Origin of the sequence: Apilactobacillus nanyangensis (genome assembly GCF_016861915.1) — a bacterium.
Lineage (GTDB): Bacteria > Bacillota > Bacilli > Lactobacillales > Lactobacillaceae > Apilactobacillus > Apilactobacillus nanyangensis.
Map to the genome: position 1 here is coordinate 1 of NZ_BOLX01000009.1, position 57671 is coordinate 57671.

The window sequence follows — 57671 nt, forward strand, 5'->3', positions numbered from 1 at the left end:
CAGCTAATTTTAATTCTTTAGAAAACATAAAAGAACCCCTTAGGTTAGATTTCTCCAACTCAAGGGGTTCAGTTCACTTATCAGCGTCTTTTTGTTTTATATAAATTTATAGCGCTTTTTAGACGATTTCACTGGACAGAAGAGTAGATATGATTATACTTAATAATATTAGTTTGTGTACTATATAAATTTGTATCAATGATTAAATTGCTATTTTTATGGCCTAAAATCTGAATATTTTGTTACAATAAAATAAGTACGATTAAAAAGTAACTAAAAATTATTAATACATTAAAAAAACAAAGGGGAATAAAACTTATGTGTGGATTTTGTGGATATGTAAATCATAAAGATGTGCCTAACGACACCATTGAAAAGATGGCTAATCGAATTAAGCATCGTGGCCCTGATGATGAAAAGTATTTCCAAGACGATAAAGTATCAATGGGATTCCGTCGTCTATCAATTATTGACTTAGCTCACGGTGGCCAACCACTATACAGTAAAGATAAGAAGAAAGTATTAACCTTTAACGGTGAAATTTACAACTACCAAGAAATTAGAGATGAATTAATTTCTGAAGGTTGGGAATTTGAAACTGACGTTGACTCAGAAGTTCTAATTCGTGGATACGAAGCATGGGGTCCAAAACTATTGGATAAACTTCGTGGTATGTACGCATTTGTTATTTATGACAGTGCTAACAACGAAATCTTCGGTGCACGTGATCATTTCGGAATCAAGCCACTATACTACTACGACGATGGCGACGCATTTATGTACGGTTCTGAATTAAAAGCATTCTTATCAAATCCTGCATTCAAGAAGGAATTAAACCTAAAACTTCTACCAATTCACTTAAGTTTTGAATTTATTCCATCAGCAGAAACAATGTTCAAGAACGTTTACAAAGTAATGCCTGGTACTTACTTCATTCACCACATCGATGAAAAGAAGACTGAAACACACAGATATTACAAGTTCAACTACGATCACATTGATGAATCACAAACAGTTGAAGAAGACGCCAAGAAGATTGAAGCAATCGTTAAGGATTCTGTAAAGGCCCACATGATTGCTGACGTTGAAGTTGGTAGTTTCCTATCAAGTGGTGTTGACTCAAGTTACGTTTTAAATGAAGCTTCAAAATTAAAACCAATTAAGTCATTCTCACTTGGGTTCAATGATTCTAAGTTCAGTGAATTATCATGGTCAACAGATTTTGCTCAACAAATCGGTCAAAAGAACACACCAATCAAGATTACTGGTGATGACTACTTTGATTTCTTACCAACTATGATGTACTACATGGATGAACCACTTTCAAATCCATCAGCTATTCAATTATTCTACTTAGCTCAAGGTACTAGTAAAGAAGTTAAGGTTGCTCTATCTGGTGAAGGTGCCGATGAATTCTTTGGTGGTTACAACACTTACCTAGAAGCAATTCCATTTGAAAGATATCAAAAATACGTTCCTGGATTTATCCGTAGTGCATTAGCTAAGATGGCTACTAAGATGCCTCGTTTCCACGGTCGTCGTTTCTTAATTCGTGGTGCTCAACCATTGAGTGAAAGATACTATCGTGTTAACTACGTATACAACTACGATGACAGAAACAAGTTATTGAAGGACCCATCATTGAACGTTGATTCAGGTGCATACTCAAAATACATTTTTGATGAAGTAGCTGACAAAGACGAAATGACTCAAATGCAATACTTTGACATCAATGCATGGTTACCATTTGATATTCTACAAAAGGCTGACCGTATGAGTATGGCTAACTCTCTTGAAGTTAGAACTCCATTGGTTGATAAGAAGGTTGCTGAATTCGCTGCAACAATGCCAATTAAGACTCGTATTAATAAAGAAGGTACTAAGATTTCACTTCGTAAGGCAGCTGAACGTGCATTACCTGATAAGGTTGCTATGAAGGAAAAACTTGGTTTCCCATCACCAATTGCATCATGGATCAGAGAACCTAAGTTCCATGAAAGAATTGTAAGAGCATTTACTTCTGATGTTGCTGAAAAGTTCTTTAACACTGATGAATTGTTAAGAATTCTAAAGGAACACGATGAAGGTAAATCAAGCATGCAAAAGATTATGACACCTTACCTATTTATTCTATGGTATGAAGTATACTTCCCAGAAGATACAAATGCTGATACTATTAACAAGGTACAACTACAAGCATAATTTTTAAATCTTGATATAAGGAAGTAAAAACAATGGCTCTTGGAATTGATGAAATAAAGACAATATTAACTGAACATGGACTAATACAAGAAATTGTATCAGGTGAGGATGTTTCATTTGATGAAGTAACTTACGATTCCAGAAATGTTAAACCAAATACATTGTTCTTTTGTAAGGGTAACTTTAAACCCGAATACTTAGCGATGGCTAAGAAAATGGGGGCTACAGGTTACGTTGCCGAACAAAAGTATGATGAAGGTAATGGCTTAACTCAAATCATTGTGAATAACGTGCAAAAGGCAATGTCTCTAGTAGGCGCTGCCTTTTACTGCTATCCTCAAAATGATTTGTTTGTTATTGCTTATACCGGGACTAAGGGGAAGACAACATCTTCTTACTTTGCTAAAAGTATTTTAGATAACACCAATGACAATAAAACAGCATTGATTTCTACAATTGATACTGTTGTTGGAAACGAACCATCACAACGTTTTAAGTCACATTTAACCACTCCTGAATCATTAGATATCTTTAACTACATGAGACAAGCAGTGGATAATGGAATGACTAGTTTAGTAATGGAAGTTTCATCACAGGCATACAAAAAGTTAAGAGTCTACGGACTTCATTTTGATGTGGGAATTTTCTTAAACATTTCACCGGATCATATTGGTCCAAACGAACATCCAACATTTGCTGACTATCTACATTGCAAGGAACAACTAATGGTTAATTCCACACATTGCATTATTGATGCAGACACAGATTATATGTTAGATGTCTATGAAGCAGCTAAAGCAACTACTGAACCAGATAAAATTTATCTATTTAGTAGAGATAAAAAAGAATTTAAAGATGTCCAAATTGATTTCAACTTCTCAAGCATCTCAGACACAATCGATAGCAATGAAATTAGAGTAGTTGCTAATAGTGAAAAAGCTAAGAAGATGAATGTCGAAGATGACTACAAGATTGGAGTTGTCGGAGATTATAACGAATCTAATGCAATGTCTGCAATTATCGCAGCTGCCTTGGATAACGCTAGTTCTTCTGATGCCAAAAAGGGATTGAAGGATGTATTTGTTCCAGGAAGAATGGAATCATACAAATCCAAGAACAACGGTACAATTTACGTTGATTATGCCCATAACTACGCTAGTATGCATGCACTATTAGGATTCTTGAAGAGTAATAATCCTGATGGCAAAGTAATCGTGGTAGTAGGAAGTCCTGGTAACAAGGGACTAGATCGTAGAGAAGGTTTTGGAAAAGCTCTAACCGAAAGTGCAGATATCGCATTTTTAACTTCTGATGATCCAGCCTTTGAAGATCCAAAGGACATTATTAACGAAATAGATTCGTACATTAATCATGATAAAGTTGATGTTCATATTGAACTAGACAGAAAAATGGCTATTAAAAAGGCTATTCACGCCGGTGATAATAATGCTATGATAGTAGTTGCTGGTAAAGGAAGAGATCCTTACCAAAAAATCAACGGCGTAGATACTCCATACGAAACAGATCCCGTCGTGGTACAAAATGTTTTGAGAGGGATAGATAATGAGTAATTTAGAATCTAATTTTACAGTTGTTCTATTAGGTAGTGATTTCAATGCTTATGGAATGGCTCGTTCATTATACGAAAAATACAGAAAACCCGTGAAGGCATACGCTGAACAAGCACTTGCACCTACACGTTTTACAAAAATTGTTGACTTAACTTTGATTGATGGCTTTAGTGAAGATCCAAAATGGATTGAATCAATGAAAGAACTTAAGAAGGAATATGCATCACACAAAGAACCAGTTATCTTAATTGGTTGTGGTGATGGTTATGCTGAATTAATTTCAAAACATAAGAATGAATTAGAAGATGTCTTCGTTTGTCCATACGTTGATTATGACTTAATCAAGAAATTAAACAGTAAAGAAAACTTCTATAAGTTATGTGAAGAATACGATTTGCCATATCCAAAGACAAAGATTATTTCTAAGAATGACTTTGAAAGTGATACAAAGATTGAACAACCATTTGGTTATCCAGTCGCATTAAAACCTACCAACAGTGTTGAATGGTTGGATGTTCACTTCGAAGGCAGAAAAAAAGCATTCATTATTGAATCACAAGATGAGTTTGAAGATATAATTGAAAAGATTTATACCAATGGATATACTTCAGATTTGATTCTTCAAGACTTCATTCCTGGTGATGATAGTAATATGCGTACTTTAAATGCATACGTTGACAAGAACCACAAAGTTAAGATGATGTGTTTAGGCCATCCATTATTGGAAGACCCATCACCAGCAGCTATCGGTAATTATGTAGCTATCCTTCCAGAATATAATGAAAAACTATATTCAATGGTTCAAGGATTCTTAGAAAAGATTAACTATGTTGGTTACGCTAACTTTGATATGAAATATGATACTCGAGATAATACTTTCAAACTATTTGAAATTAACTTGAGACAAGGTAGAAGTAGTTTCTTCGTTAGTTTAAATGGCTACAACTTAGCTGATTGGGTCGTTAGAGATTACGCATTCGATGACTTATCAGATAAAGAAACTGTTTACGCTAATGAAAACAAAGACAATCGCTACCTATGGTTAGGTGTTGGCGAAGGGGTCTTCAAGAAATATGCTAAGGACAACGCAGACAAAGAATTTGCACTTCAATTAATTAAGAAAGGCCAATACGGTACTACTTTCTGGTATAACCGTGACAAGAGCTTTAAGCGTTGGTTATTAGACGTTTGGATTAAGCATAACTACGCTAAGAACTTCAAACGTTACTTTAGCGAAAAATAGGGATGATAAAATGAGACATTTCTTTTCAATTATTGGTGGAATGGGAACAGAAGCTACCGAAAGTTATATTCATTTATTGAATCAACGAACACCAGCTAGTAATGATCAGGAATATTTAAATTATATCCTTGTAAATCATGCGACTGTCCCAGACAGAACCAATTACATTTTAGACAATACTAAACCAAACCCATTGATTCCACTGAAGGAAGACATTAAGCAACAATCACAATTAAATCCTGATTTTTTTGTGATTCCTTGTAACACTGCTCATTTCTTCTTTGATGAATTACAGTCAGCAACTAACGTGCCAATTTTGCATATGCCAAAAGAAGCAGTTGCTGAAATTAGTAATGTGTATCCTAATGCCAAGAGAATTGGTTTGATTGCTACCAAGGGAACCATTTTCGATGGTATTTACGATACTGAAGTGCAAAATGCTGGATACCAAATCGTAAAACCAACTGAGCATATTCAAGAAGAAACAATGGATTTGATATACAAGTATGTCAAAGAACAAAATAAAGTTAACAAAGAACTATACCATCACATCTTAGATGAAATGAAAAACGAGATGGATTGTGACGTAATCATTTTGGGTTGTACAGAATTATCTGTGGCCGAAGAACGTGCTTCAGATCATGATTACCCAGTGATTGATGCTCAATCAGTCTTAGTTGACCGTTCAATTGAATTAGCTTTAAAGAACAGAGAAAAAGACATCGAATAATTCGATGTCTTTTTTATATTACATTATAGATGGTGATGCCAATCAAAGCTAAAATAACTACGATTAGGCTAATTACATTGAAGTTAATAAGGTGATTTTGTTGTTTGTTTGTATAGTTTAATTCTGTTAGACCACCAAGTAGGACGGCTAATACATCAGCAAATATTGCGGTGTAGAAACGATGATCCGAAACTCGAATGGTGATAACGATTTGGGTAATTAGTATTAATATATATATTATTCGACTAGCAATTAACCATTGAATGACTCTTTTTACTGATATTCTGGTAATACCAATTATGGTTACTGCTATATAAATAAATAACATTATTAGTGTTAAGCTAGCCCACATGATATCTCCTCCTAAAATGTATTTTATCATAAATAATTATAATTAAACTTGAATTAAATTATTAGAGTGATAGAATAACAACAACGTTAAAGGAGGTATGTTTTATGACAAGAAAAATTGGTATTATTGGAGACGGAAACGTTGGTGCAGCAGTTGCTCATCATATTGTCGTTTCTGGAATCGCTGATGATTTGGTGATGATTGATCATAATGAAGCAAAGGTTAATTCAGATGCCTTAGATTTTAGGGATGCAATGTCTAACCTTAAGTTTCATACAAATATTGAAGTTAATAACTATGCCAGCTTAGCTGATGCTGATGTTATCATTTCAGCTGTTGGTCATATGGAATTAATTAATGCTAATAAGGATAAACATGACCGCTTTGCTGAATTAACGGCAAATGTTGAGGAAGTTAAAGATGTTGCTAAACACATTAAAGAGTCTGGCTTTCATGGGATTATCATTGTAATTACTAATCCAAATGACGTCATTACCTCCTTATATCAACGTGAAACTGGATTTGCAAAGGAACGTGTTATTGGAACAGGTACATTGCTTGATTCAGCAAGAATGAAGAGGGCAGTTGCTGCAAAACTTAATATTGATCCTCGTTCAGTAATTGGTTATAACTTAGGTGAACATGGTAATTCTCAATTTACTGCATGGTCAACTGTTCAAGTATTTGATAAGAGTATTTTCGAATACGCTGAAAAATATAATATCGACCTAGATGAAATCGATAATGATGCTCGTATGGGTGGATTTACTGTTCATAGTGGTAAGGGATACACTAATTTTGCTATCTCAGCATCAGCTGTTAAGTTAGCTGAAATTGTTTTACAAGATGCTAAGACAGAATTAGCAGTTTCTAACTACCGTGAAGAATACGGTACATACTTATCTTATCCAGCAATTGTTGGACGAAATGGAATTGAAAAACAAATTGATTTAGATCTTCCAGAAAAGGAACAAAAGCAACTTCAAGCTTCAGCAGATTATATTAATCAAAAAACTCGTGAAATCAGCGATTAATCAGTAATTAGGAGAGATTAATATTTTCTAAAAAAAGCCTTGATATTAATAACGCGTTTTGATATTATCAATATCGCGTTATTTTTTATTAAGGAGGCAAAAAGATGGCTGAACCAAAAGAATTACAAATTGGCGACCACGTTTCTGCACCTAGATTCGGTTATTTAAAACATGACTTTGCTGGAACAATTGAAAAAGTATATGAAAATTCAGTAATGGTCTTTATCGACGAACACCATGAAGAAGATGGCATCGTCGTTAATGAATATAATAAGCGTGCGGTTGTTAGCAAGAAAGTTGCTAAACCATCAAAGAAAAAAACAGCTTAACAAACTTACCAAAAATTGTAACGTGTGATATAATGTTTTTTGTATCTGCGGGTATAGTTTAGTGGTAAAATATGAGCTTCCCAAGCTCAGGTCGCGGGTCCGATTCCCGTTACCCGCTTTGTCGCGTAAACCGACAGATACTGTTCGATAATAAAAGACTAGTAGACATATTCCATTAACAAGCGACGTCGGATTTGGTGAGAGCCGATGATTAGGGTATGTTGAATTCGCACTTTTTAGAATTATGATTAATTAAATAATAAAGCGGATATTTTATATCAAATAGAGTGGTACCGCGGGTTATTCCGTCTCTTACAATTATTAATATTGTAAGGGACTTTTTATATATTTATGGAGGTTTTGGATAATGGAAAACAAAGAATTAGTTGCTAATGCTCTTTCTAAAGCATTAGACAACGAACTATCTGTAGAAGACATTCTACCAAAAATTGAAAGACCTAAAGATTCAAAAATGGGTGATTTAGCTTTCCCTACATTTATTTTAGCTAAAAAGTTTAGAAAGGCTCCTCAACAAATTGCTGCTGATGTAGTAGAAAAGATTGATCAAAGTTCATTTGACCATGTTGAAGCTGCTGGACCTTACGTTAACTTCTTCTTAGATAAGTCAAACTTCAGTGAAGATGTATTATCAGCTGTATTAGACCAAAAGGAAAACTATGGTCAAAACGAAGATGGTAAGGGTGGTAACGTGACCATCGATATGTCTTCACCTAATATTGCCAAGCCTATTTCAATGGGTCACTTAAGATCTACTGTTATTGGTAATTCTGTTGCCGAAATCCTTCGTAAAAATGGTTACAACCCAATTAAGGATAACCACTTGGGTGACTGGGGAACTCAATTTGGTAAGTTAATTACAGCATACCTAATGTGGGGTAACGAAGAAGACGTTAAAAAAGATCCTATCAATAACTTAGTTAAGTACTACGTTAAGTTCCACAAAATTGATAAGGAACAACCTGAACTAGACGATGTTGCTAGAGATTGGTTCAGAAAGCTTGAAAATGGTGATGAACAAGCAACCAAACTATGGAAATGGTTTAGAGAAGTGTCACTTGAAGCCTTTGGTGAAATTTACGACAAGCTAGGTATTACTTTTGATACTTACAATGGTGAAGCTTTCTACAATGACAAGCTACAAGATGTTGTTGATTCACTACAAGAAAAAGGTCTATTGAGTAAGTCACAAGGTGCTACAATCGTTGATTTACAAAAATACGATTTAAACCCTGCTTTAATCTTGAAGAGTGATGGTGCTTCACTATACATCACCAGAGATATTGCAACTGCAATTTACCGTGACCAAACTTACCATCCAGCTATGAACCTATACGTTGTTGGTTCAGAACAAACTTACTACTTCAAGCAATTGAAGGCTGTATTAATGGAAATGGGTGTTCCTTCAGCTAAGAACCTACACCATATTCCATTTGGTCTAATTACTGTAAATGGTAAGAAGTTATCAACTCGTTCAGGTCGTATTATCCTATTGGACGAAGTATTGAACGAATCAATTGCAATTGCTAAGAAACAAATTGCTGAAAAGAACCCAGATCTTCCTAACAAAGAAGAAGTTGCTAAAGAAGTTGGTGTTGGTGCCATCGTCTTCGGTGACTTGAAGAATGAAAAAATTAACAACATTGACTTTAACTTAGAAGATCAATTACGTTTTGAAGGTGAAACTGGACCATACGTACAATACGCTCGTGCACGTGCCGAAAGTATCTTACGTAAAGCTGGTGACATTGACTTTTCAAACGTTGACAAGAAGCTTAACGATGCAGAATCATGGAACGTTATTAAGTTACTAAATGATTTCCCAGCAAGAGTTAAGATGGCTTGTGATGAATTTGAACCTTCAGTTATCGCTAAGTACTCATTAAGACTTGCTAAATCATTTAACAAGTACTATGCTCACACTAAGATTTTAGATGATGATGACCAAAGAGATGCTCGTTTAGCCTTAGTTAAATCAGTATCAATCGTCCTAAAAGAATCACTAAGATTACTTGGTGTTAAGGCTCCTGACGAAATGTAATTAAAAAAACAGGTTTAACAATTAGTTAAATCTGTTTTTTATTTTACCCATTATAGTTAATTTGGGTTAAAATAGTATTAATATCATCATCAGTGAAGGAGTAATCATACTAGATGAAAAATGATAAAAAACCAAAAAGTGCTTTTAAAAAATTATGGCACCGATACCAACTAACACGTTGGATTATCGTAATGTTTTTATTGATGTTTTTTGTAATGAGTGCCTACTGCACAATCATTGCAAAGACTACTCATGTTCAAGATTTACAGTCATCTTTGGAGCAATCTACCGTAATATATGATGGCAATAATAAAAAGGCTGGTAAAATCTATTCTCAAAAAGGAACTTATGTTGGATTTAAGAATATATCTCCAAACATTCCGAATGCGATTTTATCGACTGAAGATAGAAACTTCTACAAGGAACACGGTTTTTCTGTTAAAGGATTTGGTCGTGCGATGCTATTAATGGTCAAGAATAAAATTATGCGTCGTGACTACATTAGTGGTGGAGGAAGTACTTTAACACAACAATTGGTTAAGAATGCTTATTTAACTCAACAACAAACATTTAGTAGAAAGTTAAAAGAATTATTCTTATCAATCCAAGTTGAAAACGTATATAGTAAAAATCAAATTTTAACTATGTATATGAATAATTCTTATTTCGGTAATGGTGTTTACGGTGTTGAAGATGCATCAAGACGTTATTTCGGGATGAATGCTAAGGATTTACCTGTACAAGATGCGGCTGTTATCGCCGGTATGTTGACCAATCCAAGTGCATACAATCCTGTTGATCATCCTAAATTAGCGTTAGATAGAAGAAATGTTGTTTTGCAACTAATGGCTGATAATAATAAGATTAGTCAATCTGAGGCAAACAAACTAAAGAAGACGCCAATTCAGGTAAAAAACACTTACCAATACAAGGATGGTTATAAGTATCCATACTACTTTGATGCTGTAATTGATGAAGCAATTAATAAATATGGATTGTCTGAATCAGACATCATGAATAGAGGATACAAGATTTACACTACGCTAAATCAGGATCAACAAAACAGCATGCAAGATGACTTCGCAAATGATAGTAATTTCCCAAGCAATGCTTCTGATGGTACTAAGGTCCAAGCAGCTTCAATTGCTTTGGATCCAAGTACCGGTGGGGTAACCGCTGTGGTTGGTGGACGTGGCCAACATGTATTCCGTGGATATAATCGTGCAACACAGATTAAGCGTCAACCAGGATCAACCATTAAACCACTAGCTGTATATACTCCGGCGTTGGAAAACGGCTACAATTATAACGATATGCTTCAAAATAAGAAGACATCATATGGTTCTAATAAGTACACACCGGAAAATTACAACAATGTATATACTGGAACAGTTCCTATGTACACTGCATTAGCACAAAGTATGAATGCGCCGGCTGTATGGTTGCTTCACAAGATTGGTGTAGAAAAAGGATACGAGTCAGTTAAGTCGTTTGGATTACCTGTACAAAAGAAGGATAAAAACCTTGCTTTAGCATTAGGTGGTCTATCAACTGGTGTATCGCCTCAACAAATGGCTGGAGCATACACTGCGTTTGCAAATGAAGGTAATATGACTACACCTCATTACATTAGAAAGATTGTTGATTCATCTGGAAATGTAATTGTGAATAATGAATCAGTTACTTCCAAGAATGTCATGTCAAAGGAAGTTGCAAATAAGATGACTAGTATGATGCTAGGCGTATTCGATAATGGTACCGGGGCATCCGCAAAACCAAGTGGATACTCAATTGCCGGTAAGACTGGTAGTACTGAAGCCGATAACACGGGTGACTCAGATGCCACAAGAGATAAGTGGATTATTGGATACACTCCTAAGGTTGTTGTTGCTACTTGGGAAGGTTTTGATAATACAAATGCTGGACATCACTTAGAGAATTTAAGTGGTACCGGTGTTGGTCCATTATTTAAGACAGAATTACAACAAATATTACCAACTACAGGTAATAATAATTTCAGCGTTAAAGATGCCGCTTATATGGATTCACAAGAAAAGAAGGCTAATAGTTCTTCAGGTTCTAGTTTCTGGGATAGCGTTTCTGATGGCGCAAACAAAGTATCTAAGAGCCTTGGAAAAGGCTGGGACAATTTAAAGAAGAACGCAAATAATTGGTGGAATGATGCCAAAAAATTTGTTGGAGACTAAATTGACCAATTAATATAAAACGTCGTATCATTGTTATTAAGTGATACGACGTTTTTAGTTAAAGGAGTAGTTAAATTGAAATTTATTCATGCCGCTGATTTACATTTAGAGAGCCCGTTTAAGGGTTTGAAGAATGATGAAACTCCAAATGGATTATGGAAACAAATATATGATTCTACTTTCAAATCTTTTGAAAGAATCGTAAATGATGCCATCGAATACGAAGTTGATTTCGTATTATTGGCCGGTGACTTGTTTGATCGAGACAATCAAACCCCTAAGACTTATGATTTCTTTCAATCACAAATGCAGAAACTAAATGAACACAATATCGATGTATACATGATTTACGGAAATCATGATTATTTTGATATGCAAAAAGAATCTGTATCGTTTCCTGATAACGTTCATGTCTTTGGTAATGAAGTTGAAACCAAAACATTTACTCTAGATGGTAAGAAGATTGCCATTACCGGTTTTAGTTATGCTAATAAATGGATTACAGATAAAAAAATTGATGAATATCCAGTAAAAAATGATGTAGACGTGCAAATAGGGATGCTACACGGTGGTTTGGAACAAACAGGGGATCATTATGCTCCATTCTCATTAGAAGACCTTATAAGTAAGAAATATGACTATTGGGCATTAGGTCATATTCATAAACGCCAACAACTAAACGAAAGCCCATTGGTATTTTATTCTGGTAATATTCAGGGAAGACATAAGAACGAACCAGGCGATAAGGGATACCTACTAGTTGATGATGAAAGTGGAAAGATGAAAGCAACATTCCATGCCACATCATTAATTGATTGGTTAACTCTTGATTTAAATATGGATTTTGTTGATGTTGAAAGTGCCAAAAATCACATATTACAAGTTTTGATGGGCAATAAGTTTGAAAACATGCAATTGATTAGTTTGAACCTTATCTTTAATAACCCAGTTTCTGATGGTCAAAGACAGGACTTAGAATATCGAGTTATCAATGCGCTAAGTAAGGATTATGAACAATTAAATGCATGGATTTATGAAATTAATGTAAGATTGAGCAATGACCAAAAGATGTCATCAATTGACCAAGATATTTGGGATGAGGCACAAGCAAAAGTGTTCTCTGAAGATGAAATCAGTTCAGTTTCTAAATCGTTACGTAAGTATGATTTTATTGCACAACATTTGGATGACTCCAAAGAAGATTTAATGGAACAAACAAAAATGAAGCTGCTAGGTGGAAAGGAGGATACGGATGAAGATTAATAAGTTAGAAGTGCTTGGTTACGGTAAATGGCACGACGTATCCTTTGATTTTAATGATGACAACCTACAAATCATATTTGGTAACAATGAAGCAGGTAAAACAACATTATTAAGCTTGATTGAAGGTATTTTGTTTGGTTATGTCGACGGACGTGGAAGTGCGTATGAACAATATATTCCACGAGATACTAAATCATATGGTGGAAAACTGACAATTACCACCGATGACAATCGTCACTTTATTTTGACTAGAATTGCTGGAACCCACGGTGGAGAGCTATCAATTTACGATATCGATAATGATATGCAAACCTCAAATGACATTCTAGAAAAGATTTTAGGACCAATTGATCGAGATACCTTTGAACAACTATTCTATTTTGGTGACTTAGACATTAAACAAATCTCTAAGTTGAGTAAAAATGAGTTAGTTAGTCGGATTCAAAAAGTTGGCTTTGTCGGAAGTGATCAATGGTTAGAGCTAAGAGACAAGTTTGATAAAGAAGCAAAGGACTTATATGCTCCAACCGGACGTAAGCCACCTTTGAATCAAAAGCTTAAAGAATACGACGATTTATTGGACAAGATTGCTGAAAGCAAGAATAGTTTAAATGATTACAACCAATTGATTAGTCAAAAGAATGCTTTAGAAGCATCCATTAATCAATCTAAGCAAAAGGTTAGTGAGTTAGAAAAGAAACTGACTCAATTAAATCATTTCAAACAGGTTTGGCCAGTGTATCAACAACTTTCATCTTTAAAGCGAGATAAGTTTGAATTTAAAGATGGATTCTTTGATGACGATGTTAAACAATTTAATGAATTAACCAATCAACTATTCTTAATCAATCAACAAATTGATAGTATCGAAAAATCAATTAACCAATTGAACGGTTCGATGAATAACGATGATGATTTGAAGAAGTTTAATGAATACAAGACTGAAATTGATAAACTAGTTCAATCATTCTACAAAGTTAATGAACAAATCAATCAGTTAAGTGTTAACCGATCAATGATTAACGAAATTAATCGCCAAGATAGTCAACAAGTTGTTGCTAGCAGGGATGATATTGTTTCAATCGAAGGCATTAAACAACAACTTTCTGAACTTCAAACAAGAAAGCAAAAGCCATCTAATAGTTTTTCTATCATTGGTCTAATTGGTGTAGTTATTGGAATTGCAATGCTTACCGTATTACCAGGAGCATTAAAACTGGTTGGAATTATTGTATTATTGCTCAGTGGAATTTATACCGGATCCGTTAAGTTCAAGAAAAACGAAGATAGTAATTCTAATCAAGAACGTGACACATTAAATAGTCAATTAGTAGATTATGGTAATGAATACTCCTTTAATGCTGAAAATGTTGATGATTGGTTATCAGAACAAAAGTACTTAGCTCGTAAGACTAAAGATAATAATCAAAAGGCTAAGTATGAAGAAGAAATGAATCAACTAAATGAAGGTCTAAAAGAATACTTTTCTGAATGGCAACGAGTGTTTAGTGGCCTTAACATTAATGATTCATTTGATAATCAACTTTCACAAATTCGTACTTATCTAAATAAGATGAATGAAGAAAATGCAATTAATCTACGAAACAATAATCAATTGCAAAACTACTTACAACAAAAATCATCCTTAATAGATAAACAAATTCAGTATAAGAGGGATTACTCTGAATTCTTGAATACTAGAAAAGTCGAGAATGGCGATGAATTTAAAGAAATTGTGGAACAACAAAGAAGTCATTCAATTAAAGCAGCTCAACTACAGAACGTTAAGGATCAAATTACCGATGACGATGTAAAGGCTCTAGATACCTTTAATGATTTATTTGAATTGGACAATCAATTGAATTCAGCAGATGAAGCAATGACTACTGAAAAACAATCATTACTAAATGCATCTCAACAATTAGAAAGCTTAAACATTCAATTGAAACACGTTATTGCTGATGGAACCTACAACGAACTAGTGCAAAAGCAAAGTAACCTAGAAGCAGAAATCAATGAAATGGTTGATCAATGGATGAGCATGAAACTTGCTAACTCCTGGATTGATGAGTCATTAAACATTGCAACTGCTGATAGAATTCCGTTGTTCGAGTCCAAGGCAAAAGAATTCTTTGCAATCTTGACCGATAACAGATATACAGGAATTACTTACTACAAGAGTAAGTTAAAGGTGACTAGGGATGATAAGGTTCAATTTGATGCTGGAGAACTATCTAGAGGAACAATTGAACAACTTTACCTAGCCTTGATTCTGTCACTTTCTGTGGTATTTGGTAGGGACTATCGTTTACCATTAATCATCGATGATGGATTAACTGAATTCGATCAACAACGAACAGGTAATGCAATTAAGCTATTAGATAATATCAGCGAATCAATGCAGGTGATTTATGTTACTTGTGATTCTGATATTTTAAAACTAGTAGATGACAAATCAGTGCTAAATTTAAATGAGTACTAAAAAAGACTCCGGAAAATTCCGGAGTCTTTTTTATTTAACTATTATTTGCTGCTTGATGAGCTAGTTAAGTATGATGATAGGATGTTTTGTAAGTCCTTATCCTTAATTTCAACTCCACCATTCTTAAGAACCTTAGTTACAACGCTCTTTAGAGTAGTGCTGTCGCTTAACTTAGAAGTAGCGATTTGATCCTTTAAATCATTGATGTGGTCATTGTATGAACCCTTCTTAGGGTGGTTAACCATTTGGATGATTTGGTATCCGTATTGAGTCTTAACAGGTGTCTTAGTGTATTCGCCGTTTGATAGCTTGTAAGCAGCTTTTCTAAATGCTGAATCGATGCTTGAGTCAGTGTTATCAAATGGAGTTACACGACCTGACTTGTTCTTGTTTGAAGTGTCTTTTGAGTACTTCTTAGCAAGATCTGAGAACTTCTTACCATCTTTAAGTTCTGAGATAACTTTTTCAGCAGTCTTCTTGTCAGATACTAAAATTTCGTTAACAGTAACCTTTGGTTCGTAGCTCTTGAATTGTTTCTTTAGGTCAGCTGTAGAGTATGAAATGTTAGCTCTAACTGCAGCCTTTAGAAGTAGGTTTGATTTTAGTTGGTTCTTGAAACTAGTAGTAGTTAAACCTTGTTGTTCAAGTAAAGTTTCAAATTCTGAACCGTATTGACTCTTGTATTGGTTGTATTGAGCGTTTACTTCTGATGAAGAAACCTTGTTACCATATTCCTTGTTCAATACCTTGTCTAAAATCATTTGTTGTAGAACTTGTTTACCGTTTGAAGTGTTCTTCATGCTGCTGTAGTATTCGCTTTGGGTAATCTTACCACCGTTAGTAACGGCAACAGTCTTATCACCACAGGCAACTAATGAAACACTTAGTAATGCACCGGCAAGTCCAACTAGAACTTTTTTATTCATAATGTAATACACATCCATTTCTTTATTTTATCTATCATTAACTGATAGTTTTACGTTAACACATAGTAAATTCTATCACAAAAAAACTTAAGAAATTTTTAAATTTATTTGGTGATATTATTAATTCTTTGGTTAATTAAATCTACGTGCGGATTGATTTTGAATTGATATCCATCAATATCTCTTTGCATAGCTTCAATAGTGGGCTTTGACTTGCTAACCTCATCCTGTAATTTGGAAATGTTAGCAGTTAGCTTACTTTTTTGATCTAAAACGTTAGAAACGCCATTGATTTTATCTTTAGTAGATGAATAAATACTGTTGGCCAATTCTTTTGGATCACGTTTAGTAACAACTAGATAAGCGCCCAAACCAGCTGCAGATAATCCCAGTAGCTTTAGCATTGATTTAATCATGCTTATTCCTCCAATGAACTAATAATATTTGCTTTAATTTGTTCAAAAGCCTCTTCATTGTACTTATCTGAGTTGTCTTGAAAGCTCATAGAGAAGCCATCGTTTTCACTATATCTAGGAATAAGGTGGAAATGTGAATGGAACACAGATTGATATGCCAATTCACCGTTGTTATTTACGATGTTCATTCCTAGAATATCTGGAGCTGATTTTTGAATCGCTCTAGCAATCTTAGGAATTCTTGAAAATACTTGTTCAGCAAGTTTTTCATCATATTCGTAGATATTAGCAACATGTTTTTTTGGCACAACTAAAGTGTGACCAGGTGTAGCTTGTGAAATGTCCAAGAAAGCTTTCACATATTCATCTTCGTAAATAGTGTAACTTGGGATTTCACCATCAATTATTTTGCAGAATACACAATCACTCATATTATTCTTCCTTTCTTTGATATTACTGTGATTATATACATATTAACATAAATTAAGCTTAAAGGAACTTGTGATATAATTGACTTTAATAAATTTCATAGGGGTGATATTCCGTGTCATTAAAAGTGGATAATTTAGTGGGTGGATACTCACGAATTCCAGTCCTAAAAGATGTGTCATTTGACGTAAAAGACGGCGAGTTAGTCGGATTAATCGGTTTGAATGGTGCAGGGAAGTCAACCACAATCAACCATGCCATTGGATTGTTAAGACCATTTTCTGGATCAATTAAGATTAATGGAATCGCAATGCAAGATGATATCGAAGAATATAAAAAGCAAATTGCATATATTCCGGAATTCCCGGTTTTATATAAAGAACTAAATTTAAAAGAACATATTGAAACTACCATTAGGGCTTATGACCTAGATGAACAAGCTGCATGGGAAGATGCTAATAAAATGCTAAAGATGTTTAGATTAGAAAATAAGCTTGAATGGTTCCCCGTTAATTTCTCGAAGGGGATGCGTCAAAAAGTGATGATTCTTTGTGCGTTTATCACTAATGCAAAACTATTCGTCATTGATGAACCATTCTTAGGATTGGATCCGGTCGCAGTAAATGACCTGCTTAATTTAATTGAAGAACAAAAGAAAAAGGGTAGCAGCATCTTAATGTCTACCCACGTATTAGATACGGCTGAAAGATTTTGTGATCGTTTTGTTTTGATTCACAATGGGCAAATCAGAACAGAAGGAAATATTCAAAAGCTACAAGCAGAATTTGGTAGCAAAGATAGTTCCTTAAATGATATTTACTTGAAGCTTGCAAAGGAAGAAGCTAATGAATAGTCTTTTTAATCAGCGTTTGCAATCCCATTTTACGCAAATGTCTAAGTATTTAAGATATGTATTTAATGACTTTTTTGTGATTGCATTAATGTTTATCATTGGTGGAATTGGCTATCAATATGCGATGTTTATTAAGAATCTTCAAGCAGGAAAATGGTGGGAACAACTAGTCTTAGTGGTTGTCTTATTAGTTGTTATGCAACTAAATAATTTGGTCACTTTTGTAAAAAGAGCCGACTTTGTTTTCTGGCTACCAAAAGAAAAAGAATTCTTTGCTTTCCTACGCAGCGGATTAAGATACTCGAAGTCTTTGGCAATCATTGTTCAAATTGTGGCATGGTTTGTCATGATTCCATTTATTGAAAAGGCGATGGTTACTACTAACATTGCTTTGATTTTAATGTTTTTAGTAATCATGGTTGTCTTAAAAATGATGATTTTAAACTTTCAAATGATTGACAACTACCATCACAACGGTAATCTTTTGAACAATAAAGTATTCTACCGCGTGATTGTTCCGTTGGTTGTTGTTGCTTTAGCCACTTATATTAATGTTTATGTGGGTGTGGTAATTGGTATAATGATGTTGATTTTATCGCATTTGCTAGTTGCCAAACTCAAACAACAAAGCATTGATTGGCAAGTTGTTATCGAAAAGACGGAAAGTCATGAAAACAGACTTAATCGCTTCTTCAATATGTTTACAGATGTTGAAAACATGCAAGGAGCAGTTAAGAGACGCGGATATCTTGATCCAGTGTTCAAGATGTTCAATGATGATGTTTATTCAGTCCTATATTCAAGAGGAATAGTTAGAGATAAGGAAATTAGTGGTTTATTGGCCCGGGTTTCTGTTCTAGGGGCAATCATTATTGGGGCAATTAAATTAGAATGGATGGCCATTTTAATTGCATTGCTATTTATGTATTTGATTGTGTTTCAACTGATTCCATACTTTACTAACTTTGAGGATAATGTTTTTACATCGTTGTATCCAATTAATTTTGATCAACAAGTGAAGTCGTTTACAGATGTGATTGGCAAGATAATGATTTTAGTGGTTATCGTATTGATGATTGGTTCAATCTTCATGTTTAATTTATTAGGATCGTTAATGTTATTCTTGGCGTTAGTTATTGAATGGATTTTATTGATTAAAATATATGTACCAAAGAAAATAAAAAAAGCCAGTTCAAATTATTGATGTTGCTTGACGTAGCTATTAAAAAGCCAGTAAAATAGGTAACAGAATAAAAATAGAACATTTGGCAGATTTAATTAGTCAAAACCTTGGTTTTGGCTATTTTTTATGAGGAGGATAATTCGTGAGAGTTAGAAATAAGCCATGGGCAGACGGTTATATCAAAGATAACCAAAAATATATTGTGACTGATCCTGAAAACTGGATTGGCAAATGGTCACAACGTTTTGAAAAAGAACAACCAATTCATATTGAAATTGGAACAGGAAAGGGTCAATTCATCGTTGAAATGGCCAAAAAACATCCTGAAGTTAACTTTTTAGGTATCGAAATCCAAAAGACAGTTATCGCAATTGCTTTAAAAAAGGTAGTTGAAGCTGATTTACCAAACCTACAATTAGTTCATACCGATGGTGCTGGTGTTGATACCTTCTTCGGTAAGCATGAAATTGATACAGTTTACCTAAACTTCTCAGATCCATGGCCAAAGAAGCGTCATGCTAAGAGAAGACTTACTTCACCAACATTCTTGGATAGTTACAAGACAATTCTAAAAGAAGACGCTCCTGTCGTTTTCAAGACTGATAACCGTGGCTTATTTGAATACTCAGTAATTACTTTCAATAATTACGGAATGTACTTTGATTTACTATCACTTGATTTACACAATAGTGAATACATGGAAGACAATGTTGAAACTGAATATGAACACAAGTTTAGTAGCAAAGGCCCAATCTACAAGATTGTTGCTTACTTCAACAAAAAAGAAGACTAATTAATAGCCTTCTTGAAGTTCATTAATCCATTTGAATTGATAGTTAGAATTAATTTCAAAGTATCGTTCAATTATTTCATCGTTTTCTAAAACGTTGATAGCACCAACGTAATCTTTATTGTTATTCTTTTTCATAACCCAGCTACCATAAACTTTACTTTTGTTTAAAGTATTTTTAGCGTGAGTTATTTGTAGGTTAATTTTTTTGATGTGTCTTTCTTGCTTGATTTTTTTAGCAACTAAAACACTAGTGCCGATAACTCCAATGGCAAGGGTTGAAACGATTGCGTTTTTAGACTTAATGATATATCACATCCTTTTTGTATAGGATACATTATATTACATTCAAATTTATAATCAAACTGCATCGAAAATAGCAAGAAATAAGTTATAATAAAGAAAAAATAATTGGAGTGAATAAACATGGAACAATTACCAACAATGAACTTAGATGAATTAAAGAAGACTGTTAGCGATGGCAAGTACATGCTATTCTTCTCAGCTGACTGGTGCCCAGATTGCTCATTTATCAAGCCAGCAATGCCAGAAATCGAAGCAGAATACCCAGATTACAAATTTATCGCAGTTGATCGTGATCAAAACATTGATTTAGCTGCTGATTTAGCAATTTTTGGTATTCCAAGCTTTGTTGCATTCGAAAACGGTGAAGAAATTGGCCGTTATGTAAATAAAGACAGAAAAACAAAGAAACAAGTAGAAGAATTTATCGATTCTCTATAATAATTAATATGTGGAAGGTAAGATTTAATGTTAATTGCAAGTTATAACCCAAAACAAACTGGTGACATTTTAGTTGTCATCTTGGATGAAGATGCCAAAGAACAAAAGGTAGAACAAATTGGTGATGTTGTCAGAATTTCTGATTCAGAAAACGACCACGTTACTGGTTTTAACTTTACTAACGCTTCTGAAGTACTACCACGTCTAAAAGACGTAAACGGTGAAGTTACATTAACTCAAGAAGATTTAGATGCCTTAAACAAGTCATTATCTGATAATGGAATTAAGGACACTATTGAATTAGATAATGATCCAAAGTTTGTTGTGGGATATGTAAAATCTGTTAAAGAACATCCTAAGTCTGACCACCTAAAGATTACTGAAACTGAAATTAATGATGGTAAGACACTACAAATCGTTAGTGGTTCTCCAAACATGCAAGAAGACATTAAGGTTGTTGTTGCCAAAGTTGGTGCAATGATGCCTGATGGACTAATTATTTGGCCGGGTGAATTGAAGGGTGAAGAAAGTAACGGAATGATTTGTTCAGGTCGTGAACTATTAATTCCAAATGCACCACAAAGACCAGGTGCTTTGATTTTACCTAACGATTACCAAGAAGTTGGAGAATCTTTTGATTTTGAGAAAGCTGACACATTATTTTCAAAATAATAAAACAATAGGGGATTTGTAATCTCCTTTATACATAAATTTTTAGATTAAGGATGACGCTTGAATGGAACACTATGACGGACCTGCTTTTTACCGTAAATATAACGTTTTAGGTAAGAACAATGAATTAAAACATAATAATAAGTCTAATAAAAGTGAATCCCGAACTAATAGAGATGCAACTGTAAGACAAAATAATAATTCTGAAGATTATCTTCTACTTAACAGAGACAATCCAATTGCTAAAAGAGCAGCAGCTTTTAAGCCAAGTCACAATTCAACCGGCGGCTCGAAAGTTCAATTCTACCAAAATGAAACTTCTAGCAAATTTAGAAAAATTATGAATCAACTTGATCGTCACAATGATGAATTAATTGGTATGACAAGTGATGATACTGGAGCTATTGATTTAGATCGAGAAGAAATTAACACTTCTGAAGACGAATCAATTGCAACTAGTCAAGCTGATGCAGTTGATAAACAATCAATCGAACAATTTAATGACATAGAAGCTGAACCATATTCAACACCTTACATTGATAGAAGTAAGGCCGCTGAAAGCGAAGCGGAAGCTCAGGAAACAGTTGTTGCTGATAGTGAATCAACCTCTGTAAACGACACTGTTGCTGATGCGACTGATACTTCTAGTAATGAAGTTTCACAAATTGCTGAACAAAGTAGTTCATCTAATCAGTCTTCATTTGATAAGTTTATGGGGATGGTAAATCATGATGCTGATAATCAACTAGACTCAGAATCAGAAAACGATAATGAAGATGACACTCAAACTCATGACTATTACGATGATGAATCTGATAGTGATAATTATGCTACTTCAGATAGTGACGATGTTCTCTCTTCACATGCTGAGGTAAATAATTCATCAGTCGATGGAGATGCTACCCAATTTGTTTCATCTGATTACTATGTTTCAGACAATGGAGAGGAAAGTGCCGAAATTGATGAAACATCAACTGAAACAAGTGGTGATGGCAATAATGAACAGGTCGAAAAAACACAAGAAGAAAAGAGAAATATTGGAAATCATGGACTAGGTCATTCTTTAGCATCAATCTTAAATCAAGAGCAAAACGTGCAAAAAGACTTGTCTATCTTTAATGACCGTCCAGTATCACAATCCAGCGTTGCAGAAGAAGATGATGCACCTGAGGAAGAATATCATCATGATGAAAGTGTATCTGCTGACTACGATGACAAGGGGTACCAATTCCCATCTATGAATTTATTGGAACCATCAGATGAATTTGAAGATGATTCGATGGATGATTGGATTGAAAATCAAGCGGAAATCTTGGATGAAACACTCCGTGCTTTTAATGTGGATGCAAACGTTGTTGATTGGACCAATGGACCAACAGTTACACAATTCCAAATTAAGCTTCAACTAGGGGTTAAGGTAAGTAAGATTACTAACCTAACGGATGACTTGAAACTAGCATTAGCTGCTAAGGACATCAGAATTGAAGCACCAATTCCTGGAAAGACGACTGTAGGTATTGAAATTCCAAATCCAAAACCAAGACCGGTTAGATTGTCCGAAGTATTGGATACTCCACAATTTGAAAAGACAGATAAGCCACTTACTGTTGCTTTAGGGGTGGATCTAACAGGTAAACCTCAAATGACAGACTTGAGCAAGATGCCTCATGGTTTGATTGCCGGGGCAACCGGTTCAGGGAAGAGTGTGTTCTTAAATAGTTTATTAATTTCACTACTATACAAGGCAACTCCTGCACAATTAAAGATGATTCTAATTGATCCTAAGGCCGTTGAAATGGCTCCTTATGATAAATTGCCACACTTACTTTCACCAGTTATTTCAGATCCAAAACAAGCTTCTGCAGCTTTGAAATGGTCTGTTAAGGAAATGGATGAAAGATACGAAAAGCTTGCTGCAGCAGGGGCAAGAAACATTGAACAATTCAATCAAATGGCTGAACAAGCCGGTGAATACACCAAGAAGATGCCTTACATTTTGATTGTTATCGATGAGTTGGCCGATTTGATGATGGTCGCTTCTAACGAAGTTCAAGACTACATCGTTAGAATTACACAAAAGGCCAGAGCGGCAGGGATTCATTTGATTGTTGCTACTCAAAGACCTAGTGTTGATATTATTACTGGTACAATCAAGAACAATATTCCAACCCGTGTTGCCTTCATGGTATCCAGTCAAGTTGATTCTAGAACCATTATTGATACTGCTGGTGCTGAACGATTACTTGGAAAAGGTGATATGTTGTACTTAGGGAATGGAGCAAGTCAATCTGCTCGTTTACAAGGTACATTTGTTACTAACGATGAAATTGAACGAGTAACCGATGAAGTTAGAAAGCAGGGTGAACCTAAGTATGCTTTCCAACCTGATTCATTGCTGAAGAGTGTAAATCAAGTTGAACAACAAGATGAATTGATGCCAGATGTTTTGGAATACATTTCCAATGAAGAAACAGTATCTACATCAAAACTACAAAGAGTCTTCTCAATCGGATACAATCGAGCTGCCAGTTTGATTGACGAGTTAGAGAAGCATAATTATGTATCAGGTCAACATGGCTCCAAACCGAGAGACGTATATTTAACCGAAAGTGATTACAAAAAGTTAAATATTTAAAAAATGGGCGCCATATCAGCTCAAATCTGATATTATAAGATTAATGAGAGATAAAAGGAGCATTTAATTATGGATGCAAAGAAAATATATCACTTTGTCGGTGTTAAAGGTACAGGAATGTCGGCAATGGCAAGAATCCTTAAAGATAGAGGATATGAAGTACAAGGTTCAGACATTGATAAATACACATTTACTCAAGTTGGTCTAGAACAAGCAGGAATTAAAGTACTTCCTTTTAACGTAGATAATATTAAAGAAGGTTTAACTGTAATTGCAGGAAATTCATTTACAGATGATCAACCTGAAATTAAAAAAGCAAGAGAAATGGGATTACCAGTATTTAGATACCATGAATTCCTAGGTGAAATGATTAAAGGACACACTAGTATTGGTGTTTGTGGTGCCCATGGTAAGACAAGTACTACCGGTCTATTGGCCCACGTATTATCAGGAATTGCGCCTACTGATTACCTTATTGGTGATGGTACAGGTAAAGGTGTTCCAAATGCTAGATTCTTTGCATATGAAGCTGATGAATACCGTCGTCACTTCTTAGCAACTAGTCCAGACTATGCAATCATGACTAACATTGACTTCGATCATCCTGATTACTATACAGGAATCGAAGATGTTAAGAGTGCATTCCAAACATTTGCTAACCAAACAAAGAAGGGTATATTTGCTTGGGGTGACGATGAAAACCTAAGAGACATTAAAGCTGATGTTCCAATCTATTACTACGGTACTAGAGAAGACGATGACTTTAGAGCTGTTAACGTCGTTAAGAGCACTTCAGGTTCAGAATTTGATGTTGAATACAAGGGTAAGAAACTAGGTCATTTCCAAATTCACTTATATGGTGAACACAACGTGTTAAACGCATTAGCAGTTATCGCTGTTTCATACTTCGAACACGACAACCTAGATGAAGTTCAACGTGAACTAGAAACTTTCAAGGGTGTTAAGAGACGTTTTGCACAAAGAAAAGTTGCTGACATGACTATTATTGATGACTATGCTCATCATCCATCAGAAATTGACGCAACCATTGATGCTGCAAGACAAGAATACCCAAACAAAAAGATTATTGCGGTATTCCAACCACACACATTTAGTCGTACAATCGCTTACCTAGATGATTTCGCTAAGAGCCTAAACAAGGCTGATGACGTATACATCACTAAGATTTACAGCTCACCACGTGAAAAATCAGGTAAGATTTCAAGTGCTGACTTAGCAAACAAGATTACTAAGAATGGTGGCTTAATTGAAGCCGAGAACATGTCACCATTACTTGAATATCATGACGCTGTTGTTGTATTCATGGGTGCTGGAGATATTCAAAAGTACGAAAGAATCTACGAAAACTTGTTGAATGATGTAACAAATAACATGAATTAAACACTTGTAGTTTCTTACGATTCTGGTAGAATACTTCTAACACATCGTAAACAAGGAGGGCTTATAGATATTATGAATAACTATGATCAAGCTGGACGTCGTTTAGTAAACGATGCATTCGGTATGAACAGATTTTTAACTAAAACATATGGATGGATGACTCTTTCAGTATTAATTTCTGGAATTGTTGCTTACATTGTTGGTGGAACTCTACACATTGTTTTTAGCGGTTTCCCAGCATTAATTGGTTTTATTCTATGGTTTGTGCTAGCTTTTGCTACTCAATCAATGGCTATGCGTAATGCCTTTGCTGGATTTATTATGCTATTGATTTTCTCAGCATTAACTGGTGGACTATTCTCATATGTATTTATGGCATTTAGTTCAACTGCTATTGCCGAAGCATTCTTTACAACAACCATTGATTTTGCTGTAATGGCATTCATTGGTCTTACTACAAAGAAGAGCTTAGATAAGATTGGTACACAAGCAATGGCTGCATTGATTGCTTTATTCATCGTAAGTATCATTAACATGTTCTTACACAATCCACTATTTGATCTATTCATTTCATTTATTGCTGTTATTATCTTTACAGCATTTACTGCTTATGACAGTCAAAAGATTAAAGAATCATTCAATGAATATGGTTCTGAAGTATCTGAAAATGGATTAGCAATTAGTGGAGCAATGGTTTTATACCTAGACTTTATTAACCTATTCTTAAACTTATTAAGCATTTTTGGAATTGGTGACAATAACAGATAATAAAAAAGATGGTGTTTATACAACACCATCTTTTTTATTTTTTATATAATATAATATGCGTGCATGTTAAAATTAAATTATCGAAGAAAACGGTAAGGAGAATTATATGTCTGATAAGAGATTATTATTAATCGATGGAAATAGTATTACTTATAAAGCCTTCTTTGCTTTAATTAAATTAGTAGATCGTTTTACTAATAACGAAGGGGTACATACTAACGCAATTTATGGTTTCAATAACATGTTAAATATTATGTTAGATAAAGTGAAGCCTACCCATGTTCTGGTAGCCTTTGATGCCGGAAAAACTACATTTAGAACAGAAATGTACTCTGATTACAAGGCTGGTAGAGACAAGACTCCTGAAGAGTTAGTTGAACAATTCGACTATGTAAAAGAACTTCTAAAAAATCGTGGTATTAAATATTACCAATTAAATAATTACGAAGCAGATGACATTATCGGTACACTTTCAAAGCAAGCAGATAGTTTAGGCTTCGACACAACCATTGTAACTGGTGATAATGATTTAACTCAATTATGTTCAGATAAGACAACTGTATCGATTTCTAACCGTGGAGTGTCAGGTGTTGTTAGATACGATACTGACTATGTAAAAGAAACAATGGGAATTACCCCTGACCAAATTATTGATTGGAAAGCTTTAAAAGGTGATTCATCCGATAATTATTCTGGTGTTACTGGTGTAGGAGATAAGACATCCCTAAAACTAGTTAAACAATTTGGCAGCGTTGAAAATCTTTACGACCATCTTGATGAAGTTTCTGGTAAGAAACTAAAGGAACACCTAATTGAAGATAAGGATGAAGCTTTCCTAGCTAAAAAGTTAGCTAGAATCAACCGTGAAGCCCCAATCGAGATTTCAATTGATGATACAGAATATGAAGGGGATCATCTAGACGATTTAATCGCATTTTATCGTCAAATGAACTTTAGAAAATTCCTTAGTGAAATGAACACCACTCAAAATGCAAATATGAAGGATATTGAATACGTTGAAGTAAAAGACGATACTTTATCTGAAATTGGTAATCAAGACAGCGACAAGGTGACATTTTACCTTGGTATGGATGGAGACAATTATCATGATGCTCCATTCATAGGGTTTGCTCTAAAGATTAACGATAAGATTTATGTATCAAACGATGTTGAATATCTAAAGAGTGATCAGATTAAACAAATCATTGAAAGTAATGATGTTAAAAAAGATGTATTTGATGCTAAAAGAACCTATGTTGGTTTAAACCGTTTAGGTATTACATTAAACGCCGTTGATTTTGATTTATTGCTATCTTCATACCTATTGGACACAAATGACAATAGCAATGATTTAGGCAAGGTTGCTAATCGTCATGATTATTTTGATGTTCAATCAGATGATGATGTATATGGTAAGGGCGCTAAGCGTGAAATTCCTGAAGGCAAAAAGTTATTTAACCATTTCGCTAGAAAATTAAATGCTATCGATGCATTAAGAGATAAGCTATTTGATGGTTTAAAGGAAAACAACCAATGGGACCTATATACAGATGTTGAATTGCCTTTGACATTTGTGTTAGCTAGAATGGAAATTGCTGGTGTTGTAGTTGATAAAGATGTTCTAAACGAAATGCAAAGCAAACTTTCTGAACGTTTAGAAGAAATCAAACAAACTATCTATAACGATGCTGGTGAAGAATTCAATATTGCATCCCCTAAACAACTTGGTGTAATTCTATTTGAAAAATTACAATTACCCGTAATTAAGAAGACTAAGACAGGTTATTCAACAGCCGTGGGCGTGTTGGAACAACTAGCTCCAGACTATCCAATTGTTGAAGCGATTCTTGAATATCGTCAACTATCCAAAATTCTATCAACCTATGTTGAAGGATTATTGTCTGATATTCATGGGGATGGCAAGGTCCATACTAGATACCTTCAAACGCTTACTCAAACGGGAAGATTATCATCTGTAGATCCTAATTTACAAAACATCCCTGTTAGAACTGAAGAAGGTCGTAAAATCAGACAAGCATTCGTGCCTAGTCACGATAACTATCAAATTTTCTCATCCGATTATTCTCAAATCGAATTGAGAGTCCTTGCTTCTATCTCTGGTGACAAGAATATGCAAGACGAATTCATCCATAATGATGATATTCATGCATCAACAGCCAGAAGAATCTTTGGACTAAAGGATAATAGTGAGGTTACTCCTGAACTTCGTCGTCAAGCTAAGGCCGTTAACTTCGGAATTGTTTATGGGATTTCCGATTTTGGTTTAGCAAAGAATACTGGTATCAGTAGAAAAGACGCAAAGGAATTCATCGAAAAGTATTTTGCTGAATATCCTGGAGTAAAACAATACATGGATGACAGCGTTAAAAGTGCGAAGGAAAATGGTTATGTAGAAACCATCCTTCACCGTAGACGTTATCTTCCAGACATTAATTCAAAGAACTTTAACCTAAGATCATTTGCAGAAAGAACAGCAATGAACTCACCAATTCAAGGTAGCGCTGCTGATATCATCAAGATTGCAATGATTAAGATGGAAAACGAATTAAAGAAACGTGGCATGAAAGCCAAAATGTTATTACAAGTGCATGATGAATTGATTTTTGAAGCACCTGATGAAGAAATTGAAGTATTAAGCGAATTAGTACCAAAGGTAATGGATTCTGCAGTTGAACTTAACGTTCCACTAAATGTTAAGAGCCATTACGGTAAAAACTGGTACAGCTTGAAATAAATTAAGTGAGGTTTAATGATATGCCTGAATTACCTGAAGTAGAAACTGTTAGAAGAGGTCTTACTAACTTAGTGGAAAGTGCTAAGGTTAAGACAATTGATGTATTATATCCCAAAATGATTAATGTTAGTGCAAAGGAATTCAAGGATACTCTAGAAGGCCACACTATTAATCGTATTGATCGTCGTGGTAAATACCTATTATTCAGATTTGATAACGAAATGACTTTGGTATCACATCTAAGAATGGAAGGTAAGTATGATGTAGAACCAGATGGAACTGAACCAACTAAACATACTCATATTATTTTCCATATGGATGACGACCGTGAACTAAGATACAAAGATAGTCGTAAGTTCGGCCGAATGTACTTAGTTAAAAATGGTGATGAAAAGACCCTTTCTGGTTTAGGCACAATTGGTCCTGAACCAACAGATGAAACTCTAACATTTGATTACATGAAATCAATCATGAACAAAGCTAGAGGAAAAATTAAGCCATTTTTACTAAACCAAAGTAATATTGCTGGATTAGGTAATATTTACTGTGACGAAGTTTTATGGTTGACCAAGATCCACCCTGAAACTCAAACTAATTTAATTACTGATGAAGAAATTGAAGAATTAAGAAAGAACATTATTGCAGAAATAAAAATGGCAATTAAGGGACATGGAACTACTGTTCACTCTTATTCAAACGCATATGGAGAAGCTGGATCATTCCAAAACCATCTACATGTGTATGGTAGAAAAGGTGAACCTTGTGAACGTTGTGATACCTTATTGGAAAAGATTAAGGTGGCTCAACGAGGCACAACATTCTGTCCTAACTGTCAAAGAAAAGTGGTTGAATAACATGACAAGAGTAATTGGTTTGACTGGCGGAATTGCTACCGGAAAATCAACAGTGTCTGAGTATCTAGCAAGTGTTGGATATGAAATCATTGACGCCGATAAAATTACTCACCAGGTTCAATCAAAAGGCAGCAAGGGTCTAGAGGCTATTGCTGCCTTTTTTGGTAAAGATATTATCAAAGACGATGGTGAGTTAAATCGACAAAAATTAGGATCAATTGTTTTTAATGACAAGTCTAAGTTAATTGAATTAACTAGAATTATTGATCCATACATCCGCAGTGAAGTAATTAGAAGAATTGATGAATCAAAAAATGATGTTGTCATTTTAGATGCTCCGACTCTGTTTGAAAATGGTTATCACTTCATGTGTGACGATATCATCAGCGTTGTCTGCGATGGAAATGAACAAGAAAAACGTTTGATGGAACGTGATTCTCTATCAAAAGAAGAAGCAGATTCAAGAATTAAGAGCCAATGGCCTTTAAAAATTAAGGCAGAATTGTCCACTTATGTGATTGATAGTAATGGAAGCATTATGCAAACACGCAATCAAGTGGTAAAATTGTTTAATAACATAGATTAATTGAGGTGAAACATATGCAATGTCCTCATTGCCATAAAAACTCTTCAAGAGTAGTTGACAGTCGTCCTGCCGAAAATGGACAGGTCATCAGACGTCGACGTGAATGTGAAAATTGTAATTACAGATATACAACATTTGAAAGAATTGAACAAACACCATTATTAGTTATTAAGAACAACGGCAATCGTGAAGAATTTGATCACGAAAAGATTCTTCGTGGAATTATTCGTTCTGCTGAAAAACGTCCAGTGCCAATGGACGCAATGACATCTATCGCAGATAAGGTTGAAAACCGTATCCGTTCTTTAGGTGAAAACGAAGTATCTAGTCAACTAATTGGTGAATACGTGATGAAAGAACTAGTGAATGTCGATGAAATTGCCTATATTCGATTTGCCAGTGTTTATCGTCAATTTAAAGATATGACAGTCTTTTATAATGAATTAAAAGAGGTACTAGATAAGGACCAAAAAAATAAGAAATAGCGGGGAATTAATATGACAGATCAATGGCGAGAGGTAGATCCTCTATCCAAGTTTATATTGTTGGCAGATGATGATTTATCTGACTTACAAAGAACTTCTTTGGATGTTTTATATCAACCAATCATTGGTGTCTTGCCATATGCTTTGATTAACAATTTTTGGCGTATGAGTCATGAAAAGAAGACACATCAAGCACATAGTCATTTTGAAACCTTGTCTTATTTGAGTGTCGATATGAAATCATTTTATGATGCCCGTTTGAGATTAGAAGCGGCTGGATTGATGAAGACATATATCAAGAATAACGAAAGCAACGAAAAACAATACGTTTATCGTTTAGTTAGTCCGCTATCTGTTAATGATTTCTTTATGGATGATTTATTAAGCGTTTCACTATTACAAGTTATTGGTGAAGATAGATACGTTGATTTATATAATGAATTTATCAGACCTGGATTTGATTTATCAGAATATAAAGACGTTTCAAGAAACTTCCTTCAAGTATTTAATATTCGCGATAGCGAAGTTACCAATACACCAAAGGCAGTTCAACAAGTAAAAAATAGTATTAATGATAATAGTAATGACGTTAAATCAGGTCCAGTCATTGAAAAAAGTGATGATTTTGACTTCAATTTACTATTAGATATGCTAAATCAGTCGTATGTTAATACATCTGATGTTAAGAAGAATATCAATTTGATAAATTCAGAGCATCAATTGTACGGTATTGATGAAATTGAAATGGCTAAATTGATTGAAAAGGCAACTAATGTTACCAATAACGTCTTTGACCCAAACAACTTTAAGATTTTAGTATCTAGACAATTTCAATCAAACGCGGCTAACATATCTCGTCAGACAACCAATGATGAAAAATCCACTGAGACAGATAGTAATGATTTGAATGCTCAAGAAAAGCAATTGATTCAATCAGCTAGTGAATATGCACCAATCGAATTTTTAAACTATCTAAAGACTGCCAAAGGTGGTTATGTTCACAGCAATGAGGAACGCATGATTTCTGATTTGGTATCTAGACAAATTCTCAAACCAGAAGTAATCAACATGATTGTTTATCATCTACTAATTGATCAAGAGAAGTCCGGTTTAAATAAGAATCTATTTGAAGCAATTGCTGATAATTGGTCACAAAACAATGTTACCAATGCAAGTAAGGCGATTACTTTCATCAAGAACAGACAAAAAGAATTAAATAAACCTAGAAAGCCACGTTTCAACAACAATCGTAAGATGACGGTTAAAGAAACACTTCCTGATTGGGCAAAAGACGACGAAAAGCCAAAGGAATATGGTAAGGTTAACGAAGATAAGAAAAAAGAACTAGAAGCGAGAATTCAAAAGCTTCGTAATAGTAGAAAAGAGGGTAGAGAATGAAAAACTTAAGTGATGAATTTGCCAAGACTTTAAGCAAGCCAAAATACAATGAACGATATCAACAATCAGTTAATGCTGTTTTGAATAACGAAGATGTTAAGTCATTTTTGAACAAGCACAAAGATGAGTTGGAAGACGATGTTGTGAAGCGCTCAATGTCTAAATTATATGAATTTGTTCAAGAGAATAACAAACTAAAGAACAATCAACCCACAACGATTCCCGGATATACTCCAGTACTAGTTGTTAATAAGGGATTGGTTGATATCTCATATGTTCCTACACAAGAAACTAAGGATAATATGAAGAAGGCCAAAGTACTTAAACGAATTCATGCGGTTGCAATGCCAAAGAATATTAAGAACGTCTCCTTAGATCAATTTGATTTAAGTGAAAATGACTATCGCATGAATGCGATGGGATTGGTTACTGATTTCATTGAGGAATATACCAATACTCCTAAGAAGTGGCATCAGGGGATGTATCTATATGGTGAATTTGGTGTTGGAAAAACATTCTTAATGGCTGCCATGGCCAATGAATTGGCTAAGAATGGTTTTGAAGTAACACTTGTTCATTTCCCAAGTTTTGCTGTTGAAATGAAGAGTGCAATTTCAAGTAACTTGGTTGCTGACAAACTAGATGCAATTAAGAAGACACCGGTCTTAATCTTAGATGATATTGGTGCTGATTCTATGTCATCATGGGTAAGGGATGATATCTTGGGTGTTATTCTTGAATACAGAATGCAAAACTCACTAAGCACATTCTTTACTTCAAACTTCTCAATGCAACAATTTGAAGAAGAACACCTAGCTATTAACAATAAGGGTGATGTAGAACCACTTAAGGCTAAACGAATCATGCAACGTGTTCACTACTTAGCAAAAGAAGTAGGGATGTTTGGCCAAAATCGTCGTCCACAATAATTAATGCTTGACAATTTAGGCGTGACTGTCGATAATAAAGACAGTTGATAAAAGACATGATTTTAAATCTCGACTTACAGGGAGAGGATACATTTGCTGGAAGTATCTTCATGTTCAGGTTTGAAGTTACCACTTTTATTTTAAATCAGAGGAAAATTCTGAATCGGGTTGTTTCGTTATAGACTATTATGAGGCCTATTTGTTTGTGCAAATAGGTAGAATTCGGGTGGAACCACGTTATTAACGTCCCTAGTGTCTATTTATTTAGATGCTAGGGACTTTTTTGTTTCTATTCGAAAATTACACAAGGGAGTGCTCTATTATGGCAAAGATTTCATTTGAATTTCCTGACGGTAGCGTAAAAGAATTCGATCAGGGAGTAACTACTGAAGATATCGCTAAATCAATCTCAATTAGTTTAGCTAAGAAATCAGTAGCTGGTAAGATTGACGGAAAAATGGTTGAAATTGATTTACCACTTGAAAAAGGTGGCAAGATTGAAATCGTTACAAAAGATACAGAAGATGGTCTAAAGGTTCTACGCCAAACAGCTTCACAATTATTAAAAGCTGCCCTTGCTGACCAATTTAATAACATCCAATTTGGTGAAAGTACTTCTGACGAAGATGGTTTCTTCGTTGATACAGACAAACGTGACTCACAAGTTAGTGCCGATGAACTACCACAAGTAGAAGAACGTATTAACAAAATGGTTTCAGACAATGTAAAAATCGAAAGAAAAGTATTATCTCTAAAAGATGCTTTAAAGCAAGTTGATGGAGATCCATACCAAGCTAAGTTAGTTAACGAACTAGCTAAAGATGGTCAAGTTGTCTTCTACCAAATCGGTGACTACCTAGGTTTAGGTGAAGGTGTTGTATTACCAGAAGCTAAGGCTGTTAAGGAATACAAGTTACTTTCAGTTGCCGGTGCATACTGGGAAGGTAAATCATCAAACCCAATGCTACAAAGAATCTTCGCTACAGCATTCTACAAGAAAGCTGATTTAGAAGAAGATCTAAAGAGAAGACAAGAAGCTAAAGAAAGAGACCACAGAGTTATCGGAAACAAGTTAGACTTATTCTTCGTTGACCCTAAGGTTGGTGCTGGTTTAGCTTACTGGATGCCAAATGGTGCTACTATCCGTCGTGTTGTTGAAAGATACATCATCGATAAGGAATTAGCTAACGGTTACCAACATGTTATTACACCAGTTCTAATGAACCTAGATGCATACAAGACATCTGGTCACTGGCAACACTACCGTGAAGACATGTTCCCACCAATGGACATGGGTGATGGTGAAGAACTAGAACTACGTCCTATGAACTGTCCTAGTCACATCCAAATCTTCAAGCACCACATTCGTTCATACCGTGAACTACCAATGAGAATTGCCGAACTTGGTATGATGCACAGATACGAAAAATCAGGTGCTTTATCAGGTCTACAACGTGTTCGTGAAATGACTCTAAATGATGGTCACACATTCTTAAGACTAGACCAAATTCAAGACGAATTTAAGAAGGTTCTTGGTTTAATGGTTGAAGTATACAAAGACTTCGATATTAAGAACTACCACTTCAGATTAAGTTACAGAGATCCTAAGAACACTGAAAAGTACTTTGATGATGAAGAAATGTGGAGCAAGTCACAATCAATGCTTAAGGGTGCCATGGATGATCTTGGCCTAGACTACGTTGAAGCCGAAGGTGAAGCAGCATTCTACGGTCCTAAGCTTGATGTTCAAACTTACACTGCAATGGGTAATGAAGAAACTCTATCAACTATTCAATTAGACTTCATGCTACCTGAAAGATTTGATCTACACTACGTTGGTGAAGATGGTGAAGAACACCGTCCTGTTATGATGCACCGTGGTTTAGTTTCAACTATGGAAAGATTCATTGCTTACCTAATCGAAGTATACAAGGGTGCATTCCCAACTTGGTTAGCTCCAAAGCAAGTTAAAGTTATCCCAGTAAGTATGGAAAAATACGGTGACTACGCTAAGGAAGTTAACAGCAAGTTAGCTGCATTAGGTATCCGTACAAGTGTTGACGACAGAAACGAAAAGATGGGTTACTTAATTCGTGATGCTCAAACTAACAAGATTCCATACACAATCGTTGTTGGTGAAAGCGAAATGAACTCAAACCAAGTTTCTGTACGTAAGTACGGTGAACAAGATAGTGAAAGTCTAAGTCTTGATGACTTCATCAAAGAAATTCAAGAAGACATTAGTAACTATTCAAGAGAAAAATAATAAATGTTATTGACATGTACCACTCATGTGGTATTATATAAGTAACGAAAAAGCAGAAGCATCCCGCTTCTCGCCTGAGTGATCTAAAGAGATGGCTAGGCATGATATCGGATTAACCTTTGATTTAATGTTCAAAGGACGAAAAGCGGGTGCTCAATTGTGGGCATCCGCTTTTTTCTGCTTTTTAATATACTTGGAGGTGAATTACCATAGCAAACGATATGATGGTTAATGATGGAATTCGAGCTCGCGAAGTTCGTTTAATTGGTGCTGATGGTGATCAATTAGGTATTAAGTCAAAGGACGAAGCAATGCAAATTGCTGAAGCTGCTGGATTAGATCTAGTAGTTGTTGCTCCAAAGGCTAAGCCAATGGTTGCTAAAGTTATCGATTACGGAAAATACCGTTTCGAACAACAAAAGAAAGCTCGTCTATCTCGTAAGAAGCAAAAGGTAGTTAGTGTTAAGGAAATTAGATTAAGTCCAACTATTGATACTAATGATTTTAATACTAAGTTGAAGAGAGCTAAGACATTCATCGCAAAAGGTGAAAAAGTTCGAGTTTCAATTCGCTTTAAGGGACGTGCCATCACACATAAGGAAATTGGTCGTGATGTTTTAAACAGAATGGCAGATTCTACATCAGATGTTGCTAGCGTTACTCAACGAGCAAAAATGGATGGAAGAAGTATGTTCCTAATGCTCGCACCTAAGTCAAGCGATAAAAATTAGATAGTATTTTTATAATACTTAAGTTAAATTAAGGGAGGATTTTTTCAATGCCAAAGACTAAATCAAATCGTGCAATTGCAAAGCGTTTCAAGAAAACTGCTAAGGGTGGTTTAAAGAGTGCTAACGCATTCACAAGTCACCGTTTCCACGGTAAGACAAAGAAACAACGTCGTAACCTACGTGGTACAAGCATGGTAAACGATACATTAGCAAGCAAATACACAAAGATGTTTTAATTAATACTTTTAAGTAAGACATAATTTAGGAGGATTTAAATATGCCAAGAGTTAAGGGTGGAACAGTTACTCATGCACGTCGTAAGCGTGTTTTAAAAGAAGCTAAAGGTTACCGTGAAGGTAAGCACAGTCTATTCAAGACTGCTAAAGATCAAGTTATGAAGTCACGTGAATACGCATTCCGTGATCGTCGAGCAAACAAAGGAAACTTCAGAAGATTATGGATTGCTCGTATCAATGCTGCTGCTCGTATGAACGGTCTAAGCTACAGCAAGTTAATGCACGGTTTGAAACTTTCAAACATTGAAATGAACCGTAAGATGCTAGCTGACTTAGCAGTTAACGATGAAAAAGCATTTGCTTCATTAGCAGAAACTGCAAAGAAAGCTATTAAATAGTCTATAAAAACTTTCACCACTTAAGGTAAGTAGGTGGGAGTTTTTTTCTTATTATGGGCACCGCTATTTTTGGTGCTCATACAATACATAATATTATTGAGGAGAATTAAAATGATTTCTAAGTTTAAACCAACATGGATGATTCCAGTCGTATATAATATTTCACCATCAAAATTAAAAGACATGGGGATTAAGGCAGTTTTTAGTGATCTAGATAACACCTTGATTCCTTGGAATAATCCTGATGGCACTCCTCAATTAAGAGAATGGATATCTGAACTCAAGAAAAACAATATTGAATTAATTGTTATTTCAAATAATAAACATAGCCGAGTTCAAAGAGCACTTAGAAGTTTGAAGTTAAACTTCATTTCTCGCTCCTTAAAGCCACTACCTAGAGGTATTAATAAAGCTTTGAGAGATTACCATTTACATCACAAAGAAGTAATTATGTGTGGAGATCAATTATTAACTGACGTTTGGGCTTCCAACAATGCAAATGTTAGAAGCGTCTTAGTTAAGCCATTAATTGAATCCGATGCTTGGAATACTAAGCCTAATCGCTTCTTAGAAAAATTAATATGGAAAAAATTAAGAAACAAATATGATGATTTAGACTGGCAGGAGGATATAAATGACAGAAATTAATCAATTACAAGACGAAGAAATTAGATGTATTGGTTGTGGTGCGTTAATTCAAACCACAAATCCTGATGAACTTGGATATACTCCTAATTCTGCCCTTGAAAAAGGAAAAGAAAGTGGCGAAATCTACTGCCAACGTTGCTTTAGATTACGTCACTATAATGAAATTTCACCAGTTAGCTTAACTGATGATGATTTCTTGAAACTATTAAACCAAATTAGAGATGCCAATGCGCTTATCGTGTACTTGGTTGATGTCTTTGACTTTAACGGAAGCTTGATTCCTGGATTACATCGTTTCGTAGGTGATAATCCAATCATGCTAGTTGGTAATAAGTCTGACTTACTACCAAACTCATTAAAACGTTCTAAACTGAAAGATTGGATTAGACAACGTGCTAACGAAGCCGGAATTCGTCCAATTGATGTTGAACTAGTTTCTGCTAAAACTAATGAATCAGTTGACGATTTATTAAAGAACATCGATAAGTACAGAAACGATCGCGATGTTTATGTTGTAGGTGTTACTAACGTTGGTAAGTCAACATTGATTAACCAAATCATTAGACAAAACACTGGAATCAAAGAATTAATCACTACTTCAAGATTCCCTGGTACTACATTAGACAGAATCTCAATCGATTTGGAAGATGGTCATGAATTAGTAGATACACCAGGTATTATTCATAAAGAACAAATGGCGCATTACCTAAATGGTAAGGACCTAAAGATTGTTCAACCACAAAAGCCAATTAAGCCAAAGGTTTACCAATTGAACCCAGAACAAACACTATTCTTCGGTGGTGTTGCCCGTTTTGATTACGTTCAAGGTGACAAGAAGCATGGTTTTACTGTTTATGTTGAAAACAACTTACTAATTCACCGTACCAAGTTAGCCAATGCTGACAGCTTCTACGACAAGCATTTCGGTGAATTATTAACTCCACCAAGCAGTGAATCAATTGATGATTTTCCAGAATTAGTTCGTTTCGAATTCAAGACCGATCAAAAGAGCGATTTAGTATTTGAAGGACTTGGATGGATTACCGTTCCAGCAGGTGTAGTTGTAGCTGGATGGGCACCTAAGGGTGTAGACGTATTAGTTAGAAGAGCAATGATATAAAAAGCGAGGTACAAAATTGAAATTACGTGGAAAACAAAAAAGATATTTAAGATCACAAGCTAACAGAATGAAACCTTTATTCTCTGTTGGAAAGAATGGTTTAAACGAAACTTGGTTAGAACAAGTATTGGATGCTTTACACAGACGTGAGTTAATCAAGGTTAACATTCAACAAAATTCTGATTTGGAAGTTAGTGATGTTCAAGAATACATTGAAGCAAACAGTGACATCAATGTTGTTCAAACAATTGGAAAGACATTACTATTATTCTTACCTGCAAGTAAGGAAAAGTTCCAAATTTACTCTGTAGAAGTTAGAAATATTTAGAGGAGTTCTTATCAATGCATAGTGAAAAGGTGCAAACTTTACCTAAGTTAAAATCTTTAAACAAGCGCAAAAAAATCGGGATTATTGGTGGAACCTTTAATCCGATTCATAATGGTCATCTATTTATTGCGGATCAAGTAAGGAGTCAATTAGGACTAGAAAAGGTATACTTCATGCCTGATTTCATCCCACCTCACGTTGATCATAAAGATGCAATTGATGCTGATGACCGCGTCAATATGGTTAATCTAGCAATCAACGATAATGATAAGTTTGATATTGAAATGCTAGAAATCATCAATCGTGGTAAAAGTTACACTTACAACACTATGGTAGAATTAAAGAGAAGACATCCCGACTATGAATACTACTTTATTATTGGTGGTGACATGGTTGAATACCTACCTAAATGGTATCGTGTTGATGATTTATTTAAACTAACTCATTTTGTAGGTGTTAGAAGGGAAAATTATCCAATGTCGACTAACTATCCAGTGATATGGGTAGATGTCGCTAAGTTAGATATATCTTCAACCTTAATTCGTAAACTCGTATCAAACCATCAATCAATTCGATACTTGGTTCCAGATGCAGTTTTAAAATATATAAAGGAGCATCATCTTTATGAATAATGTTGAATTAACATATACAAATAAGTACATCCCTTTATCTAGAGAAGAACTAATCGAAAAACTAAACAATGCTTTGACCCAATCAAGATTTGAACACGTTTTACGTGTTGAACAAATGGCGATTGAACTAGCAAAGAAAAATGATGTAGATATTGAAAAAGCAAGTGTCGCTGGACTTTGCCACGATTATGCTAAGCAAAGACCTGATGACGATTTCATCCAACTAATTAAGAAATATCGTTTGGATGATTTGTTATTACAATATGGCAATGCAATTTGGCATGGTGAAGTTGGCTACTTAATGGTTCAAAATGAATTAGGTGTTAGTGACATCGACATTTTGAATTCCATTAAGCACCACACCACTGGTGCAAAGTACATGTCAAAGCTAGAACAAATTGTATACATGGCTGACTATATCGAAATGGGACGCGACTTCCCAGGTGTAGAAGAAGCACGTGAAATTACATTTAATAATCTAGCTGACGGGGTGGCATATCAAACTAAGCACACTCTACAATATTTAATCAGTGCAAATAAACCCGTTTATCCTAAGACCATTGATACCTATAACGAATGGGTTAATGGATCAAACATAAAATAACGAGGAGATTTCAAATGAATAGTAAAGAAAAATTAGAAGTAATTGTTAAAGCAGCGGACAGCAAGAGAGCTCACAACATTGTTGCCCTAAATGTACACGAAGTTAGTCTAATGGCTGACTACTTCGTAATCATGGATGCAGCATCAAACAGACAAGTTAAGTCAATTGCTGACGAAGTTGCTGACCAAGCTGAAGAAGCTGGTATCAGTGTTAAAGAAGTAGAAGGTAAAGATACTGCTAAGTGGATTCTATTGGACTTAGGTGACGTTATTGTTCACGTATTCCAAGAAGACGAAAGAGAATACTACAACCTTGAAAAACTATGGTCAGATGCTGATTCAGTAGACGTTTCAGAATGGGTTAAGGACTAGCCAAATGATTTATCAAGAATTCGCAAAATTCTATGATGAATTATTTGATGAAACAATGTATGATCAATGGCTTTCCTTTGTAAAAGCAAATGTATCAAAAAATGATTCAATTATGGACATGGCTTGTGGAACTGGACGTTTATTAACGCTACTTGCCGCACAAAATTATAATGTTTGTGGTATGGATTTATCTGAAGATATGCTGACATTAGCTGAAGAACATTTAAGAGACATCAAACCAGACATGCCATTAATACAAGGTGATATGACTGAGATGGAAGGGATTCCTAACTTCGATGTGATTACTTGTTTTGATGACTCATTATGTTATTTGCCAGATCAAAATGTACTACAAACTGCTTTTGAAAAGGTACATGAACATCTAAATGACGATGGACAATTCTTATTTGATGTAATTACGCCATATCAAACAGATGTAGTATATCCAGGATACATGTATAATTACCATGATGATAGCAATGCATTCATGTGGCAATCATACTTAGGTGATGAAGATCACTCAGTAGAACATGACTTAGTTTTCTTTAAATACAATGAGTCAATTAATGCATATGACCAATTTAGTGAAATTCATTTAGAAAGAACATATGAGGTTGATACTTACATTGATTTATTGAAAAACTCAGGATTCAAAGATATCAAGGTTACTGCTAACTTTGGTAAAGACGAAATCACTGACACTACAACCAGATGGTTCTTTGTATGTAAGAAGGGATGATTCGATGAAAACTGTTGGTATAATTGCTGAATATAACCCGTTTCATAATGGGCATAAGTACCAAATTGAGCAGGCAAGACAAGCAACAAATGCCGACGCAGTCATCGTAATCATGTCTGGAAATTGGGTACAAAGAGGCCAACCTGCTATATTAGATAAATGGAACAGGGCACAAATGGCGTTAGAAAATGGTGCTGATATGGTAATTGAGTTACCTGTGCAATGTTCAGTGCAGCCTGCTGATATTTTTGCTAAGCATGCGGTAAATATTTTAGCTAGTCTTAAGTGTGAGTGGCTATCATTTGGTAGTGAACATCCAGATATTAACTTTAATGAGCTTGCTAATATTGATTTAAAAGAAACTAAAATAGATCATGATTACACCAAAAGCTATGCTGAGCTAATTAGGGATGCATTAACTAATGCGACTGGAGAAGATGTCAGTGCACCAAACGATGTATTGGCATTAAACTATGCAATTGCTAACCTAAAAAATAATCATCAAATGAAGATAGTACCGATTAAGAGAAACGGTGCTAACCATCATGATCGTGATTTAAACATCAATGGTTCCATTGCGAGTGCTTCTTCAATAAGAGCCGCTATCTTAGATAATAGTCAGGAATTGGTCCATTATCTTCCCGATAACACTGATATTGAAGCTTTAAATAATCATGTTGATTGGCAAGACTTCTGGCCATTATTAAAATATAAGATTGAAACATCAAGTATTGATGAATTAAATCATATCTATCAAATGACTGAGGGATTAGAATACAGACTAAAGAAGTATATCTATGAAGCACAGTCGTTTGAAGAGTTTCTACGCTTGGTTAAATCAAAACGCTACACATACGCAAGACTTCAACGTTTGTTCGTATATACGCTATTAAATTGGCGTAAAAACGATGATTTAAGTCGAGAGTATGTCAGAGTATTAGGATTTAATAAAAGCGGTAGAGCATATTTGAATGATATTAAGAAGCAAATAGAAATTCCTGTAATTACTAAGATTAATAAGGAATTATCTGAATCTGAATTAAATTTTGATGTAGTATCTGGTAGGATTTATGAAAATATAAATCATATTCCTCAAGATGCTGGAAAAATTCCATTAATTTATTAATTTTTAGGCCGGGTATCAAGGATATGACCTTGACAAACTAACTTCTTAATATGTATAATTAACGCTGTTGCATTAGGAGGAATAGACATGAAATGGTTCTTAAAGGAACTATCCGAATACAAAAACAAGCCACTTTCAGTATCAGAAGATATGAACTTATCTGATGATATTATGAGTAGATATAGCAAGTATGTTATTTCTGCTGATGACGATATTCACGTTGATGCTAATGTTTTCTCTGAAAACGGTGATGCAATCGTGACTGCTCGTGTAACAGGTAAGATTGTGGTTCCTTCATCAAGATCATTAACTCCAGTTGAGTTACCATTGGATTTCTCAATTAATGAAGTTTATGTTGAAACCAACTTACGTTTGAAAGAACGTGAGGATGAGGGTGAAATTGCTTTCCTAGTAGATGACGAAGGCGAAATTGATTTTGATAAATCAGTTGCCGACAACATCATCTTACAAATTCCAATGCACATTTTGTCTCCTGAAGAAATCGAAACTGGTAAAATGCCAGAAGGAAATGACTGGGAAGTTATTTCTGAAGACGATTTAGCCGAACAAGAGGCAAATGATAAAAAAGTAGATCCACGTCTTGCTAAGTTAAAGGACTTCTTTAACGATAGTGATAATTAAGCAAGACTTAAAATTTTTTCACTAGTGGATATTTTAATATAAAGGGGGTTTTTGCATTGGCTGTACCAGCAAGAAGAACTTCAAAAGCTAAGAAGGGTATGCGTCGTGGTCACATTAAGTTGGCTAACCCAGGTTTGAGTGCTTGCCCAAACTGTGGTGAATTACGTAAACCTCACATTGTATGTCCTAGTTGTGGATACTATGATGGTAAACAAGTTGTTAATGAAAACAACTAATTAAATAAAAAAGCTACCAGAACACCATGGGTCCTGGTAGCTTTTTTTGTTATATAAGTATAATTATTTTATTTATTTTGCTATTTATATTAAACTTAAATCGAGAGAATGGTTCGTTTTCTAATTTAAAATAGTAAATTGGTGAAAAAAATTAAGATTTTAATAATAATATTCGGATTAAGCTCTTCTATTATGAGAAAAAACGTGATAAAATGTACAAAGTAAGTTAAGATTTTCTAAAATAAATGGAGAGGTGTAATTTAATGAGCCGTATTTTGATAATTGAAGATGAAAAAAGCTTAGCTAGATTTGTAGAGTTAGAATTGAAGCATGAAGGTTACGAAACTGAAGTAGCCTTAGACGGTCGCGAAGGACTAGAAGAAGCACTTAACAACGACTATGATGTTATTCTTTTAGATCTTATGTTACCAAAGCTTAATGGTATGGAAGTTGCTAGAAGACTTCGTGAAAAGAAGACAACTCCAATCATTATGATGACAGCTAGAGATTCTGTTATTGATAGAGTTTCAGGATTCGATCATGGTGCAGATGACTACATCGTTAAGCCATTTGCTATCGAAGAATTATTAGCTCGTGTTAGAGCATTACTTCGTCGTATTGATATCGAAGGTGACGAAAACGCTGAAGACCAAAAGGTTGTTTACTTTAAGGACATTACTGTCGAAAAAGAAAGTAGAATCGTAAAACGTGGAGACGATATTATCGACTTAACTAAGCGTGAATACGAACTACTACTTACTTTAATGGAAAACGTTAACGTTGTATTAGCCAGAGACGTTCTTTTAACTAAGGTTTGGGGATACGATTCAAGTGCTGAAACCAACGTTGTTGATGTTTACATCCGTTACCTAAGAAACAAAATTGATAGACCTGATCAAAAGAGCTACATCCAAACTGTTAGAGGAACCGGTTACGTGATGAGATCATGATTTCCAACCATGATGATAAAGTTTCAAAGACAGTAAGCAGCAATCGAAGATGGTTTTCTCTTAAATGGAAATGGTCAATTGGATCAGCAATTATAATTTTTGTAATTCTATCAATTTTTTCTTTTTTGATTTACAATCGTTTTTCTGATGTCTTATTACACCAGGAGAACTCACGTACTATTGAATCGGATGTAACGATATCAAATCGATTAAGAACGATTAATCGATCATTGGATGAGAAGGCAGTTAGTTCTGCTTTAAATCCAAATAGTGGTTTTAGGGACGGCAACCCTAATAATGGAATGTCGACAGACGTTTATTCTGATTCTATTTATACTAACTTATTTAGTAAGGATATCGTGGTTAGTGTATACAATAAGAATTCAGACCAAATCTTCTCATCGAAGAAGTCGCCAAAAAAGATTTACAATTTCAAACCGGTAGATAGCCGTAAAACGGTTATTACCAAGAACTCAGGTAAGACAATCTTAGTTTTAGATTCACCAATCTATTCTGCAAAGACGCATGAATTAATTGGTTATCTAAGAGTAGTTGATTCAATGTCTGACTACAATTTGTATATAAACAAATTAGCCGGAATTTTATTTGTAATTTTAATTATTGGTATCTTCTTCTCTGCTGCATTGTCGTACTTTCTATCATCATACATGCTTCGTCCAATCAAGATTATCTCTAACACCATTCACAGTGTTAAAGAATCTCCTGAAACGGACAGTCGTGTGCCTAAGTTAACTCAAAACGATGAGTTGACTGACTTAGGGGACTTGTTCAATGATATGATTGATACAATGCAAAGATACATTGATCAACAGCAACAATTCGTTGAAGATGTTTCCCATGAATTAAGAACTCCGGTAGCTGTAATTCAGGGACACTTAGACATGCTTTCTCGTTGGGGAAAGGATGACCCTGAAGTTCTAGATGAATCAATTAAATCTTCAATCTACGAGATTAATCGTATGAAGAGTTTAGTTCAAGAAATGTTAGATCTTTCTCGTGCCGAACAAGTTGAAATCAACTATGGGAACAAGACTACGGATGTTCAAGATGTTGTTCATCAACAATATAATGATTTCCAAATGATTCACCCTGACTACAAGTTCATCTTAGATGATGATATAGGGGAAGAAACAATCATTCAAATTTACCGTAATCACTTGGAACAAATCTTGATTATCTTGTTAGATAATGCTGTTAAGTATTCTAAACAAAGAAAGGAAATCCATATTTCACTTTCTCGTAAATATCGTTATGTCGATATTGCGGTTCAAGATTTTGGTGAAGGATTAAGCCAAGAAAGCATTGATAAAATCTTTAACAGATTCTACCGTGTTGACAAGGCTAGAAGCCGTAACCAAGGTGGTAATGGTTTAGGACTTTCAATCGCTAAGCGTTTGGTAGAGGCCTATAACGGTAAAATCAATGTTGAAAGTTCATCGGGATATGGATCAATCTTTACAATTTCATTCCCAATCCTTTCAAAGGATAAGATTGAACATTTGAAACAACTAGATATGAATACTAAGCAATAAGCGCAATAAAAAAAGCACTGCCATTAAGCAGTGCTTTTTTTGTGTTTATTTATTGTTTTGATGTTTGTATACCAAACCAAATGGAACTAAGTTTTCGTTACCTTCTTTAATACGTTGAATGTTACTTCTATGCTTAATGAAAATAAAGATTGTTAGAATAATACCAATAACTCCAAGTACGTAATCATGATCCAATAAAATCAAGATTGTGATTAATGGAAATGAAATCATACTTGCTACACTAACCATACTAGTTAGGTAAGTAAATGAAATTTCAAAGATAAAAGCACATAAGAATAAGATTGGATGAATTGCTAGTAACATTCCAGCACTAGTAGCAACGGCTTTACCACCCTTAAACTTAGCAAAGATTGATAATGTATGTCCCAATACAGCGAATAAACCAAATACGATTGGTGATACGTTAGAGATATGGAAGAATGTTGGTAGCAATGTTGCAATGGTACCCTTTAGAATATCTAAAACCATAACAACAGCACCGGCAGTCTTACCAAGTTCTCTAAATGTATTGGTGGTTCCCATATTTCCAGAACCTAACTTGGTAATATCTTTATTGAAAAAGACCTTACCAATCCAGATTCCATTAGGAATTGCCCCTAACAAGTAGGCGACAATTAATAAAATTGTGATTTTCAAAAATGGTTCCTCCCAAAAATTAACTATCTATTAATTTTACCATTTTTAAGCATTATGACAACATCTTCTATATATAGGTGGTTTAATATTCCCTTTTAAAAGCGTTTTAAATAAGGTAATATATTATATTGTACGAAAGGGAGTGCGTTACGATGGCTAAGAAGTCAGAAAATTATAATGATGACTCCATCCAGGTCCTAAAGGGTCTGGAGGCAGTTAGAAAGCGCCCTGGTATGTATATCGGTTCTACTGATAGCAAGGGTCTTCATCATTTGGTATACGAAATTGTAGATAATGCGGTCGATGAAGCATTAGCAGGATATGGTGACGAAATTGACGTTACTATCCATAACGATAATAGTATAACTGTGGTGGACCACGGACGTGGGATGCCAGTGGGAATGCATTCATCAGGTAAGCCAACTCCCGAAGTTATCTTAACCGTGCTACATGCCGGTGGTAAGTTCACCGAAAATGGTGGATACAAGACTTCAGGGGGATTACACGGGGTTGGATCAAGTGTTGTTAATGCACTTTCAACTCACTTAAGCGTGACAATCGTAAGAGATGGCTACAAATATGAAGAAGATTTTGAAAACGGTGGTCAACCAATTGGAACTTTGAAAAAAATTGGTAAGACAAGTGAACACAGTGGAACAACTGTAACATTTAAACCAGATTCAGCAATCTTTACTACCACAATTTATAACTATGAAATACTAAAACAACGTTTAAGAGAATCTGCCTTCTTGTTAAACGGAATTAAAATCACATTAACTGATGAACGTGAAGGTCAAGAACGAAGCGATGAATTCTACTTTAAAGATGGAATCAAGGAGTTCGTTCAATACTTAAACGAAGACAAACACACATTGGGTAACATTATGTACTTTGACGGATCAAAAGATGGTGTTGAAGTAGAAGTTGCTGCACAATACAACGACGGTTATACCGAAAATACATTATCTTTCGTTAATAATGTGCGTACCAAAGATGGTGGTACCCATGAATCAGGATTTAGAAGTGCCTGGACTAAATCATTCAATGACTTTGCTAGAAGAGTGAAGTTACTTAAAGATAAAGAAAAGAACCTAGATGGTAGCGATGTTCGTGAAGGACTATCAGCAATCATCTCTATTAAGGTGCCCGAAGAAATGCTTCAATTCGAAGGACAAACCAAGGAAAAGCTAGGAAGCCCAGAAGTGCGTTCTATCGTCGATAACATCGTTTCCGAACAATTGGGTTACTACCTAATGGAAAACGGTGAATTCGCCCATGAATTGGTTCATAAGTCCCTTCGTGCCCGTAAGGCTAGAGAAGCTGCGCGCAAGGCGAGAGATGAAAGTAGAAATGGTAAGAAGAAACACAAGAAGGAACGTCTACTATCAGGTAAGTTAACACCCGCTCAATCTAAAGATGTTTCTAAGAATGAATTATTCCTAGTCGAAGGGGACTCTGCCGGAGGTTCTGCTAAGCAAGGCCGTGACAGAAAACATCAAGCTATCTTGCCACTTAGAGGTAAGGTTTTAAATACAGAAAGAGCTAAGCTAGACGATATTCTTAAAAATGAAGAAATTAGTACCATGATTTACACAATCGGTGCTGGAGTAGGTCCAGAATTTAACATTTCTGATGCCAACTACGACAAAGTTATCATCATGACCGATGCCGATGATGATGGTGCTCATATTCAAATTTTACTATTAACATTCTTCTACAAATACATGCGCCCAATGGTTGAACAAGGTCGTGTCTACATTGCACTACCACCGCTATACAAGATTCAACAAAAGGCCGGTAAGAAGAATCACGTTGATTACGCATGGACCAATGACGAATTAACTGACAAGTTAAAGGAATTTGGTCAACACCCAGCTCTTCAAAGATTTAAGGGTCTAGGTGAAATGAATGCTGATCAATTATGGGAAACTACTATGGATCCTGAAAACAGAACATTAATTCAAGTTCAAATCGACGATGCTGCATTAGCCGAAAAACGTGTTACTACATTAATGGGTGACAAGGTTGAACCAAGACGTGAATGGATTGAAGAAAACGTTAAGTTCACACTTGAAGAAGACGGCAGTATCTTAGATACCACCAAAGAAACAGAAAACGAGTAGATAGGAGGAACTATAGTGGTTAATCATTCAGTTATTGAAAAACTAACGCTTGAACAAATCATGAGTGAAAGATTTAGTCGTTACTCTAAGTCAATCATTCAAGAAAGAGCGTTACCAGACGTTCGTGACGGATTAAAACCTGTTCAACGTCGTATTCTATATGCCATGAATAAAGACGGAAATACTTATGACAAGGGATTTAGAAAGTCAGCTAAGTCCGTTGGTAATGTTATGGGTAACTTCCATCCCCATGGTGATAGTTCAATCTATGAAGCATTAGTACGTATGAGTCAAGAATGGAAAATCAGAGAACCATTAATCGAAATGCACGGTAACAATGGTTCAATGGATGGGGATCCAGCTGCGGCGATGCGTTATACAGAAGCACGTTTAAGTAAGATTGCTTCTGAAATGCTTAGAGATATTGATAAGGATACTGTTGATTGGGTACCTAACTTTGATGATACCGAAAACGAACCAACAGTATTACCATCTCGTTTCCCTAATCTATTAGTTAATGGTGCAACAGGGATTTCATCAGGTTATGCAACTGAAATTCCTCCACACAATCTATCTGAAGTACTAGATGCTTTGATTTACCTACAAAAGCATGCAGACGCTACTTTGGATGACTTAATGCAATTTATTAAGGGACCCGATTTCCCAACTGGTGGAATTGTACAAGGACTAGACGGAATCAAAAAGGCTTATGAAACTGGTCGCGGTAAGATTATCATTCGTTCTAAGACAGATGTTGAAGAATTACGTGGTAATAAGACACTTATTCGTGTAAGTGAATTACCATACGAAGTTAATAAGCTACAACTAGTTAAGCAAATCGATGAAATCAGAATTAACAAGAAGATTGATGGAATTGCTGAAGTAAGGGATGAAAGTGATAGAAATGGTCTATCAATTGCCATCGAATTAAAACGAGATGTTGATGCTACTGGTATTCTTAACTACTTATTTAAGAACACTGATTTACAAATCAACTATCACTTTAACGTTGTTGCAATTAATAAGATGCGTCCTGAACGTCTATCATTAAAGGAAATCCTAGAATCATATCTAGATTACCAACGCTTGATTGTTGCTAAGCGTACTAAGTACGATTTAGACAAGGCAATGGCTAGACAACATATTGTAGATGGTTTAATTAAGGCCTTATCAATTTTAGACCAAGTAATTAAAACCATTCGAGCAAGTGATAACAGAAAAGATGCATGTAATAACTTAATATCTGAATTCGACTTCTCAGAAAAACAAGCTGATGCGATTGTTAAGTTACAACTATACCGTTTAACTAATACCGACGTGGTTGAACTACAAGCCGAAAAAGATAAGTTAAGTGCAGACATTCTAGAATACAACACCATCTTAAATGACAAGAACGAACTAAATAAGGTACTAACCAAAGAGTTCAAAGATATTAAGAAGGCTTATGGTAACGATCGTCTTACTAAGATCGAAGCAGAAGTTGAAGAACTTAAGATTAGTAAGACTATCACAGTGCCAGAAGAAGACGTTGTTGTGCTAGTCAGTCATGATGGATACCTAAAACGTAGTAGTGTTCGTTCATACAAAGCTTCAGAAGTTGAAGAAAATGGTCTAAAGGAAGATGATTATCCAATCTTCTTAGAACAAATGACTACACTACAACACTTATTTATGTTTACTAATAAAGGTAATTTAATCTATCGTCCAGTACATGAAATTACAGATGCTCGTTGGAAAGAAACCGGTGAACATATTTCTCAAACTATCGGCCTAGCTGATGACGAAGAAATTATGAAAGTAATGTCATTTAAGACATTGAAAGAAACTGGTAAGTTTGTAATTTCTACTAGTGACGGATACATCAAACAAACTGAGTTTGATAAGTTAACTCCTGGTAGAAACTACCGTTCAAGACCTGCTGTATTTGAAAAACTAAAAGATGATAGTGCTAATGTAGTTAATGTTGATTACCTAGCAGATGCAAATGCTAATCCAAATGTCTTTATTGCATCTAACGTTGGACTAGCCACTTGTTTTGAATTAGATGAAGTATCATATTCTGGTGCAAGATCAACTGGTGTTCGCTCAATGGACATTAGGGATGAAGAACAAGTTGTTGATGTGCAACTAGTAGAACAAGACGATAAGGTAGGGATGATTACTCAACGTGGATTCTACAAAAATATGAAGGTAGATGAAGTACCTCTTGCTAGTCGTGCAAGAAGAGGTGTACAAGTTCTAAAATCATTGAAGAAGAATCCACATGAATTAGTTGACTTTGTAAAACTAGAAAAGGCGACGGATAGCTTTAACCCTATTAGAGTATTTACTAATAGACGTCGTGTCCATGATATTATGCCAGGTGATCATCCAGTAAATGATCGTCAATCAAATGGTTCTGCTGTTATGGATGTTGATGCTGAAGGTACACCAACTAGCATGGCTGTATTACATCCCGAAGTAGTGGCAAATATTAAGTAATAATAACTCCAATAGAAATTTATTATTATTATCATAAAATATATTGTTATTTTATGATGAATAGGTTATTATATTTTAATGAACTATTAATAGATAATAATATGTAATAAATGATATAGGGGTATAAGCATGAAAAAAACTAAGCAAGAAAATATTTTCTCTTCTAAGACACTTTCATACTTTTTGCAATTAGCAGAAACTATGAATTACACTCAGGCTGCGCAAATTTTGGGAATTACACAACCTGCATTAACTCAACAAATTAAAAAACTAGAAAAGACTGTTGGCGCTCCATTGTTTTACTCAATTGGTAAAAAGCTAAAGTTATCATCTGCCGGTAACATTATGCTTAAGTCAACTAAGGATATTTATGAAATCCTAAACCAAACTGCTGATGAAATTGAACAATCAAACAGTGCATCAACTGGTGACATTAACATTGGTGTTCTATCATCAATTCAAGTTAAAGTTTTTGAAAAGTTCATTGCTCAACTTTACAAGAAGAATCCTGAATTAAAGGTTAACCTAAGAATGTTAACTCGTAAGGAAATTTGGGAAAGTTTGGAAAACAACCGTATTGATTTAGCGATTATGTACTTACCAGATTCATCAATTAAGAACTGGAAGCCATACGAAGCTCAAAAGATTATGAGCGATGACTTAATGTACATTCACCACAACGAAAAATTAGCTGGTAAGGATAAGATTAAGTTCAAGGACACATTGGATCGTCCTTGGGTTACTTACCCAGAAGATTACTTCTTAGATTCAATCCTAAAGACTGAATACAAGGATCAACTTCTAGATAATCCTAAGAGTGGCGCTTGCTTCTCAACTCCAGACCAAATTTTACGTTTCGCTGTTAATACTGGATTAAATACTGCTCTTCCAAGTTCATTTATGATTGACAAAGATGTCAAAACATTGGAAGATAATAATACATGGGTTGCCCGTTTGAATCCAAACATCAATTTTGATTTAGCATTCGTTTACAGATCTAACAAGAAGATGATTCCTCGTGTTGGTTCATTCTTAGACGAATTCGATGCCTTCTTAGATGAAGAAGACTACCTATCAAGATTAAAGGACAACTACTAAAATACGAAGGAAGTTTTATTATGGCTAAAGAATTAGTTTTCGGACACCAAAGTCCAGATACTGATGCAATTTGTGCAGCTATCGAATATGCATATTTACAAAATAAACTAGGATACGACGTTGAAGCCGTTGCTCTAGGTACTCCAAACGAAGAAACTAAATTTGTTTTAGATTACTTCGGTCAAGAAGCACCTCGTGTTATCACTGAAGCTTCATCAGAAGTAGACTCAGTTATGCTAGTAGATCATAATGAACCTCAACAAAGTGTTTCAGATATTGATAAATTAACAGTTACTCACGTAGTTGATCACCACAGAATTGCAGATTTCAACACTGAAAAGCCTGTATTCTACCGTGCTGAACCAGTTGGTTGTGTAAGTACTGTATTATTTGAAATGTTCAACGAAAAGAACGTTGAAATTCCTGAACAATTAGCTGGTCTAATGCTTTCAGCAATCATTTCAGATACTTTATTACTAAAATCACCAACAACTACTGATGTTGATAAAAAGGCCGTTGCGGAATTAGCTAAGATTGCTAACGTTGATGCTGAAGAATACGGTATCAAGATGCTAAAGGCTGGTACTAACGTTGATGCTAGATCTGACAAAGACCTAATCGACGGTGACGCTAAGTCATTCACTATGGGTGGCAAAGCAGTACGTATCGACCAAATCAACACTGTTGATTTAAACGACGTATTAAAACGTAAAGAAGACTTATTAAAGGCAATGGAAGAAGAAGCCAAAGCAGAAGGCTACGACTTATTCTTAGTAATTGCTACTAACGTATTAGACAGTAACTCTGAAGCCATCATTTATGGTGAACCAAAGGACGCTGTAGAAAAAGCATTTAACCAAAAAGTTTCTGAAGATACAATTGCACTTCCTGGTGTGGTATCAAGAAAGAAACAAGTTGTTCCTCAATTAACTGATGTTTTAGACTAATACTAGGACGTATTGAAAGGACACATCCTAATGGGTGTGTTCTTTCTTTATATATAAAAATATCTGACAGCGTTGCTTCCGGAATACGGCTGTCTCAAATAAAAACAATAGGAGATCTTCAAAATGGTAAAGGTATTTAGAAATTTAGCTACTTCAAAGACAATGGATTTATTAGGAATCGCAATTATTTTCTTATCAGCATTTCTTTCAGGTTACTTATTCGAATCACTAAATGATGTGACTCATTGGGGCCATTGGGCAATCTTTATTCCGTTTGGATTAATCAGTGCCTTTGACGCCTGCATGTCAATCATGTCTACTAGATTGGTTGGTCGTTTCAGTAATCTTGGTAATTGGATTGGTGTCCCAGAAATTATTCTTGGATGTGCAATTGATTATCTATTGGGAAATCATGGGGCGATTTTAACTTATCCAATTAGTTTTATTATCCAAATTTTGGCAATTAGAACATGGACTAACTCTGATAAATTCAAGAAATCTTATTTTATGAACACCAAAAAGGGACAAATTGTTTTTGTACTATTGTCATTATTATCACTAGCATTTAGTTTTGGTATTAATTACATTGGTTACGGTAGTTTAAATTCATCTGATTCCGTTTTATATGTATTAACTAGTTTTGTATTCGGAATTTCATTGATCGCAAATATCATGAATGCAATGAAGATATCTACACAATGGAAATTCTGGCTATTATACGACTTTATCCAACTAGCTAAGGCAATTAGCCAATTTAACTTTGCAAACGTCGGTAAGTACATTTATTACATTCTAATGGCACTTGCTGGTAACGCATATTGGAAAGATTAATATTATATTTTTTCTGTGCTAATAATTTGCATTATTTTTTATAATCGTTATCATTATAGTTATGTCGTGTGCGATATATCTCTACCAGATATATCAGATCAAGCAAAAGGAGCTGTTACGATTATGAAGAAATACAGTGAAGAAGAATTAAGAAGTAGATTAACTGACGAACAATACGAAGTTACTCAAAATGCCGGTACAGAAATGCCATTCTCAAACGAATATGATAATTTCTTTGAAGATGGTTTATACGTAGATATTGTATCAGGTGAACCTTTATTCACTTCAAAAGATAAATACAACTCTGGATGTGGTTGGCCAGCATTTACTAAGCCAATTGAACAAAGCAGCATTAAGAGTAATTTAGATACCTCACATGGTATGGTAAGAAACGAAGTAAGAAGTAGCGAGGCTAACTCACACTTAGGTCACGTCTTTCCAGATGGTCCTAAAGATAAAGGTGGATTGAGATACTGCATTAACTCAGCATCATTAAGATTCATCCCAGTTAATAAGTTAGAAGAAGAAGGCTACGGCCAATACGCTGCAGAATTTAAATAGGAAGGGAGATTTGTTTTATGAGTAAAGATACAGCTATTTTCGCAGGAGGATGTTTCTGGTGCATGGTTGAACCATTCGACCAACAACCAGGAATTGAAAGTGTTATCTCAGGTTACACTGGAGGACACGTTGCAAATCCAACATACGAACAAGTATGTAGCCATACAACAGGTCATACTGAAGCCGTTGAAATTACATTTGATCCTGAAGTAATTTCATACAAGGAATTAGTCGAAATTTACTGGAGACAAACAGATCCAACTGACGCTTCTGGTCAATTCCAAGACAGAGGTGACAGTTACCGTCCTGTTATCTTCGTTAACAGCGAAGAACAAAGAAAAGTTGCTGAAGAATCAAAGAAGCAATTAGCTGAAAGTGGCATGTTTGATGAACCAATCGTTACATCAATCGAAGATGCTAAACCATTCTATCCAGCTGAAGACTATCACCAAGATTTCTACAAGAAGAACCCATTAAGAGCTCAAATTGAAGAATTAGGTGGCCGTCAACAATTCAAGGATACAAAGTGGGCTAAATAATAATAAAAAGGTTCCTAGCTTATGCTAGGAACCTTTTTATTTAATACTTATGTCTGTAATAGTGTCGACGTGAATGATATTGTCGATGTTCAGTTTCTTTTTTGTATTCTTTACGGTACTTTCTTTCGTAGTGTTTTTTAATTTCGTGGTGAACGACACCCGCAACAACAGCATCTCTTACATAGTGGTGTTTTCTATAAGAATTACTATGATTATTGAAAGATGGCGCATTTTCAGGCGTAGGAACTTTAATATCATTATTTATCTTTGATCTACCGGTTGCATAATCGAATTCTACACCAGGTTGAACGTTGGAGATGTAAACATTAAAGTTTAGCGTTCCATCTGTTGAAATGGCTTGCATATGAACACCACGAGCCATTAGTTCATTTCCTCTAAAAATAGGTGTAACTTGGAATATAACCTTTTTATCTTTTCTAAGGGCTTCTCTTACTTGTGATTCATAAATTGTTTGCAATTTTTGATTACTAAAAGCAGTTTGGGTAAAAAGATTTTTCAAATTGTTTTGATCCCCAGATTGTACTGATGGTTCGTATTTACCATTTACACTGATTCCCTTAGATAAACTGTAGGCAATTTCATGACCACGATTGATAATAGCATCATTGTTAACGAACTTTTGGTGCCATCCAGTTGGTTGAACCACTTGTCTTGTTCTTAGGCTGTCGTTGGCAATATTACGCTTTTCTAGGTATGCAGTATTACCTTCAGATGTTCTATTCAAAGAATCTAGATTGGTGTATTCTACGTGATTATATTTCCAATCAGACGTTTTTAGGTTAGACGCATCATTATTCACTGTCATGATTGCTGACGTATTATTTTGATAGTTAAGTGATGCTAAATCACTTGTATTAGTATTGGGCAAATCTTTGGTGACATCTGATGACTTGCTGCTCTTGGTGGCAGTGTTTTCGTTACTATTATTTGCACAGCCACTTAGGACTAATGAAAGTCCAATAGTAAGCGTGGCCATTAGTTTAGTATATTTCAATTAAAAATCCTCCTAATAAGACTATGTATGATAAAATAGTTGTCTAATGTTAAATACGTAAGGAATGTTATTTTTGGCGCTAAGAAGAACGCATATTGCTTCAGCAGAGGTAATAATGATGGGTTATGCTATTTCGACTAACCAACCATTACCAATTATCATAACTGAAACAATTGGTGTATGGATTGGTAGTCAACTTCCTGATATTGATCAAAGACAAACTAGAATAAATAAGAAAACCGGTATAGAAACTTCCATGTTCACCTTATGGGGCCATAGAACCTGGTCACACAGTATTTGGATACCAGCTTTACTATTTATTTTAGCACGCTACAGCTCTAATAGCCCAATGCTAAATGGAATAAGTGTATATGGATATAAAGTGATGGGATACTTTTACTTTACGTTAGCTTTGGGATACTTCTTGCATGAACTGTTAGATGCGTTTTCGGTTGAAGGAATTAGGTGGCTATATCCATTAGGAGATCGTAAAATTATACGTAAGAAGGGCATATTTAGATATAAGGTTCATAGTATGAAAGAAATCATGATCAGATATGTTTCTATTATCTTTATAGTTTTTGAATTGATTTTCTATTTATATAAAACCTTAAAATAAAAAGGGGTGCATCAAAAATGCATCCCTTTATTTATTTTCTCTTAATCTATCGACGAATTCTTTACTTGGTGTTACAAAAATTGTCTTTTGACCTTCATAAATAACAAATCCAGGTTTAGAACCATTTGGTTTTCTGATTTTTTTAACTTGAACATAGTCAACAGGAACAGTTGCTGAATCTCTTGCTTTAGAGAAGTAGGCGGCAAGCATGGCTGCATCTTCAATAGTTTCATCATCTGGATTGAAGTCCTTGATGATAACGTGAGAACCGTGAATTTTTTGGGTATGCAACCAAGTATCTCTCTTATCAGCATCTTTCATTGTTAACTTATCGTTTTGAAGGTTATTTTTACCCACAAGAATGTGAATGCCTTTATCAGTAATGAATTCTTCAGGCTTACTAATCTTTGTATTCTTATTTTTATTCTTTGTATTACGGTTGTTATGATGCTTTAAATAGCCTTCGTTTTTTAGTTCAACTTTGATGTCTTCTAAATCGGATGGGTTAGCAATCTCAATTTGTGAAAGGATGTTTTCAAAGTAGTCAATTTCGTCATTGGTCTTCTTTAATTGTTCAGTAACAAATGAAACAGCATTCTTCTCCTTTTGATAACGTTTAAAGTACTTTTGCGCGTTTTCTGAAGGAGTTAATTGATTAGAAATACTGATGTCGATTTCTTTTCCATCATCATAGAAGTTAGGAAGGGAAATCTTAGTCATTCCTTTTTGAATCTTGTATAGGTATGTGGTTAAGATTTCACCTTTAATACGGTATTCATCGGCATACCTAGTATTATCCAATGTCTTTTCAAGTTTCTTTTTCTTGTTTTTATTCTTCTTTAATTCACTTCTAGCAACTTTTATTAATTGTCCACCTTGTTCGCGAACGCGGTCTAATCGAGCTTTTGTTTCATAGAAGTTATC

General features: G+C 34.9%; 56 protein-coding genes, 1 tRNA gene and 1 other annotated feature (1 of these 58 running past the window's edge). Of the genes, 49 read left to right on the top strand and 8 right to left on the bottom strand.

Annotation, left to right across the window (positions count from 1 at the left end; genetic code table 11):
- Positions 1-318: 318 nt before the first annotated feature.
- From asnB to JUD45_RS03905, 4 genes are read left to right on the top strand one after another with little or no spacing between them, the layout of a single operon-like run.
- A complete protein-coding gene (gene asnB / locus JUD45_RS03890) occupies positions 319-2202 on the top strand; it encodes an asparagine synthase (glutamine-hydrolyzing) (protein ID WP_041152206.1) in 1884 nt (627 codons plus the stop codon).
- 32 nt (positions 2203-2234) lie between these two features.
- Positions 2235-3773 carry a UDP-N-acetylmuramoyl-L-alanyl-D-glutamate--2,6-diaminopimelate ligase gene (locus tag JUD45_RS03895; protein WP_203619705.1) on the top strand — a complete coding sequence of 513 codons (1539 nt, stop codon included), beginning with the start codon at positions 2235-2237 and terminating at the stop codon, positions 3771-3773.
- The gene (locus JUD45_RS03900; RefSeq protein WP_308438516.1) at positions 3766-5016 is read left to right on the top strand and encodes a carboxylate--amine ligase; all 1251 of its coding nucleotides are present in this window, start codon (positions 3766-3768) and stop codon (positions 5014-5016) included. The genes JUD45_RS03895 and JUD45_RS03900 overlap by 8 nt, the downstream gene beginning before the upstream one ends.
- 10 nt (positions 5017-5026) lie before the next feature.
- Entirely contained in the window at positions 5027-5746 is a 720-nt protein-coding gene (locus JUD45_RS03905; protein WP_138726432.1) for an amino acid racemase, read from the top strand.
- Positions 5747-5759: 13 nt separating this feature from the next.
- On the opposite strand, the gene JUD45_RS03910 is transcribed toward JUD45_RS03905, so the two are convergent.
- Entirely contained in the window at positions 5760-6098 is a 339-nt protein-coding gene (locus JUD45_RS03910; protein WP_190238333.1) for a DUF1516 family protein, read from the bottom strand.
- A 104-nt stretch (positions 6099-6202) separates the two neighbouring features.
- On the opposite strand from JUD45_RS03910, the gene JUD45_RS03915 reads away from it, so the two are divergent.
- From JUD45_RS03915 to JUD45_RS03945, 7 genes are all read left to right on the top strand, one after another.
- Positions 6203-7132, top strand: coding sequence for an L-lactate dehydrogenase (locus tag JUD45_RS03915; RefSeq protein WP_138726434.1), 930 nt, complete (start codon positions 6203-6205; stop codon positions 7130-7132).
- A 104-nt stretch (positions 7133-7236) separates the two neighbouring features.
- Positions 7237-7461 carry a hypothetical protein gene (locus JUD45_RS03920; protein WP_034531232.1) on the top strand — a complete coding sequence of 75 codons (225 nt, stop codon included), beginning with the start codon at positions 7237-7239 and terminating at the stop codon, positions 7459-7461.
- Positions 7462-7508: 47 nt separating this feature from the next.
- A tRNA-Gly gene (locus tag JUD45_RS03925) sits at positions 7509-7579 on the top strand.
- 249 nt (positions 7580-7828) lie between these two features.
- Positions 7829-9520 (top strand): arginine--tRNA ligase, encoded by a 1692-nt coding sequence (gene argS / locus JUD45_RS03930; RefSeq protein ID WP_203619706.1) that lies wholly within the window; start codon positions 7829-7831, stop codon positions 9518-9520.
- Positions 9521-9633: 113 nt separating this feature from the next.
- Complete coding sequence (locus JUD45_RS03935) at positions 9634-11727, top strand: transglycosylase domain-containing protein (RefSeq protein ID WP_203619707.1); 2094 nt, start codon at positions 9634-9636, stop codon at positions 11725-11727.
- A 75-nt stretch (positions 11728-11802) separates the two neighbouring features.
- Entirely contained in the window at positions 11803-12990 is a 1188-nt protein-coding gene (locus JUD45_RS03940) for a metallophosphoesterase family protein (protein ID WP_203619708.1), read from the top strand.
- Positions 12980-15472, top strand: a complete 2493-nt coding sequence (locus JUD45_RS03945) for an ATP-binding protein (RefSeq protein WP_203619709.1) — start codon at positions 12980-12982, stop codon at positions 15470-15472. The genes JUD45_RS03940 and JUD45_RS03945 overlap by 11 nt, the downstream gene beginning before the upstream one ends.
- A gap of 41 nt (positions 15473-15513) precedes the next feature.
- Here JUD45_RS03945 and JUD45_RS03950 read toward each other — a convergent pair whose 3' ends face one another.
- From JUD45_RS03950 to JUD45_RS03960, 3 genes are all read right to left on the bottom strand, one after another.
- On the bottom strand, positions 15514-16398 hold the full coding sequence (locus JUD45_RS03950; RefSeq protein WP_225434695.1) for a peptidylprolyl isomerase: 885 nt from the start codon (positions 16396-16398) through the stop codon (positions 15514-15516).
- A gap of 104 nt (positions 16399-16502) precedes the next feature.
- Positions 16503-16814, bottom strand: coding sequence for a hypothetical protein (locus JUD45_RS03955; protein ID WP_203619710.1), 312 nt, complete (start codon positions 16812-16814; stop codon positions 16503-16505).
- Positions 16815-16816: 2 nt separating this feature from the next.
- Entirely contained in the window at positions 16817-17245 is a 429-nt protein-coding gene (locus JUD45_RS03960) for an HIT family protein (RefSeq protein WP_034531222.1), read from the bottom strand.
- 113 nt (positions 17246-17358) lie between these two features.
- Between JUD45_RS03960 and JUD45_RS03965 the strand changes: the two genes are divergently transcribed.
- The 3 genes from JUD45_RS03965 (at position 17359) to trmB (ending at position 20072) form a co-directional block, all read left to right on the top strand.
- Entirely contained in the window at positions 17359-18096 is a 738-nt protein-coding gene (locus JUD45_RS03965; RefSeq protein ID WP_203619711.1) for an ABC transporter ATP-binding protein, read from the top strand.
- On the top strand, positions 18089-19300 hold the full coding sequence (locus JUD45_RS03970) for an ABC transporter permease (RefSeq protein WP_203619712.1): 1212 nt from the start codon (positions 18089-18091) through the stop codon (positions 19298-19300). Before JUD45_RS03965 ends, JUD45_RS03970 begins: the two co-directional genes overlap by 8 nt.
- Before the next feature lie 121 nt (positions 19301-19421).
- Positions 19422-20072: a tRNA (guanosine(46)-N7)-methyltransferase TrmB gene (gene trmB, locus JUD45_RS03975; protein WP_034531218.1), complete on the top strand. Its 651-nt coding sequence runs from the start codon at positions 19422-19424 to the stop codon at positions 20070-20072.
- Here the strand turns inward: trmB and JUD45_RS07065 are convergent, their stop codons facing one another.
- Complete coding sequence (locus JUD45_RS07065; protein WP_263971962.1) at positions 20073-20207, bottom strand: hypothetical protein; 135 nt, start codon at positions 20205-20207, stop codon at positions 20073-20075. It abuts the gene before it with no gap.
- A 288-nt stretch (positions 20208-20495) separates the two neighbouring features.
- Here JUD45_RS07065 and JUD45_RS03980 point away from each other — a divergent pair, with 288 nt between their 5' ends.
- From JUD45_RS03980 to JUD45_RS04110, 27 genes are all read left to right on the top strand, one after another.
- Positions 20496-20813: a thioredoxin family protein gene (locus tag JUD45_RS03980; protein WP_034531217.1), complete on the top strand. Its 318-nt coding sequence runs from the start codon at positions 20496-20498 to the stop codon at positions 20811-20813.
- A gap of 27 nt (positions 20814-20840) precedes the next feature.
- Positions 20841-21485: a YtpR family tRNA-binding protein gene (ytpR, locus tag JUD45_RS03985; protein WP_203619713.1), complete on the top strand. Its 645-nt coding sequence runs from the start codon at positions 20841-20843 to the stop codon at positions 21483-21485.
- A gap of 64 nt (positions 21486-21549) precedes the next feature.
- Entirely contained in the window at positions 21550-24120 is a 2571-nt protein-coding gene (locus JUD45_RS03990) for a DNA translocase FtsK (RefSeq protein ID WP_203619714.1), read from the top strand.
- A 69-nt stretch (positions 24121-24189) separates the two neighbouring features.
- Positions 24190-25521, top strand: coding sequence for a UDP-N-acetylmuramate--L-alanine ligase (murC, locus tag JUD45_RS03995; protein WP_034531212.1), 1332 nt, complete (start codon positions 24190-24192; stop codon positions 25519-25521).
- 72 nt (positions 25522-25593) lie between these two features.
- A complete protein-coding gene (locus JUD45_RS04000; RefSeq protein ID WP_203619715.1) occupies positions 25594-26289 on the top strand; it encodes a Bax inhibitor-1/YccA family protein in 696 nt (231 codons plus the stop codon).
- A 106-nt stretch (positions 26290-26395) separates the two neighbouring features.
- Entirely contained in the window at positions 26396-29044 is a 2649-nt protein-coding gene (gene polA, locus JUD45_RS04005) for a DNA polymerase I (RefSeq protein WP_203619716.1), read from the top strand.
- 20 nt (positions 29045-29064) lie between these two features.
- A complete protein-coding gene (gene mutM, locus JUD45_RS04010; protein WP_053795375.1) occupies positions 29065-29898 on the top strand; it encodes a bifunctional DNA-formamidopyrimidine glycosylase/DNA-(apurinic or apyrimidinic site) lyase in 834 nt (277 codons plus the stop codon).
- A 1-nt stretch (position 29899) separates the two neighbouring features.
- Entirely contained in the window at positions 29900-30484 is a 585-nt protein-coding gene (coaE, locus tag JUD45_RS04015) for a dephospho-CoA kinase (protein WP_203619717.1), read from the top strand.
- A gap of 14 nt (positions 30485-30498) precedes the next feature.
- The gene (gene nrdR / locus JUD45_RS04020) at positions 30499-30969 is read left to right on the top strand and encodes a transcriptional regulator NrdR (protein ID WP_034531205.1); all 471 of its coding nucleotides are present in this window, start codon (positions 30499-30501) and stop codon (positions 30967-30969) included.
- 12 nt (positions 30970-30981) lie between these two features.
- Positions 30982-32367 (top strand): replication initiation and membrane attachment family protein, encoded by a 1386-nt coding sequence (locus tag JUD45_RS04025; RefSeq protein WP_203619718.1) that lies wholly within the window; start codon positions 30982-30984, stop codon positions 32365-32367.
- The gene (gene dnaI, locus JUD45_RS04030; protein ID WP_203619719.1) at positions 32364-33296 is read left to right on the top strand and encodes a primosomal protein DnaI; all 933 of its coding nucleotides are present in this window, start codon (positions 32364-32366) and stop codon (positions 33294-33296) included. The genes JUD45_RS04025 and dnaI overlap by 4 nt, the downstream gene beginning before the upstream one ends.
- 322 nt (positions 33297-33618) lie before the next feature.
- Positions 33619-35562 carry a threonine--tRNA ligase gene (gene thrS / locus JUD45_RS04035; RefSeq protein WP_203619720.1) on the top strand — a complete coding sequence of 648 codons (1944 nt, stop codon included), beginning with the start codon at positions 33619-33621 and terminating at the stop codon, positions 35560-35562.
- A 44-nt stretch (positions 35563-35606) separates the two neighbouring features.
- Positions 35607-35747 (top strand) — a sequence feature (ribosomal protein L20 leader region).
- A gap of 36 nt (positions 35748-35783) precedes the next feature.
- Positions 35784-36293: a translation initiation factor IF-3 gene (gene infC / locus JUD45_RS04040; RefSeq protein ID WP_034533640.1), complete on the top strand. Its 510-nt coding sequence runs from the start codon at positions 35784-35786 to the stop codon at positions 36291-36293.
- 47 nt (positions 36294-36340) lie between these two features.
- Positions 36341-36529 carry a 50S ribosomal protein L35 gene (gene rpmI, locus JUD45_RS04045; protein WP_034531197.1) on the top strand — a complete coding sequence of 63 codons (189 nt, stop codon included), beginning with the start codon at positions 36341-36343 and terminating at the stop codon, positions 36527-36529.
- A gap of 41 nt (positions 36530-36570) precedes the next feature.
- On the top strand, positions 36571-36927 hold the full coding sequence (gene rplT / locus JUD45_RS04050) for a 50S ribosomal protein L20 (RefSeq protein ID WP_034531196.1): 357 nt from the start codon (positions 36571-36573) through the stop codon (positions 36925-36927).
- Between the two features lie 111 nt (positions 36928-37038).
- On the top strand, positions 37039-37575 hold the full coding sequence (locus JUD45_RS04055; protein ID WP_034531194.1) for a YqeG family HAD IIIA-type phosphatase: 537 nt from the start codon (positions 37039-37041) through the stop codon (positions 37573-37575).
- Positions 37562-38695 (top strand): ribosome biogenesis GTPase YqeH, encoded by a 1134-nt coding sequence (gene yqeH, locus JUD45_RS04060; RefSeq protein WP_034533638.1) that lies wholly within the window; start codon positions 37562-37564, stop codon positions 38693-38695. Before JUD45_RS04055 ends, yqeH begins: the two co-directional genes overlap by 14 nt.
- 16 nt (positions 38696-38711) lie before the next feature.
- Complete coding sequence (yhbY, locus tag JUD45_RS04065; RefSeq protein WP_034533636.1) at positions 38712-39023, top strand: ribosome assembly RNA-binding protein YhbY; 312 nt, start codon at positions 38712-38714, stop codon at positions 39021-39023.
- A gap of 14 nt (positions 39024-39037) precedes the next feature.
- On the top strand, positions 39038-39655 hold the full coding sequence (locus JUD45_RS04070) for a nicotinate-nucleotide adenylyltransferase (RefSeq protein WP_034531188.1): 618 nt from the start codon (positions 39038-39040) through the stop codon (positions 39653-39655).
- Positions 39648-40259 (top strand): bis(5'-nucleosyl)-tetraphosphatase (symmetrical) YqeK, encoded by a 612-nt coding sequence (gene yqeK, locus JUD45_RS04075; RefSeq protein WP_138726470.1) that lies wholly within the window; start codon positions 39648-39650, stop codon positions 40257-40259. Before JUD45_RS04070 ends, yqeK begins: the two co-directional genes overlap by 8 nt.
- A gap of 14 nt (positions 40260-40273) precedes the next feature.
- Positions 40274-40630, top strand: a complete 357-nt coding sequence (gene rsfS, locus JUD45_RS04080; RefSeq protein WP_034531185.1) for a ribosome silencing factor — start codon at positions 40274-40276, stop codon at positions 40628-40630.
- Between the two features lie 4 nt (positions 40631-40634).
- On the top strand, positions 40635-41369 hold the full coding sequence (locus tag JUD45_RS04085) for a class I SAM-dependent DNA methyltransferase (protein ID WP_203619721.1): 735 nt from the start codon (positions 40635-40637) through the stop codon (positions 41367-41369).
- The gene (locus tag JUD45_RS04090) at positions 41308-42495 is read left to right on the top strand and encodes a nucleotidyltransferase (protein ID WP_203619722.1); all 1188 of its coding nucleotides are present in this window, start codon (positions 41308-41310) and stop codon (positions 42493-42495) included. The genes JUD45_RS04085 and JUD45_RS04090 overlap by 62 nt, the downstream gene beginning before the upstream one ends.
- An 87-nt stretch (positions 42496-42582) precedes the next feature.
- The gene (locus tag JUD45_RS04095) at positions 42583-43137 is read left to right on the top strand and encodes a DUF177 domain-containing protein (RefSeq protein ID WP_053791715.1); all 555 of its coding nucleotides are present in this window, start codon (positions 42583-42585) and stop codon (positions 43135-43137) included.
- A gap of 56 nt (positions 43138-43193) precedes the next feature.
- Entirely contained in the window at positions 43194-43373 is a 180-nt protein-coding gene (gene rpmF, locus JUD45_RS04100) for a 50S ribosomal protein L32 (protein WP_041152237.1), read from the top strand.
- Between the two features lie 263 nt (positions 43374-43636).
- A complete protein-coding gene (locus JUD45_RS04105; protein WP_053791716.1) occupies positions 43637-44323 on the top strand; it encodes a response regulator transcription factor in 687 nt (228 codons plus the stop codon).
- Complete coding sequence (locus JUD45_RS04110; RefSeq protein WP_138726466.1) at positions 44320-45876, top strand: HAMP domain-containing sensor histidine kinase; 1557 nt, start codon at positions 44320-44322, stop codon at positions 45874-45876. Before JUD45_RS04105 ends, JUD45_RS04110 begins: the two co-directional genes overlap by 4 nt.
- Before the next feature lie 45 nt (positions 45877-45921).
- On the opposite strand, the gene plsY is transcribed toward JUD45_RS04110, so the two are convergent.
- Complete coding sequence (gene plsY / locus JUD45_RS04115) at positions 45922-46533, bottom strand: glycerol-3-phosphate 1-O-acyltransferase PlsY (RefSeq protein ID WP_053791718.1); 612 nt, start codon at positions 46531-46533, stop codon at positions 45922-45924.
- A gap of 152 nt (positions 46534-46685) precedes the next feature.
- Here plsY and parE point away from each other — a divergent pair, with 152 nt between their 5' ends.
- From parE to msrA, 7 genes are all read left to right on the top strand, one after another.
- Positions 46686-48656, top strand: a complete 1971-nt coding sequence (gene parE / locus JUD45_RS04120; protein WP_053791719.1) for a DNA topoisomerase IV subunit B — start codon at positions 46686-46688, stop codon at positions 48654-48656.
- A 12-nt stretch (positions 48657-48668) separates the two neighbouring features.
- Entirely contained in the window at positions 48669-51137 is a 2469-nt protein-coding gene (parC, locus tag JUD45_RS04125; protein ID WP_438800471.1) for a DNA topoisomerase IV subunit A, read from the top strand.
- A gap of 129 nt (positions 51138-51266) precedes the next feature.
- A complete protein-coding gene (locus JUD45_RS04130; RefSeq protein ID WP_034531170.1) occupies positions 51267-52235 on the top strand; it encodes a LysR family transcriptional regulator in 969 nt (322 codons plus the stop codon).
- Positions 52236-52255: 20 nt separating this feature from the next.
- Positions 52256-53182, top strand: a complete 927-nt coding sequence (locus JUD45_RS04135) for a manganese-dependent inorganic pyrophosphatase (protein WP_203619724.1) — start codon at positions 52256-52258, stop codon at positions 53180-53182.
- 123 nt (positions 53183-53305) lie between these two features.
- On the top strand, positions 53306-54013 hold the full coding sequence (locus tag JUD45_RS04140) for a nicotinamide mononucleotide transporter (RefSeq protein ID WP_203619725.1): 708 nt from the start codon (positions 53306-53308) through the stop codon (positions 54011-54013).
- Between the two features lie 123 nt (positions 54014-54136).
- Complete coding sequence (gene msrB, locus JUD45_RS04145; protein ID WP_034531165.1) at positions 54137-54574, top strand: peptide-methionine (R)-S-oxide reductase MsrB; 438 nt, start codon at positions 54137-54139, stop codon at positions 54572-54574.
- A 17-nt stretch (positions 54575-54591) separates the two neighbouring features.
- Positions 54592-55113 (top strand): peptide-methionine (S)-S-oxide reductase MsrA, encoded by a 522-nt coding sequence (msrA, locus tag JUD45_RS04150; RefSeq protein WP_138726463.1) that lies wholly within the window; start codon positions 54592-54594, stop codon positions 55111-55113.
- Between the two features lie 40 nt (positions 55114-55153).
- Here msrA and JUD45_RS04155 read toward each other — a convergent pair whose 3' ends face one another.
- Positions 55154-56128 (bottom strand): DNA/RNA non-specific endonuclease, encoded by a 975-nt coding sequence (locus JUD45_RS04155; protein ID WP_438800470.1) that lies wholly within the window; start codon positions 56126-56128, stop codon positions 55154-55156.
- Between the two features lie 73 nt (positions 56129-56201).
- Here JUD45_RS04155 and JUD45_RS04160 point away from each other — a divergent pair, with 73 nt between their 5' ends.
- On the top strand, positions 56202-56747 hold the full coding sequence (locus tag JUD45_RS04160) for a metal-dependent hydrolase (protein WP_190238328.1): 546 nt from the start codon (positions 56202-56204) through the stop codon (positions 56745-56747).
- Positions 56748-56774: 27 nt separating this feature from the next.
- Here the strand turns inward: JUD45_RS04160 and JUD45_RS04165 are convergent, their stop codons facing one another.
- Positions 56775-57671, bottom strand: the 3' portion of a protein-coding gene (locus JUD45_RS04165; RefSeq protein ID WP_203619726.1) for an NFACT RNA binding domain-containing protein. The gene runs 816 nt beyond the window's last position; 897 of the gene's 1713 nt are visible here — the last part of the coding sequence; its start codon lies off the right edge, out of view — the gene reads right to left on this strand; its stop codon occupies positions 56775-56777.

Coding starts and splice junctions, on each gene's coding strand:
- JUD45_RS04105 (WP_053791716.1), top strand. CDS start 43,637: ATGAGCCGTATTTTGATAATTGAAGATGAAAAAAGCTTAGCTAGATTT.
- JUD45_RS04130 (WP_034531170.1), top strand. CDS start 51,267: ATGAAAAAAACTAAGCAAGAAAATATTTTCTCTTCTAAGACACTTTCA.
- JUD45_RS07065 (WP_263971962.1), bottom strand. CDS start 20,207: ATGAAAAAGAATAACAATAAAGATTACGTTGGTGCTATCAACGTTTTA.
- yqeH (WP_034533638.1), top strand. CDS start 37,562: ATGACAGAAATTAATCAATTACAAGACGAAGAAATTAGATGTATTGGT.
- thrS (WP_203619720.1), top strand. CDS start 33,619: ATGGCAAAGATTTCATTTGAATTTCCTGACGGTAGCGTAAAAGAATTC.
- JUD45_RS03900 (WP_308438516.1), top strand. CDS start 3,766: ATGAGTAATTTAGAATCTAATTTTACAGTTGTTCTATTAGGTAGTGAT.
- ytpR (WP_203619713.1), top strand. CDS start 20,841: ATGTTAATTGCAAGTTATAACCCAAAACAAACTGGTGACATTTTAGTT.
- JUD45_RS04000 (WP_203619715.1), top strand. CDS start 25,594: ATGAATAACTATGATCAAGCTGGACGTCGTTTAGTAAACGATGCATTC.
- JUD45_RS03935 (WP_203619707.1), top strand. CDS start 9,634: ATGAAAAATGATAAAAAACCAAAAAGTGCTTTTAAAAAATTATGGCAC.
- murC (WP_034531212.1), top strand. CDS start 24,190: ATGGATGCAAAGAAAATATATCACTTTGTCGGTGTTAAAGGTACAGGA.
- JUD45_RS03895 (WP_203619705.1), top strand. CDS start 2,235: ATGGCTCTTGGAATTGATGAAATAAAGACAATATTAACTGAACATGGA.
- rplT (WP_034531196.1), top strand. CDS start 36,571: ATGCCAAGAGTTAAGGGTGGAACAGTTACTCATGCACGTCGTAAGCGT.
- dnaI (WP_203619719.1), top strand. CDS start 32,364: ATGAAAAACTTAAGTGATGAATTTGCCAAGACTTTAAGCAAGCCAAAA.
- JUD45_RS03960 (WP_034531222.1), bottom strand. CDS start 17,245: ATGAGTGATTGTGTATTCTGCAAAATAATTGATGGTGAAATCCCAAGT.
- asnB (WP_041152206.1), top strand. CDS start 319: ATGTGTGGATTTTGTGGATATGTAAATCATAAAGATGTGCCTAACGAC.
- JUD45_RS03905 (WP_138726432.1), top strand. CDS start 5,027: ATGAGACATTTCTTTTCAATTATTGGTGGAATGGGAACAGAAGCTACC.
- JUD45_RS03945 (WP_203619709.1), top strand. CDS start 12,980: ATGAAGATTAATAAGTTAGAAGTGCTTGGTTACGGTAAATGGCACGAC.
- JUD45_RS04095 (WP_053791715.1), top strand. CDS start 42,583: ATGAAATGGTTCTTAAAGGAACTATCCGAATACAAAAACAAGCCACTT.
- argS (WP_203619706.1), top strand. CDS start 7,829: ATGGAAAACAAAGAATTAGTTGCTAATGCTCTTTCTAAAGCATTAGAC.
- JUD45_RS04025 (WP_203619718.1), top strand. CDS start 30,982: ATGACAGATCAATGGCGAGAGGTAGATCCTCTATCCAAGTTTATATTG.
- mutM (WP_053795375.1), top strand. CDS start 29,065: ATGCCTGAATTACCTGAAGTAGAAACTGTTAGAAGAGGTCTTACTAAC.
- JUD45_RS03955 (WP_203619710.1), bottom strand. CDS start 16,814: ATGATTAAATCAATGCTAAAGCTACTGGGATTATCTGCAGCTGGTTTG.
- JUD45_RS04135 (WP_203619724.1), top strand. CDS start 52,256: ATGGCTAAAGAATTAGTTTTCGGACACCAAAGTCCAGATACTGATGCA.
- nrdR (WP_034531205.1), top strand. CDS start 30,499: ATGCAATGTCCTCATTGCCATAAAAACTCTTCAAGAGTAGTTGACAGT.
- JUD45_RS03970 (WP_203619712.1), top strand. CDS start 18,089: ATGAATAGTCTTTTTAATCAGCGTTTGCAATCCCATTTTACGCAAATG.
- coaE (WP_203619717.1), top strand. CDS start 29,900: ATGACAAGAGTAATTGGTTTGACTGGCGGAATTGCTACCGGAAAATCA.
- JUD45_RS04055 (WP_034531194.1), top strand. CDS start 37,039: ATGATTTCTAAGTTTAAACCAACATGGATGATTCCAGTCGTATATAAT.
- yqeK (WP_138726470.1), top strand. CDS start 39,648: ATGAATAATGTTGAATTAACATATACAAATAAGTACATCCCTTTATCT.
- rsfS (WP_034531185.1), top strand. CDS start 40,274: ATGAATAGTAAAGAAAAATTAGAAGTAATTGTTAAAGCAGCGGACAGC.
- JUD45_RS03915 (WP_138726434.1), top strand. CDS start 6,203: ATGACAAGAAAAATTGGTATTATTGGAGACGGAAACGTTGGTGCAGCA.
- parE (WP_053791719.1), top strand. CDS start 46,686: ATGGCTAAGAAGTCAGAAAATTATAATGATGACTCCATCCAGGTCCTA.
- infC (WP_034533640.1), top strand. CDS start 35,784: ATGATGGTTAATGATGGAATTCGAGCTCGCGAAGTTCGTTTAATTGGT.
- JUD45_RS03910 (WP_190238333.1), bottom strand. CDS start 6,098: ATGTGGGCTAGCTTAACACTAATAATGTTATTTATTTATATAGCAGTA.
- JUD45_RS04110 (WP_138726466.1), top strand. CDS start 44,320: ATGATTTCCAACCATGATGATAAAGTTTCAAAGACAGTAAGCAGCAAT.
- JUD45_RS03950 (WP_225434695.1), bottom strand. CDS start 16,398: ATGAATAAAAAAGTTCTAGTTGGACTTGCCGGTGCATTACTAAGTGTT.
- msrB (WP_034531165.1), top strand. CDS start 54,137: ATGAAGAAATACAGTGAAGAAGAATTAAGAAGTAGATTAACTGACGAA.
- JUD45_RS04070 (WP_034531188.1), top strand. CDS start 39,038: ATGCATAGTGAAAAGGTGCAAACTTTACCTAAGTTAAAATCTTTAAAC.
- JUD45_RS03980 (WP_034531217.1), top strand. CDS start 20,496: ATGGAACAATTACCAACAATGAACTTAGATGAATTAAAGAAGACTGTT.
- rpmI (WP_034531197.1), top strand. CDS start 36,341: ATGCCAAAGACTAAATCAAATCGTGCAATTGCAAAGCGTTTCAAGAAA.
- msrA (WP_138726463.1), top strand. CDS start 54,592: ATGAGTAAAGATACAGCTATTTTCGCAGGAGGATGTTTCTGGTGCATG.
- JUD45_RS04085 (WP_203619721.1), top strand. CDS start 40,635: ATGATTTATCAAGAATTCGCAAAATTCTATGATGAATTATTTGATGAA.
- JUD45_RS04140 (WP_203619725.1), top strand. CDS start 53,306: ATGGTAAAGGTATTTAGAAATTTAGCTACTTCAAAGACAATGGATTTA.
- JUD45_RS03990 (WP_203619714.1), top strand. CDS start 21,550: ATGGAACACTATGACGGACCTGCTTTTTACCGTAAATATAACGTTTTA.
- polA (WP_203619716.1), top strand. CDS start 26,396: ATGTCTGATAAGAGATTATTATTAATCGATGGAAATAGTATTACTTAT.
- JUD45_RS03920 (WP_034531232.1), top strand. CDS start 7,237: ATGGCTGAACCAAAAGAATTACAAATTGGCGACCACGTTTCTGCACCT.